The 57,445-nt window shown below is 72.9% G+C and carries 50 protein-coding genes and 1 riboswitch (2 of these 51 only partly in view); of the genes, 35 read left to right on the top strand and 15 right to left on the bottom strand.

The features are described 5' to 3' along the window. The 10 genes from pgeF to H291_RS0119330 form a co-directional block, all read left to right on the top strand. On the top strand, positions 1–457 hold the 3' portion of the coding sequence (gene pgeF / locus H291_RS0119375; RefSeq protein ID WP_198012551.1) for a peptidoglycan editing factor PgeF. It extends 338 nt beyond the left edge of the window; the window shows 457 of its 795 coding nt (coding positions 339–795); the start codon falls outside the window, past its left edge; its stop codon occupies positions 455–457. A gap of 269 nt (positions 458–726) precedes the next feature. Then, positions 727–1,197, top strand: coding sequence for a cell division protein SepF (locus H291_RS0119370; RefSeq protein ID WP_020016673.1), 471 nt, complete (start codon positions 727–729; stop codon positions 1,195–1,197). A gap of 115 nt (positions 1,198–1,312) precedes the next feature. Next, complete coding sequence (locus H291_RS0119365; protein WP_020016672.1) at positions 1,313–1,609, top strand: YggT family protein; 297 nt, start codon at positions 1,313–1,315, stop codon at positions 1,607–1,609. 263 nt (positions 1,610–1,872) lie between these two features. After that, on the top strand, positions 1,873–2,514 hold the full coding sequence (locus H291_RS0119360; protein WP_020016671.1) for a DivIVA domain-containing protein: 642 nt from the start codon (positions 1,873–1,875) through the stop codon (positions 2,512–2,514). Between the two features lie 186 nt (positions 2,515–2,700). After that, positions 2,701–3,168, top strand: a complete 468-nt coding sequence (locus H291_RS0119355) for a TraR/DksA family transcriptional regulator (protein ID WP_020016670.1) — start codon at positions 2,701–2,703, stop codon at positions 3,166–3,168. Between the two features lie 297 nt (positions 3,169–3,465). Continuing rightward, the gene (locus tag H291_RS0119350; protein ID WP_020016669.1) at positions 3,466–3,972 is read left to right on the top strand and encodes a hypothetical protein; all 507 of its coding nucleotides are present in this window, start codon (positions 3,466–3,468) and stop codon (positions 3,970–3,972) included. A 243-nt stretch (positions 3,973–4,215) separates the two neighbouring features. Then, positions 4,216–4,827 carry a signal peptidase II gene (locus H291_RS0119345; protein ID WP_033327403.1) on the top strand — a complete coding sequence of 204 codons (612 nt, stop codon included), beginning with the start codon at positions 4,216–4,218 and terminating at the stop codon, positions 4,825–4,827. Continuing rightward, on the top strand, positions 4,827–5,756 hold the full coding sequence (locus H291_RS0119340) for an RluA family pseudouridine synthase (protein ID WP_020016667.1): 930 nt from the start codon (positions 4,827–4,829) through the stop codon (positions 5,754–5,756). Before H291_RS0119345 ends, H291_RS0119340 begins: the two co-directional genes overlap by 1 nt. Positions 5,757–5,812: 56 nt before the next feature. After that, positions 5,813–9,367 carry a DNA polymerase III subunit alpha gene (gene dnaE, locus H291_RS0119335; protein WP_020016666.1) on the top strand — a complete coding sequence of 1,185 codons (3,555 nt, stop codon included), beginning with the start codon at positions 5,813–5,815 and terminating at the stop codon, positions 9,365–9,367. After that, complete coding sequence (locus tag H291_RS0119330; protein ID WP_020016665.1) at positions 9,364–9,882, top strand: NUDIX hydrolase; 519 nt, start codon at positions 9,364–9,366, stop codon at positions 9,880–9,882. The genes dnaE and H291_RS0119330 overlap by 4 nt, the downstream gene beginning before the upstream one ends. Before the next feature lie 72 nt (positions 9,883–9,954). On the opposite strand, the gene H291_RS0119325 is transcribed toward H291_RS0119330, so the two are convergent. Further along, complete coding sequence (locus tag H291_RS0119325) at positions 9,955–14,361, bottom strand: S8 family serine peptidase (protein WP_198012550.1); 4,407 nt, start codon at positions 14,359–14,361, stop codon at positions 9,955–9,957. A 197-nt stretch (positions 14,362–14,558) separates the two neighbouring features. On the opposite strand from H291_RS0119325, the gene H291_RS0119320 reads away from it, so the two are divergent. After that, positions 14,559–15,017 (top strand): cupin domain-containing protein, encoded by a 459-nt coding sequence (locus H291_RS0119320; protein ID WP_020016664.1) that lies wholly within the window; start codon positions 14,559–14,561, stop codon positions 15,015–15,017. Between the two features lie 4 nt (positions 15,018–15,021). Here H291_RS0119320 and hisD read toward each other — a convergent pair whose 3' ends face one another. Next, positions 15,022–16,347: a histidinol dehydrogenase gene (hisD, locus tag H291_RS0119315; protein ID WP_020016663.1), complete on the bottom strand. Its 1,326-nt coding sequence runs from the start codon at positions 16,345–16,347 to the stop codon at positions 15,022–15,024. 36 nt (positions 16,348–16,383) lie between these two features. Between hisD and H291_RS0119310 the strand changes: the two genes are divergently transcribed. After that, entirely contained in the window at positions 16,384–16,626 is a 243-nt protein-coding gene (locus tag H291_RS0119310) for an RNA-binding S4 domain-containing protein (protein WP_020016662.1), read from the top strand. A gap of 1 nt (position 16,627) precedes the next feature. Here the strand turns inward: H291_RS0119310 and H291_RS0119305 are convergent, their stop codons facing one another. Next, positions 16,628–17,032 (bottom strand): pyridoxamine 5'-phosphate oxidase family protein, encoded by a 405-nt coding sequence (locus tag H291_RS0119305; RefSeq protein ID WP_020016661.1) that lies wholly within the window; start codon positions 17,030–17,032, stop codon positions 16,628–16,630. Positions 17,033–17,163: 131 nt separating this feature from the next. Here H291_RS0119305 and H291_RS0119300 point away from each other — a divergent pair, with 131 nt between their 5' ends. Next, positions 17,164–18,477 (top strand): carbohydrate-binding protein, encoded by a 1,314-nt coding sequence (locus H291_RS0119300; RefSeq protein WP_020016660.1) that lies wholly within the window; start codon positions 17,164–17,166, stop codon positions 18,475–18,477. A 69-nt stretch (positions 18,478–18,546) separates the two neighbouring features. On the opposite strand, the gene H291_RS0119295 is transcribed toward H291_RS0119300, so the two are convergent. Next, entirely contained in the window at positions 18,547–19,416 is an 870-nt protein-coding gene (locus H291_RS0119295; protein WP_020016659.1) for an oxidoreductase, read from the bottom strand. Between the two features lie 102 nt (positions 19,417–19,518). Between H291_RS0119295 and H291_RS0119290 the strand changes: the two genes are divergently transcribed. The 8 genes from H291_RS0119290 (at position 19,519) to H291_RS0119255 (ending at position 27,678) form a co-directional block, all read left to right on the top strand. After that, complete coding sequence (locus H291_RS0119290) at positions 19,519–20,400, top strand: helix-turn-helix domain-containing protein (RefSeq protein ID WP_020016658.1); 882 nt, start codon at positions 19,519–19,521, stop codon at positions 20,398–20,400. 68 nt (positions 20,401–20,468) lie between these two features. Continuing rightward, positions 20,469–22,979 carry a RecQ family ATP-dependent DNA helicase gene (locus H291_RS0119285; protein ID WP_020016657.1) on the top strand — a complete coding sequence of 837 codons (2,511 nt, stop codon included), beginning with the start codon at positions 20,469–20,471 and terminating at the stop codon, positions 22,977–22,979. A 91-nt stretch (positions 22,980–23,070) separates the two neighbouring features. Next, the gene (locus H291_RS0119280; RefSeq protein ID WP_020016656.1) at positions 23,071–24,264 is read left to right on the top strand and encodes a histidinol-phosphate transaminase; all 1,194 of its coding nucleotides are present in this window, start codon (positions 23,071–23,073) and stop codon (positions 24,262–24,264) included. Then, positions 24,261–24,860, top strand: a complete 600-nt coding sequence (gene hisB, locus H291_RS0119275) for an imidazoleglycerol-phosphate dehydratase HisB (protein WP_026365921.1) — start codon at positions 24,261–24,263, stop codon at positions 24,858–24,860. The genes H291_RS0119280 and hisB overlap by 4 nt, the downstream gene beginning before the upstream one ends. 5 nt (positions 24,861–24,865) lie before the next feature. Beyond that, entirely contained in the window at positions 24,866–25,462 is a 597-nt protein-coding gene (locus H291_RS30830; protein ID WP_020016654.1) for a hypothetical protein, read from the top strand. Positions 25,463–25,464: 2 nt separating this feature from the next. Continuing rightward, positions 25,465–26,109, top strand: a complete 645-nt coding sequence (gene hisH, locus H291_RS0119265) for an imidazole glycerol phosphate synthase subunit HisH (RefSeq protein ID WP_020016653.1) — start codon at positions 25,465–25,467, stop codon at positions 26,107–26,109. 91 nt (positions 26,110–26,200) lie between these two features. Then, positions 26,201–26,953, top strand: a complete 753-nt coding sequence (priA, locus tag H291_RS0119260) for a bifunctional 1-(5-phosphoribosyl)-5-((5-phosphoribosylamino)methylideneamino)imidazole-4-carboxamide isomerase/phosphoribosylanthranilate isomerase PriA (protein ID WP_020016652.1) — start codon at positions 26,201–26,203, stop codon at positions 26,951–26,953. Next, complete coding sequence (locus H291_RS0119255) at positions 26,950–27,678, top strand: SseB family protein (protein ID WP_020016651.1); 729 nt, start codon at positions 26,950–26,952, stop codon at positions 27,676–27,678. The genes priA and H291_RS0119255 overlap by 4 nt, the downstream gene beginning before the upstream one ends. 10 nt (positions 27,679–27,688) lie before the next feature. Here H291_RS0119255 and H291_RS0119250 read toward each other — a convergent pair whose 3' ends face one another. The 3 genes from H291_RS0119250 to H291_RS0119240 are packed head-to-tail and all read right to left on the bottom strand — an operon-like array spanning position 27,689 to position 29,354. Further along, positions 27,689–28,432: a S1C family serine protease gene (locus tag H291_RS0119250; RefSeq protein WP_020016650.1), complete on the bottom strand. Its 744-nt coding sequence runs from the start codon at positions 28,430–28,432 to the stop codon at positions 27,689–27,691. Beyond that, positions 28,429–28,977, bottom strand: a complete 549-nt coding sequence (locus H291_RS0119245) for a hypothetical protein (protein ID WP_020016649.1) — start codon at positions 28,975–28,977, stop codon at positions 28,429–28,431. Before H291_RS0119245 ends, H291_RS0119250 begins: the two co-directional genes overlap by 4 nt. After that, a complete protein-coding gene (locus H291_RS0119240) occupies positions 28,977–29,354 on the bottom strand; it encodes a DUF1844 domain-containing protein (protein ID WP_020016648.1) in 378 nt (125 codons plus the stop codon). The genes H291_RS0119245 and H291_RS0119240 overlap by 1 nt, the downstream gene beginning before the upstream one ends. Positions 29,355–29,471: 117 nt before the next feature. Here H291_RS0119240 and H291_RS0119235 point away from each other — a divergent pair, with 117 nt between their 5' ends. From H291_RS0119235 to H291_RS0119200, 8 genes are all read left to right on the top strand, one after another. Beyond that, entirely contained in the window at positions 29,472–32,534 is a 3,063-nt protein-coding gene (locus H291_RS0119235) for an alpha-mannosidase (RefSeq protein WP_020016647.1), read from the top strand. Between the two features lie 191 nt (positions 32,535–32,725). Continuing rightward, positions 32,726–34,012: an ABC transporter substrate-binding protein gene (locus tag H291_RS0119230; protein WP_020016646.1), complete on the top strand. Its 1,287-nt coding sequence runs from the start codon at positions 32,726–32,728 to the stop codon at positions 34,010–34,012. A 158-nt stretch (positions 34,013–34,170) separates the two neighbouring features. Further along, positions 34,171–37,389 (top strand): GH92 family glycosyl hydrolase, encoded by a 3,219-nt coding sequence (locus tag H291_RS30825; RefSeq protein ID WP_020016645.1) that lies wholly within the window; start codon positions 34,171–34,173, stop codon positions 37,387–37,389. Positions 37,390–38,065: 676 nt separating this feature from the next. Then, a riboswitch (SAM riboswitch) is annotated at positions 38,066–38,176 on the top strand. Positions 38,177–38,549: 373 nt separating this feature from the next. Next, positions 38,550–39,719, top strand: a complete 1,170-nt coding sequence (locus H291_RS30820; protein ID WP_020016644.1) for an LLM class flavin-dependent oxidoreductase — start codon at positions 38,550–38,552, stop codon at positions 39,717–39,719. Positions 39,720–39,749: 30 nt separating this feature from the next. Beyond that, on the top strand, positions 39,750–40,103 hold the full coding sequence (locus tag H291_RS0119215; protein ID WP_020016643.1) for a rhodanese-like domain-containing protein: 354 nt from the start codon (positions 39,750–39,752) through the stop codon (positions 40,101–40,103). Continuing rightward, positions 40,100–41,467 (top strand): O-acetylhomoserine aminocarboxypropyltransferase/cysteine synthase family protein, encoded by a 1,368-nt coding sequence (locus H291_RS0119210; RefSeq protein ID WP_020016642.1) that lies wholly within the window; start codon positions 40,100–40,102, stop codon positions 41,465–41,467. Before H291_RS0119215 ends, H291_RS0119210 begins: the two co-directional genes overlap by 4 nt. Further along, positions 41,464–42,816, top strand: coding sequence for an LLM class flavin-dependent oxidoreductase (locus H291_RS0119205; RefSeq protein ID WP_020016641.1), 1,353 nt, complete (start codon positions 41,464–41,466; stop codon positions 42,814–42,816). The genes H291_RS0119210 and H291_RS0119205 overlap by 4 nt, the downstream gene beginning before the upstream one ends. Before the next feature lie 18 nt (positions 42,817–42,834). After that, on the top strand, positions 42,835–43,341 hold the full coding sequence (locus tag H291_RS0119200; RefSeq protein WP_020016640.1) for an RDD family protein: 507 nt from the start codon (positions 42,835–42,837) through the stop codon (positions 43,339–43,341). A 72-nt stretch (positions 43,342–43,413) separates the two neighbouring features. Here H291_RS0119200 and H291_RS0119195 read toward each other — a convergent pair whose 3' ends face one another. Together H291_RS0119195 and H291_RS0119190 are read right to left on the bottom strand one after the other, a co-directional pair. Beyond that, positions 43,414–44,796: an NtaA/DmoA family FMN-dependent monooxygenase gene (locus H291_RS0119195; protein ID WP_020016639.1), complete on the bottom strand. Its 1,383-nt coding sequence runs from the start codon at positions 44,794–44,796 to the stop codon at positions 43,414–43,416. A gap of 11 nt (positions 44,797–44,807) precedes the next feature. Beyond that, positions 44,808–45,941, bottom strand: coding sequence for an LLM class flavin-dependent oxidoreductase (locus H291_RS0119190; protein ID WP_020016638.1), 1,134 nt, complete (start codon positions 45,939–45,941; stop codon positions 44,808–44,810). Between the two features lie 403 nt (positions 45,942–46,344). On the opposite strand from H291_RS0119190, the gene H291_RS0119185 reads away from it, so the two are divergent. Then, positions 46,345–47,376, top strand: coding sequence for a nitroreductase family protein (locus tag H291_RS0119185; RefSeq protein ID WP_157237191.1), 1,032 nt, complete (start codon positions 46,345–46,347; stop codon positions 47,374–47,376). Between the two features lie 53 nt (positions 47,377–47,429). Here H291_RS0119185 and H291_RS0119180 read toward each other — a convergent pair whose 3' ends face one another. The 3 genes from H291_RS0119180 to H291_RS0119170 all read right to left on the bottom strand — a co-directional run bounded on the left by H291_RS0119180 (position 47,430) and on the right by H291_RS0119170 (position 49,935). Further along, a complete protein-coding gene (locus H291_RS0119180) occupies positions 47,430–47,993 on the bottom strand; it encodes a flavin reductase family protein (protein WP_020016636.1) in 564 nt (187 codons plus the stop codon). Then, a complete protein-coding gene (locus H291_RS30815) occupies positions 47,990–48,571 on the bottom strand; it encodes an NAD(P)H-dependent oxidoreductase (protein ID WP_051109551.1) in 582 nt (193 codons plus the stop codon). The genes H291_RS0119180 and H291_RS30815 overlap by 4 nt, the downstream gene beginning before the upstream one ends. Positions 48,572–48,711: 140 nt before the next feature. Beyond that, positions 48,712–49,935 carry an aminotransferase-like domain-containing protein gene (locus H291_RS0119170; RefSeq protein WP_020016634.1) on the bottom strand — a complete coding sequence of 408 codons (1,224 nt, stop codon included), beginning with the start codon at positions 49,933–49,935 and terminating at the stop codon, positions 48,712–48,714. 216 nt (positions 49,936–50,151) lie between these two features. Between H291_RS0119170 and H291_RS30810 the strand changes: the two genes are divergently transcribed. Then, positions 50,152–51,594 (top strand): FAD-binding oxidoreductase, encoded by a 1,443-nt coding sequence (locus tag H291_RS30810; protein WP_020016633.1) that lies wholly within the window; start codon positions 50,152–50,154, stop codon positions 51,592–51,594. Between the two features lie 116 nt (positions 51,595–51,710). Here the strand turns inward: H291_RS30810 and H291_RS0119160 are convergent, their stop codons facing one another. The 3 genes from H291_RS0119160 to H291_RS0119150 form a co-directional block, all read right to left on the bottom strand. After that, positions 51,711–52,670, bottom strand: a complete 960-nt coding sequence (locus H291_RS0119160) for a glycosyl hydrolase family 18 protein (protein WP_020016632.1) — start codon at positions 52,668–52,670, stop codon at positions 51,711–51,713. A 301-nt stretch (positions 52,671–52,971) separates the two neighbouring features. Beyond that, complete coding sequence (locus H291_RS0119155; RefSeq protein WP_020016631.1) at positions 52,972–54,420, bottom strand: catalase; 1,449 nt, start codon at positions 54,418–54,420, stop codon at positions 52,972–52,974. A gap of 73 nt (positions 54,421–54,493) precedes the next feature. After that, entirely contained in the window at positions 54,494–54,958 is a 465-nt protein-coding gene (locus tag H291_RS0119150) for a Fur family transcriptional regulator (RefSeq protein WP_020016630.1), read from the bottom strand. A 334-nt stretch (positions 54,959–55,292) separates the two neighbouring features. On the opposite strand from H291_RS0119150, the gene infC reads away from it, so the two are divergent. The 4 genes from infC to H291_RS0119130 all read left to right on the top strand — a co-directional run. Further along, a complete protein-coding gene (infC, locus tag H291_RS0119145; protein ID WP_232216114.1) occupies positions 55,293–56,276 on the top strand; it encodes a translation initiation factor IF-3 in 984 nt (327 codons plus the stop codon). Between the two features lie 102 nt (positions 56,277–56,378). Then, positions 56,379–56,573: a 50S ribosomal protein L35 gene (gene rpmI, locus H291_RS0119140; protein WP_020016628.1), complete on the top strand. Its 195-nt coding sequence runs from the start codon at positions 56,379–56,381 to the stop codon at positions 56,571–56,573. A gap of 68 nt (positions 56,574–56,641) precedes the next feature. Further along, the gene (gene rplT, locus H291_RS0119135) at positions 56,642–57,025 is read left to right on the top strand and encodes a 50S ribosomal protein L20 (RefSeq protein WP_020016627.1); all 384 of its coding nucleotides are present in this window, start codon (positions 56,642–56,644) and stop codon (positions 57,023–57,025) included. Between the two features lie 62 nt (positions 57,026–57,087). Beyond that, a protein-coding gene (locus H291_RS0119130; RefSeq protein WP_026365919.1) for a TrmH family RNA methyltransferase crosses the window boundary here: on the top strand, positions 57,088–57,445 show its 5' portion. Its footprint extends 479 nt past the window's final position; only the first 358 of its 837 coding nucleotides appear in the window; it begins with the start codon at positions 57,088–57,090; its stop codon lies beyond the right edge, outside the window.

Raw genomic sequence — 57,445 nt, 5'->3', positions numbered from 1 at the left:
GCGCGGGCTGGGGCTCGGCGTCCTTACCGCGGACTGCGTCCCGGTGCTCCTGGCCGACCCGGTCGCGCGCGTGGTCGCCGTCGCGCACGCGGGACGCAAGGGCGTGCTGGCCGGCGTGGTGCACCGGGCGCTGGACTCGATGGTCGCCGGGGGCGCGGACCCGGCGCACGTGCGCGCCGCCGTCGGGCCCGCGGTGTGCGGGCGGTGCTACGAGGTGCCCGAGGCGATGCGCGACGAGGTGGTGGCCGCCGTGCCCGAGACGTTCGCGACCACGGCCGAGGGCACGCCGGGGCTCGACCTGCCCGCCGGTGTGGTCGCCCAGCTCGCCGCCCGGGGCGTCGCCGCGACGCTCGTGGAGCGCTGCACGCTGGAGGACCAAGAGCTGTTCTCGCACCGCCGGGCGAGCGTGACGGGTGTCACCACCGGCCGCCAGGCGGGCGTCGTGGCGCTTCTCTGACCGTCCGTGGCGGATCTGTGCCACCTCCGCGACACGCCGATAACAGGGCCCTGACCTGCGAAATCACACGGATGTCGTTTTTAGCGAGCAATCGCTGAACAACTTTGGCAAAGTTGTTCGTGGCACGGCGTGTCGCACTTCCAGGTCGGATTGCGCCGGGCTACTTTTGTCAAGGCGACCTCGACGAGAGGTCAAGGTCGGACCTGTTGCACGGGCCCGCTGGACACAGGCAGAAGGACGCACAGCAGGCGACGAACGGAGAGTGTGCGATGGCCGGAGCGCTTCGCAAGACCATGCTGTATCTGGGCCTCGCCGACGATCAGGGCGAGCAGGAGTACCTCGACGAGTACGACGAGGGCCTGGAGGAAAACGTGGAGGACCACCGGCACGCACAGGTCACGCCGCTGCACCGCGACGGCGTTCCCCGCGAGGCCCTGTCCTCCTCGGACCTGCGCCGCATCACGACCGTGCACCCGCGGTCGTACAACGACGCCCGGAGCATCGGCGAGGCATTCCGCGCCGGTACCCCGGTCATCATGAACCTCTCCGACATGGACGACGCCGACGCCAAGCGCCTGGTGGACTTCTCCGCCGGCCTCATCTTCGGTCTGCACGGCTCGATCGAGCGGGTGACCAACAAGGTCTTCCTGCTCTCTCCCGAGCACGTGGAGATCGCGGCCGAGGAGCAGGTCGCCACCGAGAAGCCGAACGGTCGCGGCGGCTTCTACAACCAGAGCTGAACACCGGCATCACGAGACCTGGGCGGAGGGCGGTCGCTACGGCGGACGCCCTCCGCTCACGTCTGTCCGTGGTGGCTCGCGTGGTCCCGGGGCCGGACACGTTAGGTTGTGCCTTGTGAATCTGATCCTGCAGTTCATCGGCTTTCTGCTGTGGCTCTTCATCCTGTTCCTGATCGGCCGCCTCATCTTCGACTGGGTGCAGTTCTTTGCCCGGGACTGGAGGCCGCGTGGTGTGCTGCTCGTGATCGCCGAGGCGATCTACACGGTCACGGACCCGCCCCTGCGGTTCCTGCGCCGGCTGATCCCGCCGCTGCGGCTGGGCCAGGTGCAGCTCGACCTGGCCTTCATCGTCCTGTTCTTCGGCGTCTCGATCCTCTCGCAGCTGGTCGGGGCCTGGGCGGCGAGGGTCTGACACGTCCGGGCCACGTGGTGAATGTGTGCCGGTTCGCGGCAGGCATCGTCGAGTCGCCGACGGCGAAGCGTGCGAAAACATTGACCGCGCCATGGAAATGGCCTGGGGTGACCCGGCACACTCTGTGAGGAAATCGTGCCCGGGGGTGCTCCCGGTGTCCCACGCCGATGTCGTCCGCTACCGTGGGCTTCGGCGAAGGGCGCGCCGCTTGCTAGCGCCGACGTCCGAGTTCAGCGTTCCGTTCTAACTTTCGAGGTGACACGATGGCACTGCTTACTGCAGAGGACATCCTCAACAAGAAGTTCTCCGCGACGAAGTTCCGCGAGGGCTATGACGTCGAGGAGGTCGACGACTTCCTCGACGAGGTCGTGCGGACGCTGACCAACGTCCAGGAGGAGAACGAGGGCCTCCGGCAGAAGGTCGCCGCCGCCGAGCGCCGCATCGCGGAGCTGTCGCGCAGCGACGCCGCGGCTCCCGCCCGCGCGCAGGCCGCGCCGGTCGCGGCCCCCGTCATGCCGACCGGTCCCGCCGGCCCCAAGGGCAACGGCCCCGAGCCGGAGTCGGCGACCGGGATGCTCCAGCTGGCCCAGAAGCTGCACGACGACTACGTGCGCTCCGGCCAGGAGGAGGGCGACCGCCTCATCACGGAGGCCAAGACCGAGGGTGCGCGCATCGTGCGCGACGCCGAGGAGACGTCGCACCGCACGCTCTCCCAGCTCGAGCAGGAGCGTTCGCTGCTGGAGCGCAAGATCGACGAGCTGCGCCTGTTCGAGCGCGACTACCGCACGCGGCTGAAGAGCTTCCTGCAGAACCTGCTGGGCGACCTGGACGCGCGCGGCTCGGCCCTGCCGCCGCGCAACAACCAGCAGTCCGGCCGGCCGGCCGAGATGGCTCAGGGCATCTGACCGCAGAGCACCACCCGACACGCACGGCGACCGGACGTTCCCACCTCACGTCCGGTCGTCGTGCGTGTCGTGCCAGACGCACGCATCATGGGGGCGCGCCACACCGGCGCGCCCCGTTGTGCGTCTGGCCGCTTGTGCTTACGCTTCGTGCACTTGACCACCGGGGGCGACCGCGAAGGGGAACCCATGACCAAGATCTCGACTGCGACGCGAGCGGCGATCAAGCAGGAGTTCCCGAACCTGACACGCGACGTGAAGAAGTTTCCCGTCCGTGACGGCGAGGAACCCTGGACCGTCCGTGAGGCCGAGGAGCTGGCGGCGCTGCTCCTCGAGGACAAGGAGCGGCTGGAGCGCGAGCTGCACGTCGCCGACCGGGAGTTGTCCGACCTGCTGCGCAACTCCGGTGACGGTGCCGGCGACGACCAGGCCGACTACGGCTCGAGCGCCCTGGAGCGCGAGCAGGAGCTGACGCTCGTCAACAACATGCGTGACCTCCTGGACCAGACGAACCACGCCCTGGGCCGCATCCGCAAGGGCACGTACGCCACGTGCGAGCTCACGGACCTGCCCATCGGCAAGGCCCGGCTCCAGGCCTTCCCGCGGGCCACGCTGTCCGTCGAGGCCAAGGCGCGCGAGGAGCGTCGCGGGGCCTGAGCGGTCGGCGCGGCGAGGGGGCCGGGCCGGATCGCGCACCGGATATCAACGCTGTGATGTCTGAGTTACGTGCATACCTGATGCATTGGTATGGAGTTCGATCCTGGAATGTCGTTTTTAGGCCTCCAGGTGCTCTGTGCGGCGGGTCACGTTCCGATTGACAGGGTGAAATTCTCCCCGGATGCTCGTCCAGGTGAATCACACACGTGTGGTTCACCGCTATTTCGACGGATGCTATTCGAGGGGGAAAACACAATGATCCGAGGATTCCGTGCAACGTGTCGTGCGGGCGCTGCCGTGGCCATGTCGGCCGGGCTGGTCGTCGCCGCTGCGACGGGTGCGAGCGCGCTGACCTTCGGCGACGCGCCTGAGGCGCTCGTGGTCAGCCCGTCCGAGGCCAGCGCGGTGCTCGGCGGGGTCGAGGGCGCTGTCGGCGTCGTCGGTGTTGACGGTGCGCTCGACGTGCTCGGTGCGACCCAGAACGCGGAGCTCCCCGAGGGGATCGACGGCGTGATGGTCCCCGAGGAGGTCGCCACCGCTGGTGAGGTCGTCGAGATCGGTGGCGACGGCAGCTTCAACGCGCTGAACAACGTGTGCGTCGCCCCCTGGTACTGGGAGGGTCCGGGCAACGTGGGCAGCACCGCCAACCTGACCGACTACCAGGCCTGCGGTGAGGGCGACGCCGTCATCGGCGGCGAGGACTCCATCAACGTCCTGAACAACGTGTGCGTCGCGCCGTGGCACTGGGACGGCCCGCTGAACCTGTTCCAGACCGGCAACGTGACCGGCTACGCCGCTTGCTGACGCTTTGACGTCAATTGACTCTCGCCGTGCGGTGACACGGCGTTGATGTCGCACCAGGCGAGGCCCTTTCCCGGAACTCCGGGAAAGGGCCTCGTCTCTTTTTGTGTCGTGGCCCCGAAATGCGCGCTCTTTTGTTCGTCGCCTCAGTAATAGGCGGCGCGTCGTACCCCGCCTGGGCGAGGTTTCCGGCGGCCGGCCGGGCTCTGGGACGGAGAGGGCTCGCGGCATGGGAGACTTTGCCTGATGTCTACTCCCGCTGAACCCTCCGCCGTGGCCGGCGACGAGACGAGCCCCGCCACGCCCGCGCCGTCGGGCAGCCGTGTGCTCGTCGCCTGGACCGGCGTGCTCGCGGCCCTCGTCCTGGCCGCCGACCAGCTCACGAAGTGGTGGGCCGAGTCCGCGCTGACCGTGAACGCCGAGCCCATCCCGCTCGTCGGCGACCTGCTGGGGCTGCGCCTCATCTACAACCCCGGCGCCGCGCTCTCGATCGCCTCGGGCTACACCTGGATCCTGACCATCGTCGTGACGGTGGTCGTGATCTTCATCGTCCGCGCCATCGGCCGGCTCGGGTCGCGCGGCTGGGCCGTCGCGCTCGGCCTGCTGCTCGGCGGCGCCGTCGGCAACCTCATCGACCGGCTGGCGCGCGAGCCCGGGTTCGCCCGCGGCCACGTCGTGGACTTCATCGACTACGCAGGCTTCTTCGTGGGCAACGTGGCCGACATCGCGGTGGTCGCCGCGGCCGTGCTGATCGCGCTGCTGTCGCTGCGCGGCATCGGCCTGGACGGCAAGCGGCACGGGGACGAGCGGGACGAGCCGTCCGCGAAGCCGGACGGCGACGCGAGCGACCCCGCCTGATGGCGCTGCGCACCCTGCCCGTCCCGGACGGGCTCGCGGGCGACCGGGTCGACGCGGCGCTGGCGCGCATGCTCGGGTTCTCCCGCACGCGTGCCGCCGAGCTCGCCGAGGCGGGCGCCGTCCAGCTCGACGGGCGTCCCGTGGGCAAGTCGGACCGCGTGGTCGCGGGCGGCTGGCTCGAGGTGGACATGCCGGAGGAGCGGCCCGCCGTCGAGGTCGTGGCCGAGCCCGTGCCGGGCATGGGCATCGTCTACGACGACGACGACCTGGTCGTGATCGACAAGCCGGTCGGCGTGGCGGCGCACCCGTCGCCGGGCTGGACCGGGCCCACCGTGGTCGGCGCGCTGATCGCCGCGGGCTACCGCGTCTCGACGTCGGGCGCCGCCGAGCGCCAGGGCATCGTGCACCGGCTCGACGTCGGCACGTCGGGCCTGATGGTCGTGGCCAAGTCGGAGGTCGCGTACACGGGGCTCAAGCGCGCCTTCAAGGAGCGCACGGTCGACAAGGTCTACCACGCGCTCGCGCAGGGACACCCGGACCCGACGTCGGGCACCATCGACGCCCCGATCGGCCGGCACCCCAGCTCGGACTGGAAGTTCGCGGTGACCGCGGACGGCAAGCCGTCGGTGACCCACTACGAGACGCTGGAGATGCTGTCCGCGGCGTCCCTGCTGGAGGTGCACCTGGAGACCGGGCGCACCCACCAGATCCGGGTGCACTTCGCGGCGCTGCGGCACCCGCTCGTGGGCGACCTGACCTACGGCGCGGACCCCGTGCTGGCCTCCAGGGTGGGGCTGACCAGGCAGTGGCTGCACGCCCACCGGCTGGGTTTCGAGCACCCGGTCACGGGGCGCTGGGTCGAGGTGGAGTCGCCGTACCCGGCCGACCTGGAGGCCGCTCTCGAGGTCGTGCGGGGCGCGTACTCCTGATGTGAGAAGTGGCTCGGCGTTGCTGGGCCGGAGTGTCGGAGAGCCGTCCTAAGATCATGGACATGCCCACCGCCACCGCTTCGAAGAGCGACGACTTCGTCCACCTCCACGTCCACACCGAGTTCTCGATGCTGGACGGCGCGGCCCGGATCGGCGACCTCATGGAGGAGGTCGGGCGGCAGGGGCAGCACGCCATCGCGACCACCGACCACGGGTACCTGTTCGGGGCGCACGAGTTCTGGGCGCAGGCGCAGAAGGCGGGCATCAAGCCGATCATCGGCGTCGAGGCGTACATCACGCCGGGCACCAGCCGGTTCGACCAGACCCGCGTGCGCTACGGCGAGGCGGGCCAGGAGTCGGACGACGTCTCGGCGCGCGGTGCGTACACGCACATGACGCTGCTGAGCAAGAACAACACCGGCATGCACAACCTCTTCCGGGCGTCGTCGCTGGCCTCGCTGGAGGGCCAGATGGGCAAGTGGCCCCGGATGGACCGCGACCTGCTGGAGCGGTACTCGGACGGGCTGATCGCCACCACGGGCTGCCCGTCGGGCGAGATCCAGACGCGGCTGCGGCTGGGCCAGTGGGACGAGGCGGTCCGCCAGGCGGGCGAGCTGCAGGACATCTTCGGCAAGGAGAACTACTTCGTCGAGCTGATGGACCACGGGCTCGACATCGAGACCCGGGTGACCAAGGAGCTCCTCGAGCTGTCCAAGGTCATCGGCGCCAAGCTCGTCGCCACGAACGACCTGCACTACGTGCGCGAGGAGGACTCGACCAGCCAGGAGGCCCTGCTGGCGATCAACTCCGGCTCCACGCTGGACGACCCGAACCGCTTCAAGTTCGACGGTTCCGGCTACTACGTGAAGTCCGCCGCCGAGATGCGCAGGGTCTTCAAGGAACTGCCCGAGGCGTGCGACAACACGCTGCTCATCGCCGAGCAGTGCGAGGTCTCGTTCGACACCTCGGCCAACTACATGCCGCGCTTCCCCGTGCCGGACGGCGAGGACGAGATCTCGTGGTTCATCAAGGAGGTCGAGGCGGGCCTGCTGCGTCGGTACCCGAACGGGTACTCGGACGCGGTACGCAAGCAGGCCGACAAGGAAGTCGAGATCATCATCCAGATGGGCTTCCCGGGGTACTTCCTCGTGGTCGCCGACTTCATCAACTGGTCCAAGGACCAGGGCATCCGCGTGGGGCCGGGCCGTGGTTCGGCCGCCGGGTCGATGGTCTCCTACCTGATGGGTATCACCGAGCTGGACCCGCTGGAGCACGGCCTCATCTTCGAGCGCTTCCTCAACCCGGAGCGCGTCTCCATGCCTGACGTCGACGTCGACTTCGACGAGCGTCGGCGCGGTGAGGCCATCCGGTACGTGACGGAGAAGTACGGCGACGACCGCGTGGCCCAGATCGTCACCTACGGCACCATCAAGGCCAAGCAGGCCCTCAAGGACTCCGCCCGGCTGCTCGGCATGCCGTACGCCATGGGCGAGAAGCTCACCAAGGCCATGCCGCCGGCCGTCATGGGCAAGGACATCTCGCTCAGCGGCATCTTCGACCCCAAGGACAAGCGGTACTCGGAAGCGGCGGAGTTCCGCCAGGTGCACGAGGCCGACCCCGAGGCGCAGCGCGTGGTCGAGCTCGCCCGCGGTATCGAGGGCCTGAAGCGCCAGTGGGGCGTGCACGCCGCCGGCGTCATCATGTCCAGCGAGCCGCTGATCGACATCATCCCGATCATGAAGCGCCCGCAGGACGGCGCGGTGATCACGCAGTTCGACTACCCGACGTCCGAGGGCCTCGGCCTCATCAAGATGGACTTCCTGGGTCTGCGCAACCTCACGATCCTCGACGACGCGCTCGAGAACATCGTGATGAACGGCAAGGACCCGATCGACATCGAGAAGGTGGCGCTCGACGACAAGCCCACCTACGACTTGCTCGCCAGCGGCAACACGCTGGGTGTGTTCCAGCTCGACGGCGGCGCCATGCGCGCGCTGCTGCGGCAGATGCGGCCCGACAACTTCGAGGACGTCTCCGCCGTCATCGCCCTGTACCGGCCCGGGCCGATGGGCATGAACTCGCACATCAACTACGCGATGCGCAAGAACGGCCAGCAGCAGATCGAGGCCATCCACGCGGAGGTTGTCGAGCCGTTCGCGGAGATCCTCGACGAGACCTTCGGCCTGATCGTCTACCAGGAGCAGGTCCAGCGCGCCGCCCAGATCATGGCCGGCTACTCGCTCGGACAAGCCGACCTGCTCCGCCGCGCCATGGGCAAGAAGAAGCCCGAGGTGCTGGCCAAGGAGTACGTCAACTTCGAGAAGGGCGCCAAGGAGAAGGGCTACAGCGCCGCCGCGATCAAGGCGGTCTGGGACACCCTGGTCCCGTTCGCCGGCTACGCCTTCAACAAGGCGCACTCCGCCGGCTACGGCCTCGTCGCCTACTGGACCGCGTTCCTCAAGGCGAACTACCCCGCCGAGTACATGGCCGGCCTGCTGCAGTCGGTGGGTGACAACAAGGACAAGATGGCGCTCTACCTCAACGAGTGCCGTCGCATGGGCATCACGGTGCTCCCGCCGGACGTCAACGACTCCGCGGCCAAGTTCACGGCCGTGGGCGGCGACATCCGCTTCGGGCTCACCGGCGTGCGTAACGTGGGCCGCAACGTCGTGGACGCGATCGTCGAGGCTCGCGAGGAGAAGGGCGCCTACACGTCCTTCCAGGACTTCCTCGACAAGGTTCCGGCCCCCGTCTGCAACAAGCGCACCATCGAGTCCCTCATCAAGGCCGGTGCGTTCGACTCCCTCGGCCACACGCGGCGCTCGCTGCTCGTGATCCACGAGCAGGCCGTGGACTCCGTGATCGGCGTGAAGCGCAAGGAGGCCGAGGGCCAGTTCGACCTCTTCGCCGACTTCGGCGGTGGCGGCGACGACGAGGGCATGGGCTTCTCCGTCGATGTCCCCGACCTGCCGGACTGGGAGAAGAAGCAGAAGCTCCAGTTCGAGCGCGAGATGCTCGGCCTGTACGTGAGCGACCACCCGCTGTCCGGGCTGGAGCACGTGCTGCAGCGGGCCGCCGACACCTCGATCGCGTCGCTGCTCGCCGACGAGCACCGGCCGGACAACTCGGTGGTCACCGTGGCCGGCCTGCTCACCTCCGTGCAGCGCAAGATGAGCAAGAACGGCAACCCGTGGGCCGCCGTCACCGTCGAGGACCTGGAGGGCGCCGTCGAGGTCATGTTCTTCGGCGAGACCTACCTCGCGTACTCGACGATGCTCGCCGAGGACCAGGTCGTGGTGCTGCGGGGCAAGGTGCGCCGCCGCGACGAGTCGATGTCGCTGCAGGCCATGGAGGTGGCCCTGCCGGACGTCACCGTGGGCTCCGACTCGCCCCTGGCCGTGACCGTGCCGCACACCCGGGCGGTCGAGCCGATCATCGTGCGGCTGCGCGAGGTGCTGGCCACGCATCCGGGTTCGGCCGAGGTGCACGTCGCTGTGGCCGAGCCGGGCAAGCGGACCGTGATCCGCGCCGCCGACAGCCTCCGGGTCGAGAAGTCTCCGGCGCTGTTCGGTGACCTCAAGGCGCTGCTCGGCCAGGGCTGCCTGTCGTGACCGAGGCCCCGGGGACGGAGCGGACCGACCGCTACGACGAGCGGGACCACGAGCGGTTCACGCTCGTGCCCGCGGCGTACCTGTACTTCCGCCGCGAGGGCCAGGTGCTGCTCCAGCTGCGGCAGGGCACCGGCTACCGCGACGGATTCTGGGCCTGCGCGGCGGCCGGCCACGTCGAGGAGGGCGAGTCGGTGATCGAGACCGCCGTGCGCGAGGCCCGCGAGGAGCTCGGCGTGGAGGTCGCGCCCGGGGACGTCCGGCCGCTGACGGTGCTGCACCGCGGCGAACCGGGCGGCCCGGCGATCGAGCAGCGCGTCGACTTCATGTTCGAGGTCACCCGCTGGACCGGCACGCCGTCGATCCAGGAGCCCGACAAGGCCGCCGACCTCGCCTGGTTCCCCTTCGTGGGGCTGCCGGACCCGGTCGTGCCGCACGAGCTCGCGGTGCTGCGCGCGGTCCACGACGCGGGCCGGCACGGCACCGAGATGCCGCGGGTGCTCACGTTCGGCTTCTGACCTTGCCTCACATGTCAGACGCTCAGGTCACCGGAGTGACCTGAGCGTCTGACACGTTACGGACGGCCTACGTCAGCAGGTGCCCACCTTCTCCCAGGGGCCCCACGGGATGCCCGGCTCCTGGTTGCGCGTCCACCACTTGGCCCGCCAGAGCTTGCCCTCGTGCTCGACGGTCTCGCCGCCGGTGTAGATCCACGAGTTCGTCCAGGCCTGGTAGGTGTCGTCGCCGCAGACGACGTCGGCCCCGACCTCGGACCAAGGGCCCCACGGCGAGGCGCCCGGCTTCTCGCCCTTGGTCCACCACTGCGCGACCCACACGGAGCCGTCGTGGAGGACCTCGTCACCGGCGGTGTAGATCGTCTTGCGGTCCCACGCCGGGATGTCCGGCACACCCGTCACGTCGACGTCGACCGTGGCCACGGCCGGCTCGTCGAACGGGTTGTCCGTGACGTGCTCCGCGGAGTTGGTGTACGTGCCGGTGACGGCGTCCTGGTCCACCGTGACGTCGTACGACAGGGTGACCGGGTCGACGTCGGGCGCCACGTAGTCGAAGCAGATGGTGGCGCCGTCCGCGATGGCGTCGGCCGGGTTCCCCTTGTTCACCACGGCGGTACCGTGCGTGCCCGCCAGGTTCTCGACCCCGATCGTGGCGGACGCCGGAAGCTCCCCGACGTCGCCGTACTCGAACCGGATCTCCGGGCGTGTGTCACTGACGTTCTTGTAGACCCATGCCTGGAAGGTGCCCACCGAGTTGGACAGGTCCGCGGGGTCGGCGCCGTACGGGAACGGGTCGTCCCACTGGATCACCGCGACCTCGTTGTTCGAGGTGGCGAGCCGAACGCCTCGACCATCCGCCTGGGAGAGCGAGTAGTCAGCCCAGAGCGGTGCGATCACACCGTTGGGGGCAGCCGTCGCCGGGATCTCCTGAGGCTCCCAGGGCTGGCCACCGTAGCCACCGGTGACCGTGACGAGACCGTCGTCGCTCACGGTAAGGCCGGGGTAGGCGTCGCCGTAGTGCGTGAACGGGCCGATGTTCGCGAACGCGTTCACCGCGACCGTGTCGCCGTCGAGCGAACTGAGCCCGACGCCCGCCGCCTCCAGGTCCACGAAGCGGGACGCCGCCGCACACTGCGGCGAGTCCGCCGGCGTCGACGCCTCGTAGGAGCCCGTCGCGCCCACCAGCGTGGGCAGGTCGACCTCCCACGTGATGGTCTGCCCGTCGACGACGCCGTCACCGGTCACCGAGTCGGGGTCGACGGTCAGCCCGTCCGGCACCGTGTCGGTGACCGTGTAGGTGAGGTCCTCGGGCGTCGCGTTCGGCTGGACGGTGATGTCGTACCCGATGGTGTCGCCGAGACCGGCCTCCTCGACCGAGGCCGTCTTGGTCACGTCGTCGGCGATGCGGGAGAGGCGGACCGGGATCTCGCCGATGTCGCCCGGGTTGTCCGGCGAGCTGCCGAGCACCGCGGTGCCGTAGAACAGGTCGCCCTCGGCGGCCGTGGGCAGGTTCCAGTGCAGCCGCACGTCGTACGGCTCGCCCACCGGCACCTCGCCGTCGGGCCCGGCCACCCCGGCGTTGTCGCCGTCCGCTGCCGGGACCACGGCGGTCGCCAGCGTGTGGGCGTCGGGCTGGTCGTCGGTGCCCTGCCAGTTCTGGACCAGCACCCACCAGGTGCCGGCCTCCGGGTCGGGCACGTCGCAGTACTCCGCGGCGGACGACGTCGTCGAGGCGCACACCTGGGTCGCCGGGCTCGGCGTGTCCCCGGTGCCCACGAACATGTCGAGGTCCGGCGCTTCGGCGGCAGTGATCTCGGCCACGAGCCGAGTGGCGTCCTCGGGCACCTCCAGCGTGGTGACCTCGACCTTGCTCAGGTCGTCGAACGCGTCGGCGTTCGTCGGGTCCTGGCTGAGCGAGCCCTCGTGCAGGTCGGCCTCGACGAGGCCGCGCACGGAGCCGGTGAAGTCGCTGACCGCGATCGACTTCAGGCCGGTTACGGCCTGCGAGCCGGTGTCCCGGCGCGTGGTCACGTCGATCTCGTTCGGCAGGATCGCACCGGACGGGACGACGGCGACCGGCAGGGTCACCGCGGGGACGTCGTCGTTGCTCGGGGTGAGCGTGACGCGGCCGAACAGCGTCTCGCCGTCGGGGGCGCCGTCGACGTCCGCCGTGACCGAGATGCCGAGCGAGTCACCGGGGGAGACGGTGTCGGTCGACAGGTCCACGTCCAGCGAGAGTCCGTCGTCGGAGACGGCGGACGCCGTCCAGGTGACGTCCGCGGGGGCCGACGGCGGCGCGACCGCCGTCCGCTCCCAGGAGCAGCTCGCGAGGCACTGGGTGTCGGCGAAGGACGGCAGGTTCAGGGTGCTGGGGTCGCCGCCCTGCTCCGGGTCGGCGGCCAGGTAGTTGGCGCCGGTCTCGTCGAACAGCAGGGCTGCCTGCACGGCGGCCCCGATGTCCATGTGGCCGCTGCCCTGCTCGTACGGGGTGGCGGGCGAGCCGTCGAAGTCCTTGACGGTGGTGCGCGCCGTCGTCATGAGCGCGGACTGCTGCTGCGCCGGGGTCCAGTTGGGGCGGGCCTGCGTGAGCAGGGCGCCGGCGCCGGCCACGTGCGGGCTCGACATCGAGGTGCCCGAGATGATGCCGTACTCGACGTGGTCGTACGCGCCGTCGGCCACGCCGTAGGCGGCGAGGATGTCGACGCCGGGTGCGGTGATGGACGGGACGATCGTGTCGACGGCCCGGTTGGGGCCGCGCGAGGAGAAGCTGGACATGGTGTCGCCCAGCTCGTCGTCCGTGATGAACGTGGTGCCGGCGATCGTGCCGGTGTGGTCCGAGCCCTCCGCGAGCCAGTCGCGCAGGGTCTCGCCGTCGGCGAAGCTGATCGCCACGCCCGGGACGGCGAACGCGTCGCCGAGCAGGGAGCCGCCGTTGACCTCGTCGTTCGTCAGCACGAAGCCGGTGGCGCCCTGCGCCGCGACGTTCGAGGACTTCTCGACGCGGCCGTTGCCGCCGCGCGCGCAGACCACGATCTTGTCGGCGTAGTCCGCCTCGTGGCCCGTGGTCGTGGTGCACTGCGGGTCGCCCACGGAGCCCGCGTCGATGATCCCCGTTGCGGGCAGCGGGCCGGTCAGGGACTTGCCCCGCAGGTCCGCCAGGTCGCCGGCGCTGCTGGTCAGGTCGCCCAGGGTGTTGAGCATGTGCCGGTTGTGCGTCGAGGCGCCCACCGACGTGAGCCAGGGTGCGTCAGCGGGGGAGCCCGTCGTCGCGAACCCGGGACCGTCGTTGCCGTTCGACGTCGCGACAAAGATGCCCGCGGCGCGCGCGTTGAGGAACCCGAGCGCGTCGAAGTCGTTCCACAGGTCCGACGGCGACGAGGAGCCGATGGAGTAGTTGATGACGTCGACGCCGTCGGCGATGGCCTGGTCGATCGACGCCGTCAGGCCCGCGGTGGTGCAGCAGCCGCGGTAGCTGATCACGTTGGCGTGCGGGGCGACGCCGGACACGTCGAACGTCGGCGGGTTCGTGCCCTCCGGCGCCGTCGGCGTCACGTCGTCGACCACGTTGCCGCCCGAGGTGGAGGCCGTGTGCGAACCGTGGCCGTCCTCGTCCAGCGCGCTGCGGTCGGCGGCGCTCAGGAACCCGTAGGCGCCGATGAGCTTGCCGTTGCAGGGGAAGTCGGGGTCGTACTGGTCGGTGTTCGCCGGGTCGCAGACGCCCAGGTAGTTGCCCGCGCCGAGCGGGTTGGTGTGCGTGTAGCCGTCGTCACCGGTCTCGGCGAACGAGGGGCTGGAGGGGTGGATGCCGGTGTCGATGGTGCCGATCACGACACCCTCGCCCTTGTAGTCCTCCGGCAGGTCGAGCTCCTCGACGGCGTTCCACAGCGCGTCGGCGTTGCTCCACGCGGGACCCGCGTCCGTGTGCAGCTCGTGCTCCTTGTCGAGCGCGATGTGCGCGACGGCGGGGTCCCCCGCGATCTCCCGTGCCTCCGCCGGGGTCAGCACGGCGGACAGGCCGTTGGCCGCGTACTGGTAGGTGAAGGGCACGTCGACGTCGTGGCCGACCGTCCGCTCCATGCGGGTGACGAAGTCGTCCTGCTCCGCCTCGAGGAACTCCGTGTACTCGCGCACCCGCGCCGTCGACGGGTCCAGCGTCCGGCCCGCGCGGGGCGCCGTGGACGCCAGGCCCTCGACACCGCCGGTGTAGGTGGGCACGGCGGCGTCGGTCAGGCGGATCAGGTAGGTGCGCTCCGCCTTGCCGCGGCCGAGCGCGAGCTTCTGGATCCCGGCGTCCCGCTCGACCCCGGCCTGCGGGGTGGTCTCCGCCGGCACGAGGTTCTCGGCGAGGCGGTCGCGGGGGTCCACCTTGTCCGCGGACGGCGGGGCGGCTGGGGTCACGGCAGCGGCCGCGGGCGTGAACGCCGCCGCTAGTGCCGTGACCGCGGCCACGGCGAGCAGGGGCGTTCTGGACCGGTTTGACATTACGGCTCCCTCGGTACGGCAGCGATGGAACGAGCACGTGCAGTTGTGCGACATTCCTCGCTTACCGCCCGGTGCAATGTCAATGCTTCTGTACAGGATTCACCCAGTCCGAGATCAGGACGCAGGTCAGGTCACAGATCCGGCGGCCGCCCGGTCGACATCTCGTCACAAGGAAACGACGACGAAGGGTGCGGCACATGACCGACACACAGGACCACGCCGAGCACATGCACGGGGCGGCAGAGCAGGCCGGACCGGTGGCGAGCTGGATGACGGCGGCCACGATGCTGCAGGACGCGAAACCGATCACGGTGCCCGAGGGCGCCTCGGCGATGACGATCCACGTCGAGTGGGAGCCGGGCGACCCGGGCACCCCGCCGCACCGCCACTCCGGGCCGGCCTTCGGGTACGTCATCCAGGGCGCGGTCCGGTTCGAGCTGGAGGGCGAGCCCGAGCGGGTCGTCGAGGCCGGCGGCACGTTCTGGGAGCCGGGCGGCGACGCCATCCACTACCAGGACGGCAACGCGCTGGACGACGCGCGCACGGAGTTCGTGGTGACGATGATGTGCGCCCCGGGCAAGCCGATGCTGGAGCTGGTCTCCGAGTCGGAGCTCGCGGAGCGGGCGCACCTGCGCGCGCCGCGCCCCGGGGCCTGAGCGGCTAGTGGAACCGCCCGCGCACGGCCTCGCCGTGCGCGGGCAGGTCCTCGTCGTTGGCGACGGCGACGATGCGGTCGGCGAGCTCCTCGAGCGCGTCGCGCGTGTACTCGATCTGCTGCACCGACTTGAGGAAGGCGTGCACGCCCAGGCCGCTCGCGAAGTGGGCGGTGCCCCCGGTCGGCAGCACGTGGTTGGAGCCGGCCATGTAGTCGCCCAGCGACACCGGCGACCACGGGCCCACGAAGATCGCGCCCGCGCTGTGCACGCGCGCGGCCACGGCGGCGGCGTCGGCCGTCTGGATCTCCAGGTGCTCCGCGCCGTACGCGTTCACGACGGCCAGCCCCGCGTCGACGTCGTCCACCAGGACGATCGCGGACTGCAGGCCGTCCAGGGCGCGCGCGACGCGGGTGGAGTGCTTGGTGGCCGACGCGAGGTCCACCACCCGGGCCTCGACCGCGGAGGCGAGCTCCACCGAGTCGGTGACCAGCACGGACGCCGCCATCGGGTCGTGCTCGGCCTGGCTGATCAGGTCGAGGGCCACGTGCCCGGCGTCGGCGGTGCCGTCGGCGAGCACGGCGATCTCCGTGGGCCCCGCCTCGGAGTCGATCCCGACGATGCCGCGCACCAGGCGCTTGGCCGCCGCGACGTACACGTTGCCGGGGCCGGTGATGACGTCGACCGGCTCGCACAGCGTCTCGCCGTCCTGCTCCGCGCTGCCCGCAGCGCCGTAGGCGAACATCGCCACGGCCTGCGCGCCGCCCACGGCGTAGACCTCGTCGACGCCCAGCAGGGCGCACGCCGCCAGGATGGTCGGGTGCGGCAGGCCGCCGTTGTCCTTCTGCGGCGGGGACGCGACCGCGAGGCCGGGCACGCCCGCCTCCTGCGCCGCGACCACGTTCATCACCACGGACGACGGGTAGACCGCGAGCCCGCCCGGCGCGTACAGGCCTACCCGCTGGACCGGGATCCAACGCTGGCGCACGACGGCGCCCGGCGCGAGCTCGGTGACGTGGTTGGCCGGGAGCTGCTCGGCGTGCACCCGGCGCACGCGGCGGATGGCCTCCTCCAGACCGGAACGGACCAGCGGCGTCAGGCTGTCCAGCGCGTCGGTCAGGGCGCTCGCGGGAACCCGCAGGTGCTCGGGTGCGATCCCGTCGAACCGCAGCGCGATCTCGCGCAGGGCGGCGGCGCCGCCCTCGCGGACCTGGCGCAGCAGCGGCTCGACCGCATGGACGGCCTCGTCCACTCCGACCTCGGCACGGGGTAGGACGTCGAGGAGGGCGCGGCGGCCCAGGGACCGGCCGCGCAGGTCGATACGTTGGATCACCCGGCCAGTCTATGGCGACGGGCGGGAGACAATGCTGTGGTGTCCAACTCTGAGTCGAACGTTCCCGAGGTCCCGATCCGTGACGAGGTCATCCGCCTCGGCCAGTTCCTGAAGCTCGCCGACCTCGCCGAGGACGGCGCGCAGGCCCGCGACCTGATCGCCGACGGCGAGGTGCGGGTCAACGGCGAGGTCGAGACCCGCCGCGGCCGTCAGCTCGTGCGCGGCGACGTGGTGAGCGTGCTGATGCCTGCCGGTGAGGAATCAGCGAAGGTCGGGTAGCTCAGGACGCCATGTACGTCGACGCCATCACCTTGTCCACGGTCACGCGCAGCACGACCCGCTCCGGGTTGGGCTGCAGCTGGCGGTAGCGGCGCGCGTACCGCGCGACGGCGTCGGCGATCTCGTCGGTGTCCTCGCTGACGGCGATCGTGCCCTCCAGCGTGATCCACCGGCCGCCGGAAACCTGGCACAGGGCGGCGCGCGGCTCGCCGCCGTCGGGCCCCGGGGCGGAGTGGCGCGCCTTGAAGGACGAGCGGTTGGTGGTGATGCGCGCGACCCCGGCGTCGGCGTCCCAGGTGAAGGCGACCGGGACGACGTGCGGCGTGCCGTCGGGGCGCAGGGTGGTGAGGGTCGCGAGGTGGCGCTCGGTGACGAAGACGAGCTGCTCGGGGTTGAGTCGGATCACGTCGCGAGTCTAGGTCGGTGCGGGTGAGCGTCCGGCCCGGCCGTGTGGTCGGGTTGTGGGTTCCCCGTATTCCCCGGGGGTCCGGTATTTGGCTAGCGTTCCTGACAAATACCACGGCCCTAGGGAGTGCCATGAGACGGCGTACATCGTTCCTGGCGGCGGGCGTCACCGCCCTGCTCGTCACCGGACTGGCCATACCGGTCGTCGCGGCGCAGACCGGGCCCGTGGCGCAGGCTGCCGCGGCCGACTGCGCGGCGTCCGCCTGGACGGAGGGCAGCACGTACGCCGCCGGGGCCCACGTGACCCACCGCGGCCGGGCGTACACGGCGCTCGTGGCGCACACCGCGCACGTCGGCGCGGGCTGGAGCCCCGACGCGACGCCCACCCTCTGGACCGACGACGGCGCGTGCGCCACGCAGCCGGACCCCGACCCGACCGACCCGACGCCCGACCCCACGGACCCGACCCCGGACCCCGAGCCGACGCCGACGGACTGCAGCCAGCGCCCGCGCCCGTCGGGCAAGGTGCTGCAGGGCTACTGGGAGAACTGGGACGGCGCGAGCAACGGCGTGCACCCCGGCATGGGCTGGATCCCGATCACGGACTCGCGCATCACCCAGCACGGCTACAACGTGGCGACCCTCGCGTTCCCGGTGATCCGCTCTGACGGGACGGTGCTGTGGGAGGACGGCATGGACTCCGGCGTCCAGGTGCCGAGCCCCGAGGAGATGTGCGCCGCCAAGGAGGCGGGCCTGACCATCCTCATGTCGATCGGTGGCGCGACGGCCGGGATCGACCTGTCCTCGCAGGCCGTCGCCGACCGGTTCGTCGAGACCATCGTGCCGATCCTGCGCGAGCACAACTTCGACGGCATCGACATCGACATCGAGACGGGCCTGACGGGCAGCGGCAACATCAGCCAGCTCTCGACGTCGCAGGCCAACCTGATCCGGATCATCGACGGTGTGCTCGCCGGGATGCCGGCCGGGTTCGGCCTCACGATGGCGCCCGAGACCGCCTACGTGACCGGCGGCAGCGTCACCTACGGCTCGATCTGGGGCTCCTACCTGCCGATCATCAAGAAGTACGCCGACAACGGCCGCCTGTGGTGGCTCAACATGCAGTACTACAACGGCTCGATGTACGACTGCTCCGGCAACTCGTACGCGGCCGGGACGGTGGCCGGCTTCCAGGCGCAGACGGACTGCCTGGACGACGGCCTCGTCATCCAGGGCACCACGATCCGCGTGCCCTACGAGAAGCAGGTGCCCGGCCTGCCCGCCCAGCAGGGCGCGGGCGGCGGCTACATGGCGCCGTCGCTGGTCTCGCAGGCGTACGGCTCGTACAACGGGGCGCTCAAGGGCCTCATGACCTGGTCGATCAACTGGGACGGGTCGCGCGGCTGGACCTTCGCCGACAACGTCAGGGCCCTGCAGGGCCGGTAGAGCGGCAGGGCAGGCACGACGGCGCCGGGCGGACCTCGCGTCCGCCCGGCGCCGTACGCGCTTGCTCCCTCAGCCGCCGATCGAGTCCAGCACCGCGACCTCGTCGTCGGGCAGGACGAGGTCGGCCACGGCGACGTTCTCGCGCAGGTGGGCCACGGACGACGTCCCCGGGATCAGCAGGATGTTCGGCGACCGCCGCAGCAGCCACGCCTGCGCGACGGCGGCCGGGGTGCTGCCCAGCCGGGCGGCCACGGCGTCCAGCTCCGCCGACTGCAGCGGCGAGAAGCCGCCCAGCGGGAAGTAGGGCACGTAGGCGATGCCCTGCGCGGCCAGCGAGTCGATCAACGCGTCGTCGCCGCGGTTGGCGATGTTGTACATGTTCTGCACGCACACGACCGGTGCGATCGACTGCGCCTCGGCGACCTGCTCCGCGGTGACGGTGCTGACGCCCAGGTGCTTGATCAGGCCCTCCTCCCGCATCTCGGCCAGGGCGGTGAACTGCGGCGCGAGCGACCCGGGCTCCGGCGCCCCGAACCCGCCGACCCGAAGGTTGACGACGTCGAGCTGGTCCAGGCCGAGGTGCTCCAGGTTCTGCTCCACCTGGCGCCGGAGCTGGCCGGGCTCGCGGTCCAGCACCCAGTGCCCCTCGGCGTCGCGCACCGCGCCCACCTTGGTGACGACGTGCAGGTCCGCGGCGTAGGGGTGCAGGGCCTCGCGGATGATCTCGTTGGTGACGTACGGGCCGTAGAAATCGGCGGTGTCGATGTGGTTGACGCCGAGCGCGACGGCCTCGTGCAGGACGGCGACGGCCGCTGCGCGGTCGGCGGGCGGCCCGAAGACGCCGGGGCCGGCGAGCTGCATGGCGCCGTAGCCGACGCGGTTGACGGTCAGGTCTTCGGCGAGCGTGAAGGTGCCGCCGGGGAGGGTCTGTGTGGTCATGGCACCACCGTGCGGCGGCCCGGCGCGGACAGGCAGTGCCCGGACGATCCTGGGAGTACGGGGACCAGGCACGCGCGAGCCGCCCGGCCTACCGTGGTGGGCATGACCAGGGAGACCCGGCTGAGCGAGTACCTGCGGGCGCGCCGCGAGCTGGTGCGCCCCGCCGACGTCGGGCTGCCGGAGGGCGGCGTGCGCCGGGTGGCGGGCCTGCGGCGCGAGGAGGTCGCGCTGCTCGCGGGCATCAGCGCCGACTACTACCTCCGGCTGGAGCAGGGCCGGGACCGGAACCCGTCGGTCCAGGTCCTGGAGTCGCTCGCCCGCGTGCTGCTCCTGGACGAGCCGGCCACCCGCCACCTTCTCGACCTGGCCGCCCCGGCGCCACGGCGCCGGCCCCGGCGGCCACGGCGGGAGGTCGTGCCCGCCGGGACGCTGCGGCTCCTGGAGCGGGTCGGCATCCCGGGCTACATCGAGGGGCGGTACTTCGACGTGCTCGCGGTGAACCGGCTCGCGGAGGCCGTGTCGCCCACCCTCCGCGTGGGCCGCAACAGGCTCCGCGACATGTTCCTGGACCCGGCCGAGCAGGCGATGCACCCCGACTGGCCCGAGGTGGCGCCCAAGCTCGTCGCCCGGTTCCGCGAGGCGGTCGGCACGGACACGGACGACGAGCGCCCCGCACGCCTCGTCGGGGAGCTCTCGCTGGCCTCGGAGCGGTTCCGCACCCTCTGGGCGCGGCACGACGTGAACCTCGGCAGGCCGCACGTCACACGCATGCTGCACCCGCAGGTCGGCGAGCTGGACCTCGACATGGAGAAGCTGTCGATCGCCGGGACCGACCGGCAGATGGTCGTGCTGCTGCACGCCGCCCCGGACTCGCCGACGGGGGAGCGGCTCGCCCTCCTCGCGTCGCTGGCGGCGTCGGTGGACGTGCCCGGCGACGCCGCGGCGTCGCGCGCGGAGACGGCGCAGGAGAGCGCCAGAGAATAGTGTGCCAAGCGCACCCGGCTGTGGATAACCGGCTCGCGGTGTCGGTGGCTGCTCCTAGGATCGATGACGTGACCAAGGACCCCTTCGCAGACCTCCCCTTCGCCATGGAGGAACCGCCCGACGACGCCCACCTGACCGACGTCGGTGACCCAGGCCTGCCGCCGTCCGCGCGCAACACGCCCGAGGCCCAGGCGGCCAAGCTGCAGATGCTGCGCGGCCTGCTGCCCGACGGCGGCGTGGCGGCCGCGGCGCCGGTCCGCCGGTGGCCGCCGGCCGAGCCGGCGGAGCAGGACGCGGAGGGGGCCGGTGCGCCGGAGGAGACCGAGGCGGCCGAGGCAGAGGAGACCGCCCGACCGGTCCCGGCCGCGGCGCCCGGCGCCTCGCTGCGCGAGGAGGCCGAGGCCGCGCTGCGCGAGCTGGTGGGCCGCGACGACGCGCGGCTGCGCGACGACCAGTGGACGGCCATCGAGGCGCTCGCGGCCTTCCACCGCCGGGCGCTGGTGGTCCAGCGCACCGGCTGGGGCAAGTCGGCCGTGTACTTCGTGGCCACCAGGCTGCTGCGGGCCCGCGGCGCGGGTCCCACGGTGATCGTCTCGCCGCTGCTGGCGCTCATGCGCGACCAGATCGCGGCGGCCTCGCGCGCGGGCATCCGGGCGGTGACCATCAACTCGGCCAACATGACCGAGTGGGACGAGGTGCACGAGGCGATCGCGCGCGGTGAGGTCGACGTGCTGCTGTGCTCGCCCGAGCGCCTGAACAACCCGGGCTTCCGCGACGAGGTGCTGCCGCGCCTGGCCGCCGACGCGGGCCTCGTGGTCATCGACGAGGCGCACTGCATCTCGGACTGGGGCCACGACTTCCGGCCCGACTACCGACGTATCCGCACGCTCCTGGCGGACCTGCCGGCGGGCATCCCCGTGCTGGCCACGACCGCCACGGCCAACGAGCGCGTGACGCAGGACGTGGCCGAGCAGCTCGCCGTGCACGGCGACCAGGCGACGGGGGAGGACGTGCTCGTGCTGCGCGGCGGGCTCGACCGCGAGTCGCTGCACCTGGCCGTGCTGGAGCTCGGCGACCAGCCCACCCGCGTGGCGTGGCTGGCCGAGGCGCTCCAGGACATCGAGGGGTCCGGCATCGTCTACTGCCTCACCGTCTCGGCGGCGGAGCAGGTGGCCGAGCAGCTGCGCGGCTACGGCCTGGCCGTGGCCGCCTACACCGGCCGCACCGAGCCGGCGCAGCGCGAGCAGCTCGAGGCCGACCTCAAGAACGACGACGTGAAGGCGCTGGTGGCCACGTCCGCGCTGGGCATGGGCTTCGACAAGCCCGACCTCGCGTTCGTGGTGCACCTGGGCGCGCCGTCGTCGCCCATCGCGTACTACCAGCAGGTCGGTCGTGCCGGCCGTGGCGTGGACCAGGCGCTGGTGGTGCTGCTGCCCGGCACCGAGGACAAGGCCATCTGGGAGTGGTTCGGCGAGCAGGCGTTCCCCGCCGAGGGGCAGGTGCGGGCCACGCTCGACGCCCTGAGCGGCGGCGGCACCATGTCGACGGCCGTGCTGGAGACGCAGGTCGACCTGCGCCGCAGCCGCCTGGAGACCATGCTCAAGGTGCTCGACGTCGACGGCGCCGTCCGGCGCGTGAAGGGCGGCTGGGAGGCGACCGGCCGGCCGTGGTCGTACGACGCCGAGCGGTATGGGCGCGTGGCCGCCACCCGGGCCGCCGAGCAGCAGGCGATGGTCGACTACGTGAACACCCCGGGCTGCCGCATGGCCTACCTGCGCGCGCAGCTCGACGATCCGGAGCTGACGCCGGGCTGGGAGTGCGGCCGCTGTGACCGGTGCGGGCACATGGCCCTGCCCGAGGCGCCCGACGCCGAGGCGGTCGCCGCCGCGCGCGCCGAGATGGACCGCCCGGGCATGGAGGTCGAGCCGCGCAAGATGTGGCCCACGGGCCTCGCGTCGATCGGCCTGGACCTCAAGGGCAAGATCCCGCCCGCCGAGCTGGCCGAGCCGGGCCGCGCCGTGGCCCGCCTCGACGGCCTCGGCTGGTCCGGCCCGCTGCGCGACCTGCTCGCCCCCAACGCGCAGGACGGCGAGCTGCCCGTGCCGCTGCGCCGGGCCGCCGCGCGCGTGCTGGACGAGTGGCCCGCGCTCCGGCCGCCGGTGGAGAGCGAGGAGCCCGAGGAGGGGACCGAGGGCGGCGCTGATGGCGGCCCCCAGGCCGGTCCGCTCGTGGTCGAGGCGGTCGTGGCGATCCGTTCGGTCCGCCGGCCCCAGCTGTCCTTCCACCTGGCCACCGGGCTGGCGAAGTACCTGGGCGTGCCGATGATCGGCGCGGTCGGGCCGGTCGCGGGGCAGGAGGAGCCCGGCCGGCACGACGTGAACTCCGCGATGCGGCTCGCGGGCGTGGTCCGGCGCCTGCAGCTCCAGCTCGGCGACGGCGCGCTCCGCGGGCTGCCGGGCCGGTCGGTGCTCCTGGTGGACGACTACACGGACTCCGGCTGGACGCTGACCGTGGCGTCCCGGCTGCTGCGCGAGGCCGGCGCGGCCGCCGTGTACCCGTTCGTGCTGGGCGTGCGGTGACAGGTGGCGCCGGGCGGGTGACCAGGGCCACCCGCCCGGTGGGCGGACTGGTGCCTGGTCCGTGTCCCGCGGTTCGTAGACTGGTGCGGTGATGACCAACGCCGTCGACGAGCAGAGCGCGGAGGGCAGCGCCTCGGCGTCCTCGGTGCGCCTGCCGCTGCGTCCCGAGCTGGCGGACGAGGAGCCGTACGGCGCGCCGCAGCTCGACGTGCCGGTGCTGCTGAACGTCAACGAGAACCCGTACCCGCCCGGTGAGGACGTGGTCGCGACCATCGCGGAGGAGGTGGCGCGCGCCGCCCGCGGCATGAACCGCTACCCGGACCGCGACGCCACCGTCCTGCGCCGCGACCTCGCCGACTACCTGGAGATGGAGACCGGCGTCCGTCTGGCGCAGTTCGACGTCTGGGCGGCGAACGGGTCCAACGAGGTCATGCTGCACGTGCTGCAGGCGTTCGGCGGCCCCGGCCGCACCGCGCTCTCGTTCGCGCCCACGTACTCGATGTACCCGGAGTACGCGCGGGACACGCACACGAAGTGGGTCGTGGGACGCCGCGAGGACGACTTCACGCTGGACCCGGCGCACGCCGTCGAGCTGATCCAGCAGGTGCGCCCGTCGGTGATCCTGCTGGCCAGCCCCAACAACCCGACCGGCACGGCGCTGCCCACGGCCACCATCGAGGCGATCTGCGAGGCGGCCCTGACGGTCGACCTCGACGGGGCGCGCCCGGTCGTCGTCGTGGACGAGGCGTACGCGGAGTTCCGGCGACCCGGCACGCCGTCGGCGGTCGCGCTGCTGGAGCGGTTCCCGAACCTGGCCGTCTCGCGCACCATGTCCAAGGCGTTCGCCGCGGCCGGCATGCGGCTCGGCTACCTGGTCGGGTCGACGAAGTTCGTGGACGCGCTGCGGATCGTGCGGCTGCCGTACCACCTGAGCGCCGTCACGCAGGCCGCGGCCGGTGCCGCGCTGCGCCACCGCGAGTCGCTGATGGCCCAGGTCGCCGCGCTGCGAGCCGAGCGCGACGCGACCGTCGCGTGGCTGCGCGAGCAGCGGCTCCCGGACGGGCTACCGTTCGACGTCGCGGACACCGACGCCAACTTCGTGCTGTTCGGCACGTTCCGCGACCGGCACGCGGTCTGGCAAGGCCTGCTCGACCGCGGGGTCCTGATCCGCGAGACCGGCCCCGACGGCTGGCTGCGGGTGTCGATCGGCACGTCGTCCGAGATGGCCGCGTTCCGCGCGGCGCTCACCGAGGTCTTGCAGGAGCAGGGAGAGGAACAGGCATGAGCAGGACAGCCCGCGTGGAGCGCGCCACGTCCGAGTCCAAGGTGCTGGTCGAGCTCGACCTCGACGGCACCGGGCGCACCGACATCAGCACGAGCGTGCCGTTCTACGACCACATGCTCACGGCGCTCGGCAAGCACTCGCTGATCGACCTCACCGTGCAGGCGACCGGTGACACGCACATCGACGCCCACCACACGGTGGAGGACGTCGCGATCAGCATCGGCGAGGCGCTGCGCGTCGCCCTCGGCGACAAGGCCGGCATCTCCCGGTTCGGCGACGCGCTCGTGCCGCTCGACGAGGCGCTCGCCCAGGCGGTCGTGGACGTGTCCGGCCGCCCGTACCTGGTGCACGAGGGCGAGCCCGCGGGCCAGGAGTACCACCTGATCGGCGGCCACTTCACCGGGTCGCTGACCCGGCACGTGCTGGAGTCCATCGCGCACCACGCGGGCATCTGCCTGCACGTGCGGGTGCTGTCCGGCCGCGACCCCCACCACATCGTCGAAGCTCAGTTCAAGGCGCTGGCGCGTGCGCTGCGCGCCGCCGTGGCCGTCGACCCGCGGGTCGACGGCATCCCGTCCACGAAGGGTGCGCTCTAGCAGCCATGTCCGACAGCCCCAGGCCCGACAACGGGTCCGACAGCACGCCTGCCGGCGACGACCTGCCCGACTTCGATCTCGGCGACCTCGAGATCCCGGACGACCTGTCGTCCCTGACCGGCTCCGGGGAGCCCGACTTCGCCGCGCTGATCACCCAGATCGCGGGCGCCGAGCCGCTGGCCGCCGCCAGCTCCCTGGCCCAGCTCGACCTCGACGCCGTGCCGACCTCGGTCGGCGCCGTCGGCGTGCTGCGCGACCGCTCCGGCGACGCGCCCGAGCGTGCCGCCGCGGCGATCTCCCAGCTCGTGCGGGGCGTGCCGCTCGTCCTGGTCACCCGCACGGGCGAGCAGATGACGGCCGTCCGGTTCAGCGACGGCGTGCGCGGCGACGAGCTCGCGCCCGGCCTCGTCCTGGGCGGCGCGCCCGAGAGCGTCGTCGACCTGCTCACCGGCGCCACGGCCCTGGCCGACGTCGACGGCGTGGTCGGGTCGGACTCGATCAGCAAGTTCAAGGCGGTGCGGATGCTGACCTCCGCGGCGCGCAAGGCCCGCAAGAGCATGGGCAAGGGCGAGACCGGCCCGGACAGCAAGGGCGGGATCTGAGCGTGGGTGCCCGCGTCGTCGTCCTCGACTACGGCTTCGGCAACGTCCGGTCGGCGGTCCGCGCGCTGGAGCGCGTGGGCGCCGACGTCACGCTGACCGCCGACCGGGCCCTCGCGCAGGACGCCGACGGCCTGGTCGTGCCCGGCGTCGGCGCCTTCGCCGCGTGCATGGCCGGTCTCACGGCCGTGCGCGGCCACGAGGTCGTCGGCCGCCGGCTGGCCGGCAACCGCCCCGTGCTCGGCATCTGCGTGGGCATGCAGGTCATGTTCGACGCCGGCGTGGAGCACGGCGAGCGCGCCGACGGCATCGGCGAGTGGCCCGGCGTCGTCGAGCGGCTGCACGCCGACGTGGTGCCCCACATGGGCTGGTCGCCGGTCGAGGTGCCGGAGGGCTCGGCCCTCTTCGCCGGGATCGCCGACGAGCGCTTCTACTTCGTGCACTCCTACGCCGCCCAGACGTTCACCAAGGGGTACGACGAGAACGCGGTGGGCCGGTTCACGCCCCCGAAGGTCACCTGGGCCGACCACGGCGGCCGGTTCGTCGCGGCGGTCGAGGACGGCCCCCTGGCGGCGACGCAGTTCCACCCCGAGAAGTCCGGTGACGCCGGCGCCCAGCTCCTGGAGAACTGGCTCACCACCCTCGCCTGACCGTCGGCCGCCGGCCCTTCGCCCTCCTGGGACCCCGGAGGGGGCGACCGGCCGGCACCCGACATCTCGACCGAAAGAAACTTGGAGAGACATGACCGACCGACTCGTGCTCCTGCCCGCCGTGGACGTCGCCGACGGCCAGGCCGTCCGCCTCGTCCAGGGGGAGGCCGGCTCGGAGACCTCGTACGGCGACCCGCTGACCGCAGCCCTGGACTGGCAGTCCGGCGGCGCCGAGTGGGTGCACCTCGTGGACCTCGACGCCGCCTTCGGGCGCGGCTCCAACGCGGAGCTGCTCGCGCGCGTGGTCGGCGAGCTGGACGTGCAGGTCGAGCTGTCGGGCGGCATCCGCGACGACGAGTCGCTGGAGCGCGCCCTGGCCACGGGCGCCCGTCGCGTCAACCTGGGCACCGCCGCCCTGGAGGACCCGGCCTGGACGGCCAAGGTCATCGCCGAGCACGGCGACCGCGTCGCCGTGGGCCTCGACGTGCGCGGCACCACGCTCGCCGCCCGCGGCTGGACCAAGGAGGGCGGCGACCTCTGGGAGGTCCTCGGCCGCCTCGACGAGGCCGGCTGCGCCCGCTACGTGGTCACCGACGTGACCAAGGACGGCACGCTGCGCGGCCCCAACGTCGACCTCCTGTCCGACGTCGCCGCGCGCACCCCCGCGCACGTCGTCGCCTCGGGCGGCATCTCGTCGCTCGACGACCTGCGGGCGCTGCGCGCCCTGGGCACCATCGAGGGCGCCGTGGTCGGCAAGGCCCTGTACGCCGGCGCCTTCACGCTCCCCGAGGCGCTCGACGTCGCGGGACGCCCGGGCGCTGGGCAGGACGAGGCCGCCGAGTGAAGTCGATCCAGCCCTCCAGCCAGTTCGCGGGCGACGACGGGTCGGCCGACGCCGAGCTGACCCGCCTGCTCGCGGGCCACTCGACCGGCGCGGTCCCGCTGCGCGAGGTCGTCGCGCGCCTGGCCGAGACCCGCGTGCTCGTGCCGGTGCTGGCCGAGGCCGGTGTCGTCGAGCAGAACCCGGAGGGGCTGGCCGTCGACAAGGAGGCCTCGTCCGGCGTCGTCGCCCTGGAGGCCCCCGACGGCCGCCGGGCGCTGCCCGTGTTCACCTCCGTCGCGACCATGCAGGCCTGGCGGCCCGACGCGCGCCCGGTCCCGGTCGAGGCGACCCGCGCCGCCCTGTCGGCGGTGAGCGAGAACTGGGCGCTCATCGTCGTGGACCCGGCCGGTCCCGCGACGGCGCTGGTCCCGCGCCCGGCGGTGTGGGCGCTGGCGCAGGGCAAGCCCTGGCAGCCCGCCGTCGTGCCGCACGAGGACGGGCTGGCCGTGGACCCGGAGGTCGCCTCCGAGGTGGCGGTCGCCGCCGCGCCCGTGCAGCACGTGGTGCGGGCGCACGCCGAGCCCGGCCGCAAGGCCGAGGTCGCGGTCGTGCTCGCCCTGGACCCGGGCCTGGACCGCGCCGGGCTCGACACGGTGCTGGGTCAGGTCAACGCGCGCCTGGCGGCGTCCGAGGTCATCTCGGCGCGGGTGGACTCGCTGGAGCTCCGGATCGGCGCGGCGCGCTGAGCGAACCCGCTCAGCACCCCGACGCCGGGGTGAACGCCGTGTCGTCGTCCAGCATCTCCTGGAGCGTGGAGAGGGGCACCAGCAGGCTGTTGTCGTCCCCGGTCTTGGCGTAGACCACGCCGATCACGCGGCCCTTGTCGTCCAGCGCCGCCGACCCGGACGACCCGGGCTCGACGGGGGCGTCCGTGAGCAGCACCTCGCCGAGGTTGGCGTTCAGCGGGTCCCGCGTCGAGCCCTTCACCTCGCCCTCCGTGACGGTGAGCTCGCCGCCGGCAGGGTAGCCCACGACGGTCACATGGTCGCCGGGCTCGGGGTCGGCCTTCGCCAGCTCGGGGTGCGACGGCAGCGGGTCGGTGGTGCGGACCACGGCGAGGTCCGCGAGGCCGGCCGTCGAGGTGGTGCCCACGGTGATGTCGTGCCCGTCGTAGGTGCTGACCTCGAGGTCCTTGGAGTCCGCGACCACGTGCTTGTTGGTGATCAGCGTGTGCTCGTCGATCGCGAAGCCCGAACCCGTCGAGAGCTCCTCGCAGCCCACGTTGCGGATGCGCACCGCCATGCGCTCCACGGCGTCGAACCCGTCGGGGCTCAGGGCGTCGCCGCCCGCGGCGGGGGACAGGTCCGCCGGAGAGGTCGGCACGATGTCGCTCGGCACCGGGTCCGGCAGCGGCGGCAGCACGCCGCAGCCGCCCAGCGCGCCCGTCAGGGCGAGCACCAGGGCGACGCCGCCGGCGCGCCGACGAGCCGCCTGCCTCACCGGCGCAGCTCCTTCTGCAGGGCCTGGTTGGCGTCCTCTGCGTCGGCGCACAGCGCGTTGACCTCCTTCTCGTACCGGATCAGGTCAGCGGGCTCGTACTGGTCGGCCTCCTTGAGGTAGCCGACCAGCTGCTCCTGGCCCGACACGCACTGCCCCAGCGCCGAGGCCACCGTGGCCGCGGCCCCGCTGACCTGCGTCTGGTAGTCGAGGTACTGCTGCGAGGCGACGTTCTCGTCACCCAGCTGCGCCTTCTCGTTCGCGAGGTCCGTGATGCGCGACGTCGCCGTGGAGAGCTGGTCGCGCGCGGCCTGCAGCTCCGAGTTCGCGCCGTCGAGCTGCATCCGCAGCGAGCCGACCTCGTCGGCGTAGCCCTGCGCCTTCGCCTCCCACTCCGTGGCGGTGCGCTGCCAGCGGACGGTGGTCAGCCACAGGTACGCGCCGACGGCGATCGTCGCCACCAGCACGATCGCGAGGACGCGCGAGCCCCGGCGGGGCCTCGGGGCCCGGTCCGGGCCGGGCGCCACCACGACGGGAGCCTCGGTCATCAGACGACGGAGCCCGTGTACTTCTCGCCCGGGCCCTCGCCCGGGGCGTCGGGGATCACCGACGCCTCGCGGAACGCGAGCTGCAGGCTGCGCAGCCCGTCGCGCAGCGAGCGGGCGTGCTGGTTGCCGATGTCGGGGGCGCTCGCGACGACCAGCGCGGCCAGCGCCGTGATCAGCTTGCGCGCCTCGTCGAGGTCCTTGAGCTCCTCGGCGTCGTCGCCCTCGGCCAGGCCGCACTTGACCGCCGCGGCGCTCATCAGGTGGACGGCGGCGGTCGTGATGACCTCGACCGCGGCGACCTCCGCGATGTCCCGCGTGGCCTGGTCGGAGCCCACCGGGGCGTCGTATCCGGTGGTCGTCTCGTCGCTCGTGCTCATGGGCACCATCCTTTCATCCCCCCGGGGGTGCGGACGCCCACCGAACACCTCCGGACGGCGGCCGGAGTCTGGGTTAGCCTGCGTGCGTTCAACGGTGAAACAGGGGAGGCCCTTTCGATGCACGACGACATCACACTGACCACCGGGCGCGCGCACCGGGTCCTGACCGAAAGGATCTGGCCGGCGGTGCACGAGACGTCGGTCCCGCTCGACGTCGAGTGGCACGCCCTGCCGGGGGAGCCGATCCCGCCGGCCGAGGGGCTCGCCCTCGCGATGGAGCCGTACGAGGTGGGCACCCCGTGGGGCCCGGCCTGGGGCACCACCTGGTTCCGGCTGACGGGCACCGTGCCCGCCGAGTGGGCCGGACGCACCGTCGAGGCCGTGGTCGACCTCGGCTTCGACGTGGACCGCACCGGCTTCCAGGCCGAGGCCCTCGTCTACCGGCCCGACGGCAGCCCGGTGAAGTCCATCAACCCCCGCAACCAGCACGTCGTCGTGTCCGACGCCGCGGCCGGCGGCGAGCGGGTCGAGCTGTTCCTGGAGGCGGCGTCCAACCCCGTGCTCCTGGGGCACAACGTGTTCGAGCGCACCACCGAGGGCGACACCACGACGTCGTCGCCGGACCCGCTGTACACGACCCGGCGCATCGACCTCGCGGTCTTCGAGTCCGAGGTGTACGACCTCGCGCTCGACGTCGAGGTGCTGCTGGAGCTCCAGGCCGAGCTGCCCACCGGCCCGCGCCGCATGCGCGTGCTCCAGGCGCTCGACGACGCCCTCGACCTGCTCGACCTGCAGCGCATCCCCGAGACCGCGGCGGCGGCCCGGGCGGCGCTCGCCGACGTGCTCGCCAGCCCCGCCGAGGGCAGCGCCCACGAGATCTCCGCCGTCGGGCACGCGCACATCGACTCCGCCTGGCTGTGGCCGGTGCGTGAGACGATCCGCAAGGTCGCGCGCACGACGTCGTCCATGACCGACCTGATCGAGCGCACCGACGACTTCGTCTACGGCATGTCGTCCGCGCAGCAGTACGCCTGGGTCAAGGAGCACCGCCCCGAGGTGTGGGAGCGGATCAAGGAGGCCGTGGCCAAGGGCCGGTTCCTGCCGCTGGGCGGCATGTGGGTCGAGTCCGACACCGTGATGCCGTCGGGCGAGGCGCTGACGCGCCAGTTCTCGCAGGCGCAGCGGTTCTTCGAGCGGGAGTTCGGCATCCGATCGCACGGCGTGTGGCTGCCCGACTCGTTCGGCTACTCGCCGGCCCTGCCGCAGCTCGTCCGCCGCGCCGGGTTCGACTGGTTCTTCACGCAGAAGATCTCCTGGAACCAGGTCAACGTCTTTCCCCACCACACGTTCTGGTGGGAGGGCATCGACGGGTCGCGCGTGCTGACGCACTTCCCGCCGATGGACACCTACAACTCGCAGCTCTCGGGCGAGGAGCTCGGCAAGGCGACCCGCCAGTTCCGCGAGTCGCGGCGCGCCACGGGCTCGATCGCGCCCGTCGGCTACGGCGACGGCGGCGGCGGCACCACCCGCGAGATGACCGGCCGCGCCAAGCGGCTCGCGAACCTCGAGGGCAGCGCCAAGGTGCGCTGGGAGCACCCGGACGCGTTCTTCGAGCGCGCTCGCGGGGAGCTGCTCGCGTCCGGCACGGATGACAGCGCTGTCTGGGTGGGCGAGCTCTACCTGGAGCTGCACCGGGCCACGCTGACGTCGCAGCACAAGACCAAGCAGGGCAACCGCCGCAACGAGCAGCTCCTGGTCGAGGCCGAGGCCTGGGCGGCCACGGCGTCCGCCCGGACCGGGGCGGACTACCCCTACGAGGAGCTGGACGCCCTGTGGCAGCAGGTGCTGCTGCTGCAGTTCCACGACATCCTGCCCGGCACCTCGATCGCCTGGGTGCACCGCGAGGCCGTCGCCCAGCACGCGGCGATCACCGAGGGCGTGCAGGCCATCATCGACCGCTCCCTGCGGGCGCTGGTCGGCGAGGGGGACGTGGCGCTGCGGGCCAACCCCGCGGTGTTCGCGCAGGCGGGGGTGCCCGCGCTGGGCGTGGCCGCGGCGTCCGCCCCGGCCGCCGCGGCCAGCACGGTCACGGAGCTGCCCGACGGCGGCTACGTGCTCGCCAACGACCTGGTCCGGATCACGCTGGACGCCGCGGGCCACGTCACGTCCGCCGTCGACCTGGCCACCGGCCGGGACGCGGTGGCGCCGGGCCGCGAGGCGAACGTGCTGCAGCTGCACCAGGACTTCCCGAACAAGTGGGACGCCTGGGACGTCGACCGGTTCTACCGCAACTCGGTGACCGACCTGCGCGAGGCGCAGAAGGTGACCGCGGCGGTGGCGGACGGCGTGGCCGTCGTGACGGTGCACCGCCAGTTCTCGGCCTCCAGCCTGGAGCAGGTGATCACGCTCGCGCCGGGCAGCCGGACGCTCGAGGTCGACCTGCGCACCGACTGGCACGAGACCGAGAAGTTCCTCAAGGTCACCTTCCCGCTCGACGTGCGGGCCGAGCACGTGGCGGCCGAGACCCAGTTCGGCTTCCACAAGCGGGTCACGCACACCAACACGAGCTGGGAGTCCGCCAAGTTCGAGACGTCGATGCACCGGTGGGTGCTCGCGGAGGAGCCGGGCTTCGGCGTCGGGTTCGTCAACGACTCGTCCTATGCGTACGACGTCACGCGCGAGGTGTCCGACCAGGGCGTGGCGCCTGCGCCGGGCATCCCGGAGGTGACCACGACGGTGCGGCTCTCGCTGCTGCGTGCGCCGCGGTTCCCCGACCCGGAGACCGACCAGGGCCTCCAGACCCACCGGTACGGCCTGGTCGTCGGCGCGGACACCGCCGTGGCGACCGAGGTGGGCGCCACGTTCGGCGCGCGTCCGCGGGAGCTGCGCGGCGCGGCCGGGTTCGAGCCGCTGGTGCACGTGGGCGGCGGCGTGACGCTGTCCTCGGTCAAGCTCGCCGACGACCGGTCGGGTGACCTCGTGGTGCGGGTGTACGAGGCGCAGGGTCGTCGCACGGCGGGCACGGTCACGGTGGCGGCCCCGGTGGCCGGCGCCCGGACGGTCACCCTCATCGAGGACGACCTGGACGGCGGCGTCGTCGACGGCCTGACGGCCGACGGCACGGTGACGCTCGAGCTCAGCCCGTTCGAGGTGCGCACGCTGCGCTTCACCCTGGCCTAGCCCACGGCGTGTCAGACCTACAGGTCACCCCGGTGACCTGTAGGTCTGACACGGGTCCGTTCCGGTCTTGACACCGGAGGGAACCGGCGAAGACTCTTTGGTCCTCGCCGAAGCGCTCTCGTCGTGCGGTGGCGGCCACACGCACACCGCAGATCCCCGGACGCGACGAAGCCTCTGCCGGAAGGACTGTCATGAGCATCACCAGGATCGGGGCCGCGGGAGTCGCCCTGACCATGCTGGCCGCGCTCAGCGGCTGCGGCCTCGACGGCACGGACACCACGGACCCGGACGGCGGGGCGGACGCGACGAGCGACGTGACCGGCGCGGTCACGCTCCAGACGTGGGCGCTCCAGCCCCGCTACACCGAGTACGTCGAGGGCCTGATCGCCGCCTTCGAGAGGCAGTACCCGGGCACCGAGGTCACCTGGCTCGACCAGCCCGGCGACAACTACTCGGAGAAGGTGCTGGAGCAGGCGGCGGCGGGCGAGCTGCCCGACGTCACGAACCTGCCGCCGGACTTCGCCCTGTCCCTCGCGCGCGAGGGCCTGCTCACCGACGTCACCACCGTCGACGACACCCTGGCGGAGACCTACGTGCCCGGGGCGCTCGCGGCCTACCGGTACGCGGGTCTCGAGGGCACGTACGGGTTCCCCTGGTACCTGACCACGGACGTGAACTACTGGAACACCGAGCTGTTCGCGGAAGCCGGGCTCGACCCGGCGAACCCGCCGACCACCCTCGACGAGCTGGTCGCGCAGGCCCGCACCATGCACGACGCGACCGGCGGCTACCTCATGAGCCGCAAGCCCGGCCTGGGCGACCTCGCCGCGGCCGGCATCCCCGTGCTGTCCGACGACGGCACCGAGTTCACGTTCAACACGCCGCAGGCGGCGCAGCTCCTGGACGTCTACCGGGGCGCCTATGCCGACGGTCTCCTGCCGGACGACGTGCTCACCGACGCCTACCTCGGCAACGGCCAGCTCTTCACCGACGGCAAGGTGGCCTGGTCGACCGGCGGCGGCAACTTCATCAACAGCGCCGTGGCGAACAACCCGTCGCTGGAGGGCAAGATCGCGTCCTCGCCGTACATGGGCGACACCCCGCTGTACGTCCAGGGCCTGTCCGTCTCGAACAAGTCGACGAACCTGCCCACGGCGGTGGCCCTGGCCCGGTTCGTCACGAACGCCGCCAACCAGGAGGCGTTCTCCGCCGAGGTGCCCGGCGTCTTCCCGTCCACGGCGTCCTCGCAGGAGAACCCGGACCTGTCGCAGAGCGACGGCTCGCCCCAGGGCGACGCCAAGGCCATCGCGTTCAGCAACCTCACCACGGCACGGGTGCTCCAGCCGGTCGAGGTCAGCGAGGAGATGACCACCATCATCAACCAGCAGTTCGCGGCGGCCATCGCCGGGGACCTGACCTCGCAGGACGCCCTCGACGCGGCGGTCGACGAGTGCAACAAGCTGCTCGCCGACCAATGACCGCACCCGCGTAGCCGTACGACACCAGGGCGGTCCCCGCCCGCGAAGAAAGGCCTACTGCAATTCGTCACGACACCGACGTCGCCGCGCCCTCCGGGCCCGCACACGTCCCCGCCGGCCGCCCCGGCGCCGGCCTGACCAGCGAGAACGCCCACCTGGTGCGACACCACGGCGCGGACCGCACCGTGCTGCTCGACGGCCTGGACGTGCCGCTGGAGGCCGGCGCCGAGCTGCGCTACGCCGTCCTGCCCGTGCTCGACGAGAAGCTCACCTACCGCTCCACCTACGTGGCCCTCGACCTGCGGCTCGACGACGGCACCTGGCTCTCGCAGACCGAGTCCGGGCGCGCGCTGCGCGACCAGCACGGCATGCTCGCGACCGCCCTCGGCCAGGGGGAGGCGCGCATCCTGGTACCGGACCACTGGAACCTCGTGCGCGTGGACCTGGGCCCCGTGGCGCAGGCGCTGCCGGGCCGCCGCGTGACCGCCGTCGCCGTCGTGACCGCCGCGCCGGACGGCGGGGTGAGCGAGGTCTGGCTCGACACCGTGAGCGTGGGGCCGCGCGCCGAGCGCGTGGTGACCGGCCGCACCGACCTCGTGGACACGCGCCGGGGCACGCACTCCTCGGGCGAGTACTCGCGCGGCAACAACGTGCCCGCCGCCGCGGTGCCCAACGGCTTCACCATGTGGGTGCCCCTGACCGACGGCGCCTCCGAGCGCTGGCTCTACTCCTGGGCCGCGCACAACGGGCCGGACAACCGGCCGCGCCTCCAGGGCGTCGGCATCTCGCACGAGCCCAGCCCCTGGATGGGGGACCGCGACCAGCTCGCGTTCCACCTGGTCCCCGCCGGGCCCGACGGCGGCGAGGTCCCCGACGCGGGCCTGGCGGCCCGCTCGATCGGCTTCTCGCACGACGACGAGACCGCCCGCCCCCACCGCTACGACGTCGCGCTGGACGGCGGCGCCCGCGTGGCCGTCGCGGCGTCCGACCACGGCGGCGTCCTGCGCTTCACCTTCCCGCCCGGCGCGAGCACGGGCCACCTCGTGTTCGACGCCGTGGGCGACTCCGGCGCGGACGGCGCCCCCGTGTCGATCACCGTGCACGACGACGGCACGCTCACCGGCTGGAGCGACCACGGCAGCCCCCTGTCGGTGGGCCGCAGCCGCATGTACGTGGTGGGCCGCATCTCCGCGCCGGTGCTGCGCTCGGGCCCCGCCCGCGGGCGGGACCACGCGACGTACGCGACCGTCGCGCTGGACGCCGGAGGCGATGCCGAGGCGGGCCGCACGGTCGAGGTGCGCGTGGCGACGTCGTACATCAGCGAGGACCTGGCCCGGCTCGCGCTGGAGCGCGAGGTGTCCGGCACCCTCGACGAGGTCGCCGACGCCGCCCGCGCGCAGTGGGAGGACCGCCTCGGCGTGCTCGACGTCGACGGCGCGTCCGAGGAGCAGCAGGTCACGCTCTACTCGAACCTGTACCGGCTGAACCTGTACCCGTCCTCCTACACCGAGGTCGGGGCGGACGGCGCGCCCGTGCACGCCTCGCCCGTGCTCGACGGCGCCCCCGCGGTGCCCGGCGAGATGTTCGTCAACCACGGGTTCTGGGACACCTACCGCACCTGCTGGCCCGCCTACGCGCTGCTCTACCCCGAGGTCGCGGCGCGGCTCGCGGACGGGTTCGTGCAGCAGTACCGCGAGGGCGGCTGGGTGGCCCGCTGGTCGTCGCCGGGCTACGCCGACCTGATGACGGGCACGTCGTCCGACGTCGCGTTCGCCGACCTGTACCTGCGCGGCGTCGACCTGCCCGACCCGCTCGGCACCTACGACGCCGGGCTGCGCAACGCCACGGCGCTGCCCACCCGCTCCGGCGTCGGCCGCAAGGGCCAGGAGTTCGCGCTGACCAACGGCTGGGTGCCGCGCGACGTCGAGGAGTCGGTGTCGTGGAGCCTGGAGGGCTACATCAACGACGCCGGGCTGGCCCGGATGGCGCAGGCGCTCGCGGACGCGCCGGGCACCCCGGACGAGCGCCGCCGGGCCCTGCGGGACGAGGCCGCCTACCTGCGGCAGAGCGCCGCCGGGTACGTGCACCTCTTCGACGCCGCGACCGGGTTCTTCCGCGGCCGCGGCCGGGACGGCGCGTTCGACCCGGCGCCGTTCGACCCGGACGCGTGGGGCGGCGACTACACCGAGTCGGACGCGTGGAACTTCCTGTTCCACCCCGTGCACGACGGCGCGGGGCTGGTTGCCCTGCACGGCGGTCGCGAGGGTCTCGAACGGCTGCTGGAGCGGTTCTTCGCGGCGCCCGAGCGGGCAGACAAGCCCGGCTCGTACGGCAACCCGATCCACGAGATGTTCGAGGCGCGCGACGTGCGCCTCGGCCAGCTCGGGCAGTCGAACCAGGTGTCGCACCACATCGCGTGGACGTGGTCGGTCGCCGGGCGGCCGGACCGCACCCAGGAGGTCGTGCGCGAGATCCTGACGCGGCTGTGGACCGGCAACGACATCGGCCAGGGGTACCACGGCGACGAGGACAACGGCGAGATGTCGGCCTGGTACATCCTCGCCGCGCTCGGGCTGTACCCGCTGGAGATCGGGTCGCCGCGGTGGGCGGTCACGTCGCCGCTCTTCGAGCGCGCGGTGGTGCACCGGCCCGACGGCGACCTCGTGATCGAGGCGCCCGGCGCGGCCGAGCGGTGGTATGTCGCGGGGCTGGAGGTTGATGGTGCTGGTGCTGGTGCTGGTGCTGGTGCTGGTGCTGGTGCTGGTGCCGGTGCTGTGGCCGGCCGGGTGGTGGCCGAGCCGTCGGTCGACAACGGCGACCTGGTCGGGGGAGCGACCCTGCGGTTCGCCCTGTCGGACGTGCCGACGGGCTGGGGTGTGCCTGACGGCGTCGTGGGCGAGGGGGCGTCGGCGGGTTCGTTGTCGGCGTCGTCCGTTGGTGCCGGTGCTGGTGCTGGTGCTGGTGCTGGTGCTGGTGCCGGGGCGGAGGCCGCTGCCGACAGCCCCCGGCCGTGGCTGCGCGCTGCCGGGTCCTGGCGCGGCGCCGAGGGCGCCCTGCCGAGCCTGACCGACGGCGACCTCGCGATGTCGTCCGCCGTCCACGGCGCGCTGGAGTGGCAGCCCGCCGCCGACGTCGCGCAGGGTGCGGTGCTGCGCGCCTACACGCTGACCTCGGGCGCGGACGGCTCGGCCCCGCCGTCGGCGTGGCGTCTGGTCGCGGACGACGGCCGGGTGCTCGACGAGCGCTCCGGCGAGGACTGGCCCTGGCCCGGCCAGCTGCGCCCGTTCGTGCTCGACGAGCCGGTGCCGCTCACCGCCGTCCGCCTGGAGCTGCTGGAGGAAGGCGCCGTCTCCCAGCTGGAGCTCCTGACGACGTAGCCGCGGGGAGGCCGGCGCGAAGGTGCGCATCTACCCAGCCATTAGGCCCGGAATGACGCTGGTTCCGGGCCCAATGACTGGGTAGAAGCGCACTTTCGCGTTCCTGGCACCGAGCCTTGGCGTGATCGCGGGTCCGGTGCCGGCCGGTCCGCCGTCGGCCCCCGCCCGCGGCCAGTCGGCCCCGCCCGCTGCCCGCTGCCCGCTGCCGCTGCCGCTGCCCGCCGCCCGCGGCAGTCGCGAGCGCCGAGCTCGGCTGGTTGCTGAGGCCGGTCTTGCGAGCTCGGTCGGTTGCATTGAGACCGGTCCACTGATGGACCGGTCTCAATGCAACCGACCGAGTTCACTGACCCGACCGAGCTCGCTCACCCGACCGAGCTCGCTGACCCCGCCGACTCCGCCCGGGCTAGCCCGCCACCGACCCTCCTGCCGAGGTGACAAGGCACTCACACCGGCACGGAGGCCAGTCCAAAGTGCGCTTCTGCCCAGTCATTGGGCCCGAAAACCACGTGATTTCGGGCCCAATGACTGGGTAGAAGCGCACGCCCACGCACCCCCCAGATCCCGGGATGTGAGATCTGGGCAAAGATCGTTGACTTCTATGGGTTCCATTCGTATCTTCTTGGACATCGAGACCTACCGCACCAACCCGATCGGAAAGATGTAGAAAGCCTCGACAGGTCATGAGCTCCGACGCGAAGCCCCGGCTGGTCGGACGGCAACCCCCCGCGCGGGTGGGTGCCCCGGGTGAGGACCAGGTCCACCGCCGCCGGCGGTGACAACACGCGTCGCTCGCCGATGGGCGAGCAGGTGAGGAGAACGACGATGACCCGGAGCGCTGCCCCCGCCGTCCACGTGTCCCTGCCGTCCCGGAACGTCTGCGCGCCGGCCTGTGCCGCCCCGCGCCCGAGCATGTGTTGTCGCTGACGCGCACCACACCCGCGCGCTGACCGGCCGCCACGGGCCCAGCCGCGCGGACCTGCTCTCGGCCCCCACGCCGAGCCCGGCCGCACTCAGGCCTTCACGTTCCTGACCGGACGTCTCTCTCCCGCCTCCCGGCAGCCACGCCCCTCGGGTGACCCCAGGCGCCGTCGTGCACCCGCACGCGGCCGAGGACCACCCGGGGTGCCGTCGCGCTGCCGCAGCCCGAACGGAGCCCCGCCGTGCCGTACCCGCCGCAGCCCACGTCCCTGACCGCCACCGCCACCGCCCTCGCGTCCCGTCCCGTCGTGCTCGGCGTGGACCTCACCTCCGCCGGCGCCCGCCCCGGTTCACACCGGGCACGCGGACCGATAGCCCCGCGCCCGTTCGACGGCGAGCGGTTCCTGCACCTGGTGCGGACCGCCGACCGCGGCCTGCTCGACTTCGTGAGCCTCGACGAGGGCTTCCTGCTCCACCCCGGCCGCAGCCAGGTCACCGGCCGCCTCGACACGGCCGTCGCCGCCGCCCGCGCCGCACGGGTCACGGCCGGGATCGGCCTGGTCGCCGCCGTCGACACGGTGCACGTCGAGGCGGCCCACGCCGCCGTCGCCCTGAGCAGCATCGACCGCGCCAGCAGCGGCCGGGCCGGCTGGCAGGCCGTGCGGCAGGGCACCCTGCCCGAGTCCGACGACGCCTGGGCCACCCGCGTCGAGCTCGGCATCCAGTCGGTGACCCAGGTCTGGACCGGCCGCCCCGGCAGCGGCGCGGGCGCCGTCGAGCTCGACGCCGAGGGCCGGTTCCGCGTGGACCACGACGGCATCCGGTTCGCCGTCCGCGGCCGGCCCGCCGACGGCGGCACCCCGCTGCCGCAGACGCCGCCGCCCGTCGTGGTGCGCGTGCGCTCCGAGGCCAGCGCGGCGCTGGCCGGCCGCACCGCCGACGTCGCGCGGATCGCCGTGGCCGACGCCGCGCACGCGGTGCGGCTGCGCCGGCTCGTGCGGGACGCGGCGCTGTCCGCCGGGCGCGACCCCCAGGACGTGCGGGTGCTCGCCGAGGTCTACGTGGTCCTCTCCACCGAGCGGGCCGGTGCGCGTGCCCGGCTCGAGCTGGTCGAGGCGCTCGAGGGTACCGCCCCCATGGGCGACGGGCTCGTGGTCGCCGACACCCCCGACGAGCTGGCCACCCTCATCGCGGACTGGACCACGGTCGGCGCCGTCGACGGGTTCCTGCTGCGCCCCTCCTCGCTCAGCTCGGACCTTGACACCATCACCGACCACCTGGTGCCCGCGCTCCAGCACGCGGGCCTGTTCCGCACCGAGCGGACCGAGACCACGCTGCGCGGTTCGCTCGGTCTGCCCGACGCCGCGACGGACGTCCGCGAGCTGCCCACCGGCCGCCTGCTGAGCGCCTGACCACCCACCACGACCCCCGAGGAGACCACCATGACCACCCCTGAGCTGCAGACCCCCGACGCCGCGGGCGCCAAGGTCGCCGGCGGCGCCCTCCTGATCGACGTCCGCTCGGCCGCGGGCCGCGCGTCGGCGGGCGAGATCCCGGGCGCCACGCTCGCCGACCGGAACGACCTCGACGCGCTGTTCGGCCCGTCCGACAACCCCGCGATCACCCTCGACACGCCCGTCGTGATCGTGTGCGGCTCGATCAACGGCTCCGGCCCGGTCGCCGAGGCGCTGGCCGCCCGCGGCTACACCGACGTCTCGCACGTCGACGGCGGCTTCCCCGCCTGGAAGGAGGCCGGCCTGCCCGCCACCGAGGCCGAGCCGACCGCCGCGCCATGACGGGCTTCGCCACCCGGCAGGTGCACGCGCGCAGCACCGGGCGGGACGACGCCGGGCGGGCCACCGGCGCGCCCGGCCCCGCGCCGTCGGCCCACGTGGTCCCGCGCGCGACGCCCGTCTACCTGACGGCCGGGTTCGAGTTCGAGGAGTGGGAGCAGGCCGCCGGCCACTTCGGCGCGGGCGAGGGCTTCGCCTACACCCGCACCGGAAACCCGACCACGGCCGCCGTCGAGCAGCGGATCGCCGCCCTGGAGGGCGGCGCCGACGCCCTGTTCCTGGCCAGCGGGCAGGCGGCCGTCACGGTCGCGCTGCTCGGCCTGGTCGAGGCCGGGCAGCGCGTGCTCGCCGCGTCCAGCATCTACGAGGGCACGCGCGGGCTGCTCCTGGACAACCTGCCGCGCCTCGGCGTCGAGGCCGACTTCGTGGACGACGCCGCCGACCCGGCCGCCTGGGAGCGCGCCATCCGGCCCGAGACGCGCGTGCTGTTCCTGGAGTCCATCCCGAACGCGCGCAACGACCTGCCCGACCTTGCCGCCGTGGCCGACGTCGCGCACGCCCACGGGCTGGTGCTGGTCGTGGACAACACACTGGCGACGCCGTACCTGCTACGCCCGATCGAGCACGGCGCCGACGTCGTGGTGCACTCCGCCAGCAAGTTCCTCGCGGGCCACGGTTCGGTGCTGGGCGGCGTCGTCGTCGACTCCGGGACGTTCGACGCGCGCACCTCGGGCGCGCTGTACCCGCACCTGGTCGCGCCGTCCCGCACGGGCGGGCCGAGCGTCGCCGACCGGCACGGCGGGCTCGCCCGCCTGGCCTACCTGCGCGAGACGGTGGCGCCGCGCTTCGGCCCGACGCCGTCGCCGCTGAACGCGTTCCTCGTGGGCCAGGGCATCGAGACCCTGTCGCTGCGGGTCGCCCGGCAGAGCGCGTCTGCCCTGGAGGTCGCGCGCTGGCTGGCGTTCCGGCCCGAGGTGGCCTCCGTGGACTACTCCGGGCTGGACTCCAGCGAGTCGTACGCGCTGGCCAAGCGGTACCTGCCGGACGGCCAAGGCTCCGTGTTCACCTTCACGCTGCACGGCGGCGTCCCCGCGGCACGTGCGCTGGTCGAGGCCGTGCAGGTGTTCACGCACATGACCCACATCGGCGACGTCCGCTCCCTGGTGCTGCACCCGGAGAGCACCAGCCACGTGCTGCGCACCCCTGCCGAGCGGGCCGCCTCCGGCATCCATCCGGGCACCCTGCGGCTGTCGGTGGGCATCGAGGACCTGCCCGACCTGATCGCCGACCTCGACCGGGGGCTCGCGGCCGCGCGCCGTGCCGCCGAGCCGGGCGCCGCCGGCACCCCACGCAAGGAGACACCATGACCCGCCAGCAGCACCTCGGCTGGTTCCTGGCCCGCGGCTTCGGGCCGCACGGCTGGGGCCACGACCACCTGGACTGGAACTACGACTGGACCCGGCCCGACCTCTACGTCGAGTCGGCCCGCGCGCTGGAGCAGGCGGGCGTGGACCTGCTGATCATCGAGGACGCGCCGTCGCTCGGCGGCCCCGAGACGATCGACCTGCGCGTGCGGCAGGCGTTCGGCGGCCCCAAGCACGACCCGCTGCTGCTGGCCCCGTACCTGTTCGCGGCGACACAGCACCTCGGCATCGTGCCGACGGTCAACCCGGCCGCCGTGCTGCCCTACACCGGGGCGCGGCAGCTCGCGACGCTCCAGCACCTCTCGGGCGGCCGGCTCGGCCTCAACCTCGTGACCGACACCGGCAGCGCGCGGCACTTCTCCGCCGCGCCGCCGCTCGGGCACGACGCCGCGTACGACCGCGCCGAGGAGTGGCTCGACGGCGTCCGCTCGCTGTGGCGCTCGTGGGACGACGGCGCGCTGGTCGCCGACCCCGGCGTCGTCGGACCGGACGGAGCGCGGACCGGCGGGCGGTACGCCGACGGCGGCCTGCTGCGTCCCGTGCGGCACCGCGGTGAGCACTACGCGTTCGACGGCCCGCTCAACGCGCTCCCGTTCGACGGCGGGGCCGACGGCGAGCCCGTCGTCGTCTCGCCGGGCGGCTCCGGCCGCGGCCTGGCGTTCGCCGGCGCGAACAGCGACGTGCAGCTCGCACTCGCGCCGCTCACCGAGTCGAGCGTGCGCGACTACCGGGCCAGGGTGCACGCCGCGGCCCGCGCGGCCGGGCGCTCCCAGGAGCACGTCAAGGTGCTGTTCGCCATCAAACCCGTGCTCGTGTCCAGCCCGCAGGAGGCCGACCGGCTGGTGGTGGCGTCGGCGAACCCGGACGACGCGACGCTGCTGCGCATCGCCGAGCAGCAGTCCAGTGACCTGGAGACCGACCTGACGGCGCTCGACCTGGACAAGCCGCTGCCCACGGGCCTGTTCGGCGACCACGTCTCGCACGGGTCCATCAAGCGGCTGGTCGGCGAGCACGACCTCGCCACCACGCCGCTGCGCGTGCTGCTCGGTGGGCTCGCCCGCCTGGGCCGCATCGCCGACCGCTCCGGCTGGGTGGGGACGGCCGGCGAGCTGGCCGACCTCATCGAGGAGCTGGGGGAGTGGGGCAACGACGGCGTGCTGCTGTGGGGCGACCTGCACCCCGTCACCGTGCACCGCACGCTCGACGAGCTGGTCCCGATCCTGCGGCGGCGCGGCATCCTGCGCACCGAGTGGGCCGACGGCGGCCTGCGGGCCAACCTGCGGGCGTTCTGACGCGGTAGCGTCGGCGCCGTGAACTCCGAGGCCTGGCGACGCATCGTGGCGTGGCTCGTCGACTGGCTCTGCTTCCTGGTGTGGCTCGTGCTGCTCGCCGCGGTCGGCATCCCGCTGTACCTCGCCGGCGTGACGACGGGGTGGTCCGCGGTGACCACGAACGTGGTCTCCGCGCTGCTGACGGCGTTGCCGCTGACGATCTTCCTCGCCGTCCTCGAGTCGGGCCCGCGGCAGGCGACGATCGGCAAGCGCGTGCTGGGGCTGAAGGTCGTCGGCGCCCGGGACGGCGGGCGGCTCACGTTCGCCCGGGCGCTGCTCCGGAACGCGCTCAAGGTCGCGCTGCCCTGGACGATCGGGCACGCCGCGGCGATCGGCCTCGTCGGGTCGACGACGGTCGGGCCGGGGCTCGTGGCCCTCACCGTGGCGGCCTACGTGCTGCCGATCGTCTGGGTCGGCACCCTGTTCGCGGGCGCGGGGCGCACGCCGTACGACCGCGCCGGGGCAGCCAGGGTCGTGCGCGTCTGAGGGTCCAGCCCCCACGCACGTGTCAGACGCACAGGTCACCTGAGCGGTCTATACGTCTGACACGTGCGGGGGTCAGGCCGCGCCTACCGTCGCCGCCCGGCGCGTCAGCGGGGCGCGCAGGCCCAGGTGCCCCCGCAGCGTCGTTCCCGTGTACGACGTCGGGTACGCACCCCGCTCCTGGAGCTCCGGCACCACCTTCTCGACGATGTCGTCCAGGCCCGACGGCACGATCCACGGGCTGATGTTGAACCCGTCGACGGCGCCCGTGCGCACCCACCGGATCAGGTCCTCGGCCACCGCGGCGGGCGTGCCCTGGAAACCGCGCTCGCTGCTGTTGCGGACCACCAGCTCACGGATCGACAGGTGCTCCGCCTCGGCCAGCGCCCGCCACTGCGCGGCGATCTCGCGGGTCCGCGCCCCCGTGGTGGCCGACCCGCGCTCGCCGCCCAGCTCCTCGACGACCGGGTCGTGCGCGGGCAGCGGGCCGTCGGGGTCGTAGCCGGACAGGTCCTCGCCCCAGATGTTGCCCACGATGGAGAGCGCCGTGGCCGGGGTGACCTGGTTCCAGCGCACCCAGCGCGCCCGCTCCTCGGCGTCGGCGGGCGTGTCGCCCACGATGATGCCGGTGCCCGGGAAGATCTTGACGTCGTCGTCCGGCCGGCCCGCGGCCACGGTCCGGCGGCGGACGTCGGCGGCGAACTCCAGGGCGTCGGCCAGCACGGCGCCGTGGCGGGAGAAGATGACGTCCGCGTTGGCGGCCGCGAAGTCCCGGCCCTGCGGGGAGTCCCCGGCCTGGAAGATGACCGGGTGCCCCTGCGGGCTGCGCGGCGTGGTGGGGTCGAGCTCGACGTCGAACAGGGCGCTGTGCTCCGCGACGTGGGCCACCACCCCGCTGAAGGCGTCGCTCCCGCCCGTGTCCGGGAACGCGTCCCAGATCTGCCGCGCGATGTCGAGCTGCCCCTGTGCCCGGTCGTAGCGCAGCGCGTGGTCGAGGTAGCCGCCGCGGCGGAAGTTGGCCCCGGTCCAGTCGTTGTCCGTGGTCACGACGTTCCACGCGGCGCGGCCGCCCGAGAGCACGTCGAGGCTCTGCAGGCGCCGGGCCAGGTCGGCCGGGTCGTTGTACGTGGTGTTCTGGGTGGCGACCAGGCCGATGTGCGTGGTGATCGCGGCCAGGGCGGCGAGCTGCGTGATCGCGTCCGGGCGGCCCACCACGTCGAGGTCGTGCAGGGCGCCGCGCGACTCGCGCAGCCGCAGGCCCTCGCCCAGGAAGAACGCGTCGAACAGCCCGCGCTCGGCCGTGCGGATCACCCGCTCGAAGGTCGCGAAGTCCGTCTGCGAGCCCGAGTCCGGGTCCGACCAGACGGTGGTGTGGTTGACGCCCTGGAAGAAGACGCCGAAGTGCACCTGGGCGTCGGGGCGGGTGACCGGGAAGTCGGTCGGGGTCAGGTCGGTCATGGCGGGTCTCCTCAGGCGCTCGGCGCGTCGGCCAGGACGCGCGTGTCGTAGCGGTTGGCGGGGCGCGGCAGGCCGAGGGACTCGCGCAGCGTGGCCCCCGGACGGGGCGCCGCCACGAGCCGGGCGGCGCGCAGGGCGGGCAGCACGTCCCGAGCGAGCACCGGCAGGTCGACGTCGAGGACCGCGGGCAGCAGCCGCACGCCGTCCACCGGCCGCCGGCTGTCGGGGCCCGGCGTGGCGAGCTCGGTGAGCAGGGCGACCAGCCCGGCCGCGCTGCCCACGTGCCGCAGCGCCCGGGTGTCCCACGGCGAGCGGACGCCGGCAGGCGTGCTGCCGTCCAGCACGGCCAGGCGGTCCGCGCCGGTGCGCCCGCCGGCGTCGAGCACCACCTCGATGTCCACGCCCGCGCGCGGCGAGCGCTCGCGTGCGGCCTCCGCGTTGCCGCTGGCCGCGCCGACCCCGGCGCCGCCGACGAGCGTGACGTCCACGAGCGGCTCGGCGCCGTCGAGCAGGGGCGGTACGTCGCCGTCCGCGGCGAGGACCACGAGCTGCCCCTGCGGTGGGCGGGGCGTGATGAGCGGGCCCTTGACCGAGAAGCTCTCGCCCTCGAAGTCCACGTGGTGCACCCGGTCGCGGTCGATGTAGCGGCCGGTGGTGACGTCGCGGATCACGGCGTCGTCCTCCCACGAGTCCCACAGGTCCCGCACCACCCGCACGACGTCGCGCGCCTCGCGCGCCAGGTCGCCGACGACGGGGCGGCCGTAGGCGTCGGCCGTGGCGGCGTCGCGCGTGACCGCCGCGATCCAGCCGGCCCGCCCGCCCGCCGCGATGTCCAGCGACGCCAGCTGGGCCGCGACGTGGAACGGCTCGGGGTAGGTGGTCGGCACCTGCGGCACCAGGCCGATCGCCGACGTCGTCCGGGAGACGAACGCCGCCCGGGTCACGGACTCCAGGCGGGCCGATGCCGGCGAGCCCGGCACCGCCGGGAGCAGCGCGTCCGTGAAGGAGACGAAGGTGAGGCCGGCGTTCTCGGCCTGCCGGACCGTGCGCGCCAGCCGGGCGCCGGACACGAGGTCGGGCCCGGCCAGGCCGGTCACGGCGGCGGCCGCGGGGTGCGCGCCCGCGCCGTCGGCGTCGAGGCCCACGAAGAAGGGTGAAGGGTGCGGTGCGGACGGGTGCGAAGAGGGCGGTGCAGAAGGCAAGGGGGTCCTCCGGTGTCGTCGCGGCGCGCTCCCGCGGACCTGCCGCGGACGCCGAGCGCGTGCAACATAGCCCCGTCCCCGCCGGACGCAATGGCCGACCGGGATCGTCTCGCCATCCGGTCGCCGCTCTCGCCCACGCCCTGGATGCCGCCGGACGGGAAAAAATCCGACGAGTCAACCAATCCGGCAAAGAGTCCATATAGTGGGCGATCAGTGTCCGTGGCCCTGTAACCAGGCAGAACAGCGGCGTCCGGCGACCGACCGGCATGTGAGACGCCGAACTGGGGCATTGACGGAAGGCCCCTGACATGAGTGTCTGGCCTTCCGTCCACCCCACGGAGCACTCATGACAGCCATCGACGCCTTTCTGGTCACTACCCCGACCGAGACCGCTCCCGTACCGCCGGCCCGAGTGCCGGCCCGGATCACCCGAGCACCCCGGGCCCACCAGCCCGAACCCACGCCCCAGGCCGTGCGCGACGAAGCGCACGACCCCACCTCGCCCGAGCTGGCCGGCCGGCTCGCGGCAGCCCGCGCCCAGGTGGCCGCCCGCTACGGCGTGACCGCCCGGCGGGCCGACACCGTCGCGCCCCAGGTCGCCGCGGCCGTCGCCGCGGCGTCCGACCTCCCGCGGTCCGTGCTGGACGTCCAGCTCGGGCACCGCTCGGTCAGGCGGTTCCTGCCCGGACCCCTGCCACCCTCCGTGCTGCCCACCCTGGTGGCGGCCGCCCAGTCCGCGCCCACGTCGTCCGACCTGCAGCTCTGGAGCGTCGTGGCCGTCACGGACCAGGCTCGCCGGGCCCGCGTGGCCGACCTGTCCGGCGGGCAGGACCACGTGCGCGACGCCCCGCTCCTGCTGGTCTGGGTCGCCGACGTCGCCCGCGTCCGCGCGCTCGCCGAGCGGCGGGACACGGCCGTGCACGCGACCGGGTACCTGGAGACCACGGTCACCGCGTTCGTCGACGCCGCGCTCGCGGCGCAGAATGCCGCCGTCGCCGCCGAGTCGCTGGGCCTGGGCACCGTCTACCTCGACGGCGTCCGGGACCGGCCCGAGGCGCTCGGGGCCGAGCTGCGGCTGCCCCGGGGCACCGCGCCGGTCGTCGGACTGCTCGTCGGCCGGCCCGACCCGGCCCGCGCCGGCCGGGTCACGCCGCGCCTGCCGCAGGCCGTCGTCCTGCACCACGAGACCTACGACACGGCGCGGCAGCTGCGGCCGTTGGCCGCCTACGAGCGGCGCATGGCCGAGTTCTACCGCGCGGAGGGGCTCGACGGCGGCTGGGTCGGCCGAGTGCTGACCCGGTTGCGCGGGCACGGTTCCCTGCGGGGGCGGGAGCGGCTGCGCTCGGCACTGGCCGCGCTGGGGCTGCCGTCCTGGTGACCCTTCGCCGTCCGTGAGCGAGGGGCGGGGCCGCCCGGCGGCCCCGCCCCCGGTCAGATCGCCGTGTCGTCGCCGATGCGGTGGTAGGCGCGGTTCTTGTAGACCAGCGGTGAGGCGGCGGGGTCGCGCTTGCCCTCGGTCAGGCTGGACGCCAGGGCGCGCAGGGAGACGAGGTAGCTGTCGCCGATCGGGGTGCGCTGCACCACCCGCGCCCGGAACCAGGAGACGGCGCCGTCGATGACGGGTTCGCCGGTGGGCAGGGGCGACCACCCGCCGTCGGCGAAGCGGTCGATGCCGCTGGTGGCGAAGCGGGCGGAGATGTGGTCCTGGTGTTCGGCGAGGAAGCTGACCGCGAGGGTGCTGGCCTCGGAGATGGCGGGCCACGACGAGGACGTCGAGGCCAGGGAGAAGGCCAGCAGCGGGGGCGCCGCCGACACCGAGATGACGGACGTCGCGGTGAAGCCGACGGGCCGGTCCTCGTGCAGCAGCGCCACGACGGCGACGCCGGCGGGGTGGTTGCGGAAGACGGTCTTGAACTCGTCGGGGCTGAGCTGGGGTTCGTCCTGCTGGGCCAAGAGCTCCTCCAGGGCGGACAGGTCGATGTTCTCGGCGGTCATCGCGCGACCTCCGCTCCGGCACCGACCGGGACGACGGCGGGGCTCGTCGCCCGGCGCAGCGGCTCGCCGGCCCGCTCCAGCCAGGCCTCGATCACCCCGTCCAGGTCGGCGAGCTGGGCCTCGGTGACGGTCAGCGAGCGGGCCGGCACCACGGCCCCGAGCTCGATGAGCACGGGCCGCAGGTGCACCTCCCCGGCCAGCGCGTGCCCGGGGTTGCCGGACACGACCAGCTGCACGGCGACGACGCCGGCGAGGCCGTCGTTGCCGTACAGGTCGAGGAACGACTTGAGCAGGCCGGTGTAGGCCGCCTTGTAGACGGGGGTGGCGATCACCGCGACGGTGGCGCCCGCGAGGCGCTCCTTGGCGGCGTCCGCCGTCGGGTGCTCGGTGGCCAGGATCTCGGCGGCGAACGTCGCCAGGTCGATGGTGGCGACGTCGTCGATGCCGAGGTGGGCGGCGACGGCGCGGGCGGCCGCCTCGGCGGCGCCCAGGGTGCGCGACCCGGGACGGGGGTTCCCGGAGACGACCACGACGGTGGGTACGGGCTGAGTGGTTGTCGGTGCGGTCGGTGACGTCATGGGAAGGCTCCTCGCAACGGGTTGAGCTGTCTGGTCGCGCGGTGGGCGGTTGACCGTGGGGAGGTATAGGCGGCAGATCCGGAGTTGACCAGGAGGAGGCCCGGACTTCTCACTATCCGGACCCGGACGTGGGCAGCGCGTCAGCCGAAGGCGCGCGCCAGCCGCTCGACGGCGGTGCGGAGCTCGTCGTCGGTGCGGTCGCCGTACGCGAGCCGGAGGCGGCGCGCGGAGTCGGTACCGGGTCCCGTCACGAAGAACTCACCCTGCTGGTAGTCGATTCCCTCGGCGCTCGCGCGGGCGTGCAGCGCGCGGGCGTCCACGGCGTCGTCGGTGATCCGCGGCCAGAGGAAGAACCCGCCCTCCGGCACCGTGGCGTCCAGCCGGCCGGGCAGCCGGGCCGCCAGCTCCGCGACCAGCAGCTCCGCGCGGTGCCGGTAGAGCTCGCGTGCCTCGGTGAGCGTGGCGTCGAACCAGCCGGGGCGGCTGACGAGCAGGTGCTCCACGAGGGTCTGGACGAACGTCGAGGAGTGCGAGTCCTGCCGGTTGCGCAGCCGCACGAAGGCGTCGACCAGGTGGTCGGGGAGCACCAGCCAGCCCAGGCGCAGGCCCGGGCCGAGCGTCTTGGTGAACGTGTTGACGTGCACCACGTGCTCCGAGCCGAAGAACACCTGCCGGCCCTGGTCGGTGCCCCCGAACCGCAGCTCCCGGTACGGGTCGTCCGCGATGACCACGAAGCCGTACCGCTCCGCCAGTTCCACCAGCGCGGCGCGCTTGGCCGCCGACAGCGTGCCCTGCGACGGGTTGTGGAAGTCCGGCACGGTGTACACGGCGGCGATGCGCTCGCCGTCCGCCAGGCGGCGGGCCAGGTGCTCGACGTCGAGCCCGTCCGCCTCGACCGGGACCGGCAGCGTGTCGGCGCCGACGAGCTCCAGGGTGCGCAGGAACAGCGGGTAGACCGGGTTGTCGACGGCGACCCGGCCGCCGCGCTCGACCAGGGCCTGCACCGTCAGCGAGAGGCCGTGCATGCCGCCGTTGGTGATCAGGATGCGGCGCGGGTCCACGCCCTCGCGTGCGGCGATCCAGCCGCGCAGCCCCTCGAAGCCGTGCGAGCCGGAGTACTGCAGGGCCGCGGCGGCGCCGTCGGCGTCCCAGACCTCGCCGAGCGACTCGCGCAGCTCGGCGAGCGGCAGCGCCGACGGGTCGGGGATCCCGCCCAGCAGGCGGATCGCGTCCGGCCGCGGGGAGAGCAGGCTCTGGTCGCCGAAGCCCTTCGGGACCGTCAGGCCCTGGGCCAGGGCGGCCGGGACCAGGGGGACCGGCGGCCGGGGCGAGATGTCCGGGGCGGCCGGGTCGGTGAGCGTCATGTCGTCTCCTCGGGGTTCGGTTGCGGGGTTCGGTTGCGGGGTTGGGTGGCGGGGTTGGGTGGCTCGGCGCGCAGGTATAAGCCATGCCCGGTCCGACGCCGGGGGAATTCGCCGAAGTTCTCAGTCCCTGGACGCCCTGCGGGCGCGGGCCGCTCAGGATCCGAGACGTCGGGGCGGATCGTTGACTCGCGGGGGAGCGACTCGTAGAACCGCGACATGTCGACCACCACGCCGCCCGCAGCGGGCTCCGACCAGGCCGTCCGCCCGACCGACCCGTCCGCGCTCGTCGCCGCCCTGCGCGAGCACCTCGCGCCGGCCGACGTGCTCACCGACCCCGCCGCCGTCGAGCCCTACCGCTCCGACGTCACCGGCCTGCGTGCCGTCCGGCCACCGGCCGTCGTCGTCGTGCCGCGCACGGTCGAGCAGGTCCAGGCCGTCGCCCGGGCGGCGACCGCGCACGGCGTGCCGCTCGTGGTGCGCGGCGCGGGCACCGGGCTGGCGGGCGCTGCGGCGGCGCCGGCGGGCGGCATCGTCCTGTCCACCGAGGGCCTCGCCGGTATCCGGATCGACGCGGACGACCACGTCGCCGTCGTCGGCCCCGGCGCGATCACCGACCACGTGGACCTCGCCGCGCGTGAGCACGGGCTCATGTACGCCCCGGACCCGGCGTCGTCCCAGATCTCGACGATCGGCGGCAACATCGCCACCAACGCGGGCGGCCTGCGCTGCGTCAAGTACGGCGTGACCCGCGAGTCGGTGCTGGCGCTCGACGTGGTGCTGGCCGACGGCACGCTGCTGCGCACCGGGCACCGCAGCGTCAAGGGCGTGACCGGCTACGACCTGGTGAGCCTGATCGTGGGCAGCGAGGGCACGCTCGGGATCGTCGTCGGCGCCACGCTGCGGCTCCTGCCCGCGCCCACGCACGTGCGCACACTCGTGGTCTCCGTGCCGAGCCTGCCCGACGCCGGCCGCGCCGTCGGGGCCGTGACCGGCTCGGGCGTGCGGCCTTCCACGGTCGAGCTGCTCAACGCCGCGACGCTGGAGAACATCGACGCGCACAGCGGCACCGACCTCGTGGACCGGCACGGCGGCGGCCTGGTGCTGGTCCGCACCGACGGGCCCGGCGCGGACGCCGAGATCACGGCGCTCGCGGACGCGCTGTCGGCCGCGGGCCTCGCCGCCCAGGTGCTCGACGACGCCGAGGGCGAGCGCTACTACGAGCTGCGCCGCACGGGCCGCGGCCACCGCACCGACCTGTGGTCGGTCGGCGAGGACGTCGCGGTGCCGCGCTCGGCGCTGGTGCCCGTCCTGGAGGCGATCGAGGAGATCGGCCGGCGGTTCGACGTCGAGGTGACCGCCGTCGCGCACGCCGGCGACGGCAACCTGCACCCCGGCCTGAGCACGCCGCGCCGGCACGGGGAGACCGAACCGCCGGCCCGGCTGCACGAGGCCGCGGACGCCCTGGTCCGCGCCGCGCTCGCGCACGGCGGCACGATCAGCGGGGAGCACGGCGTCGGGATCGCCAAGCGGCGCTGGCTCGCCGACGAGCTCGGCGCCGAGCAGGTCGCCCTGCAGCGCGCGATCAAGGCCGTCCTCGACCCCGCGGGCATCCTCGCCCCGGGCGGCTTCCTGGCCGACGACGGGGTCGCCCCGCGCTGATCCGTTTCCCGGACGCTCGCTACGCTCCGCCGCTGATCAGGACGGTCGGTAGAAGGTCAGGTGGTCGGCAGCCCGGGCTGCCGACCACCTGACCTTCTACCGACCACGCGACGTCGTCAGGAACCCACCACGTCCCGTACGTGCGAGAACCAGGACGCCCGGCCGCCGCCGTCGTACCCCACGGAGTTGAAGTACTCCCAGCCGAAGACGCCGCCGAAGTCCGGGTGCGCCGCGACCAGGGAGCCGACCGTGGCGTCGAACGTGGGCCAGTCCACGTAGCCGCTGCAGTTGCCGGGGTTGGTGACGGTGCCGGCCACCACGCGGTCCGGCGTGAAGCCGTTCGCGAGGATCTGGTCGTAGACCGTGGTGGTGCGCAGGTCGCCCCAGCCGCAGTAGAACTGCGTGTTGTACCAGTCGATGCGGTCGCCGGCCTGGCGCTCCAGCTCGGCGTAGGAGAAGCCGCCGGAGAAGCTCGTCCGGCCGGCCATGTCGGTCGCCACCGGCGTCAGGGTCACGATGAAGTCCGGGCCGAAGTCCGCGCGCAGTGCGTCGATCAGGTGCACCGTGTCCGCCAGGGAGAACGTCTCCTCGATGTCGAGGTCCACGCCGTCCAGGTCGTAGGTGCGCAGGAAGTCGCGGAGCACCGGGTAGTACCGGTCGAAGTCCTCGCGCAGGTAGCGGTACGTGCCCGGTGCGGCCCCGCCGAGGAACGCGCTGATCGTGACGCCCTGGTCCTGCATGGTGGCCAGGTCGTCCCACATGACGCCGAGCTCGGCGTGGTCGGCCGGGATGTCGTTGACCGTGAGCGACGTGTCGGAGTTCAGGTGGATCGCGCCCACGTTCACGTCGGTGACCGAGCCGAGCAGCGGCTTGGGGTCGACGTACCGGCGCACGCCGTCCGACCCGGTCTCGTAGATCGTCTGGTAGAAGGCCAGGACCCGGTGGGAGGCGGCGGCCGGGGCCTGCGCCTGTTCCGGGGCGGGGTCCGGCGCGGAGGCGGCGGGGCCGGCGGCCGCGGTCAGTGCCAGCAGGCCGGCCGCGAGGGCGGCGCCGATTCGGACGAGCGAGCGGGGCATGGTCGGCTCCCTTGTTCTCGGTGCGGTTCTCGGTGCGGTGGGCATCTCGGACGGCGCCGAAGCGCTGTGGAGCACCTCGGGACGCTATCCGCCGCCGCCACGGCCGGACAAGGACCACCGGTGATCCCGGTGGAAATCCCTCATACCGCGGGCTGAGTCACGTTCAGCAGGCCGCGGGCGGCCGGAACCAGCCCGTTTCCGGTCGCCTCCGGCCTGCTGAACACGACTCAGCGAGTGACCCCGGGGAACGGCCGAGGCCGGGCTCCCCAGGGGAGCCCGGCCTCGGTTGCGTGCTGCTGGATCAGGCCGCGACGGCCGCGCGCAGCTTGGCGCCCAGCTCGGCGTCCACGTTCGTCCAGTACTGGAAGAAGCGCTCACGGATCTCGTCGATCGTGATCGACTGGCCCTGGCCGGTCAGGGTCTCCAGCAGACGGGCCTTGGCGCCGTCGTCGTAGACCTCGCGGTAGAGCGTGCCCGGCTGGACGAAGTCGCCGTCCTCGCTGTGCAGCGTGGCCGCGGTGCGGACCAGCTCACCGTCCTGCGCCCAGGAGCCGTCGTGCCCGCGGGCCGGGTCGGCCACGGGGCCACCGAACGAGTTCGGCGCGTAGTTGGGCGTGCCCACCTCGTTGAAGTGGTGGCGCTGCGAGCCGTCCTGCGAGTAGTTGTGCACCGGAGCCGCGTGCGGCTGGTTGACCGGCACCGACTGGTAGTTGGTGCCCACGCGGTAGCGCTGCGCGTCCGGGTAGGAGAACACGCGGGCCATCAGCATCTTGTCGGGCGAGATGTCCGTGCCCGGGACCTGGTTGGCCGGGGACAGCGCGATCTGCTCGATCTCCGCGAAGTGGTTCTTCGGGTTCCGGTTCAGCGTGAAGTGGCCGAAGTGGATCAGCGGGTAGTCCGCGTGCGGCCAGACCTTGGTCAGGTCGAACGGGTTGAACCGGTAGGTCTTCGCGTCGTCGTACGGCATGACCTGGACCTTGATGTCCCAGACCGGGTTGTCGCCGCGCTCGATGGCCTCGTAGAGGTCGCGACGGTAGTAGTCCGCGTCGGCGCCGGCGATCTTCTCGCCCTCCTCCGGGCTGAGGAACTTCACGCCCTGGCGGGAGATGAAGTGGTACTTGACCCAGAACTTCTCGCCCGCGTCGTTCGTCCACAGGTAGGTGTGCGAGCCGTAGCCGTTCAGCTCGCGCCACGAGGCCGGCAGGCCGCGGTCGCCCATGAGGTAGGTGACCTGGTGCGCCGACTCCGGCGACAGGGTCCAGAAGTCCCACTGCATGTCGGCGTCGCGCAGGCCCGACCAGGGGAGGCGCTTCTGCGAGTGGATGAAGTCCGGGAACTTGATCGCGTCGCGGATGAAGAAGACCGGCGTGTTGTTGCCGACGATGTCGAGGTTGCCCTCGGTCGTGTAGAAGCGCAGCGCGAAACCGCGCACGTCGCGCCAGGTGTCGGGGGAGCCCATCTCGCCGGCCACGGACGAGAAGCGCAGCGCGACCTCGCCCTTGGCGCCCGGCTGGAAGGCCGCCGCACGCGTGTACCGCGACACGTCACCGGTGATCTCCCACTCGCCGAAGGCGCCACCGCCCTTGGCGTGCACGATCCGCTCCGGGATGCGCTCGCGGTTGAACTGCGCGAGCTTCTCGACCAGGTAGCGGTCGTGGAGGACCGTGGCGCCGTCGGCGCCGACGGTCAGCGAGTGTGCGTCACTGGCGACCGGGGTACCGGTCTGCGTGGTGGTGTAGGGAGTAGTCATTCAGACGTGCCTTCCTCTGCTGCTGCTTGCGGGGGTTCTTGCGGGGTTCCAGCGGGGCTGGAAGGTCTTGCGGTCAGGGCTGCGCGGTGGGGTCGGCACCGGAGCCTTGGTCGCGGCAGTCGGGACACAGCCCCCAGTACGTCACCTCGGCGGTCTCGACCACGAAGCCGTGGTCGTCGCTCGGGGTGAGGCAGGGCGCGTGGCCCACCGTGCAGTCCACGTCGCCGATGGCGCCGCAGCTGCGGCAGACGATGTGGTGGTGGTTGTCGCCGGTGCGGCGCTCGTAGCGGGCGGGGTGCCCGGCGGGCTCGATGCGGCGCAGGAGCCCGGCGTCGGTCAGTGCGTGCAGGACGTCGTAGACCGCCTGCACGGACACCGTGCCGAGCTCGGCGCGGACCGAGCCCAGCACGGCGTCGGCCGTGGCGTGCTGGTTCTCGCCCACCGCGCGCAGCGCCGCCACCCGGGCGGCGGTCACGCGCAGGCCGGCGCCGCGGAGGAGGTCCTCGGGCGTCGCGGCGGCTGGGGCGGTGGACGTCATGGACCCGAGCCTAGGCCCTAAACTGGAATCATTCCAGTTGAGCCGGGCAACAGGTTTCGCCCGGTGGAATGTGAGGCGGCCCACCTCACACCGGCCCGCCTGGCAAGTGGTCTCCTCCTGCTGGTACCGTGTAGGCACGACCGACCCGGTGTGAGCCGGGTGCGCAAAGTGGATTCCATCCCACCCGAGTCACGACAGCGCATCGCAAGATGCCGACAGAGTCCGGGTCCTTGGTCGGGTACGAAGGTCCGGCGGTGCTGTTGCCGGAGCAGCGTGTCCTTTCCTCGTGATGGCCTCCACCTGTGTTCAGGGCGGGGGCCATTTCCCGTTCCTGGTGGTCGATCAACGACTTCCAAGGAGCATCACCATCACCGAGCCTCGCATCAACGACCGGATCCGTGTCCCCGAGGTCCGTCTCATCGGTCCTGGCGGGGAGCAGGTCGGCGTGGTTGCCACGGCGGTCGCCCTGAAGCTCGCCCAGGACGCTGACCTCGACCTCGTCGAGGTCGCGCCGGACGCCCGCCCGCCCGTCGCCAAGCTCATGGACTTCGGCAAGTTCAAGTACGAGTCCGACATGAAGGCGCGGGAAGCCCGGCGCAACCAGGCGAACACGGTCCTCAAGGAGATCCGGTTCCGCCTCAAGATCGACCCGCACGACTACGGCACCAAGAAGGGCCACGTCGAGCGGTTCCTCTCGGCCGGCGACAAGGTCAAGGTCATGATCATGTTCCGTGGTCGCGAGCAGTCGCGCCCGGAGATGGGTCGTCGCCTGCTGGAGCGCCTGGCGGAGGACGTGGCCGATCTCGGTTTCGTCGAGTCCATGCCCAAGCAGGACGGCCGAAACATGACCATGGTCCTCGGGCCGGTCAAGAAGAAGGCTGACGCCAAGGTCGAGCAGCGCAAGCGCGCTACGGAGATCAACGCGGGCCGGATGACCAAGTCGGAGGCCAAGGCGCAGGCCCGTGCGGCCGAGGCGCCCGAGGGCGACGAGCTCGCCGAGGACCAGGTCACCGAGGCCGTCGAGGCCCCCGTCGAGGAGTCGGCCGCAGTCGTCGCGCCGGAGCCCGTCGAGGAGCCCGCGGTCGAGGAGCCGGTCGTCGAGGAAGCCGTCGTCGAGCCGGAGCCCGAGCCCGAGCCGGTCGCGGAGGCCCCCGCCCCGGCGGAGGCGCCGAAGCCGGCAGCGAAGCCCGCGGCCAAGGCTGCCTCGAAGCCGGCAGCGAAGCCCGCCGCCAAGGCAGCTCCGAAGCCGGCCCCGGCCCCCAAGCCGGTGCCGAAGCCCGTGGCCCCCAAGCCGCGAGCACCACGCAACGCCGGCTGAGGCCAGGTCCCCAAGACCACCACGACACCGGGCCGGCTTACCGGCCCAGGTAAACGTCGCCGTTCCAGCAACGGTCGACCGACATGAGGAGAGACGGCAGTCATGCCGAAGAACAAGACGCACTCCGGCTCCAAGAAGCGGTTCCGGGTCACGGGTAGCGGCAAGGTCATGCGCGAGCAGACCAACGCCCGCCACTACCTCGAGCACAAGTCCAGCCGTCGTACGCGTCGTCTGGCCGTGGACCAGGTCGTTGCACCGGCCGACGTCAAGAAGATCAAGAAGCTGCTCGGTAAGTGACCCCCGTGGCGCGCGCCTGACGTGCGCCGCCAGGAACCCTTCCAGCCCGAAGTAACAAGGAGTCTCACGTGGCACGCGTGAAGCGGGCAGTAAATGCCCAGAAGAAGCGCCGTACGACCCTCGAGCGCGCCGCCGGTTACCGCGGCCAGCGCTCGCGCCTCTACCGGAAGGCGAAGGAGCAGGTCACCCACTCGCTCGTCTACGCCTACCGTGACCGGAAGGTGCGCAAGGGCGACTTCCGCAAGCTGTGGATCCAGCGCATCAACGCTGCGTCCCGCGCGCAGGGTCTGACCTACAACCGCCTCATCCAGGGCCTCAAGGCCGCTGGTGTCGAGGTCGACCGCCGCATGCTCGCCGAGCTCGCGGTCAACGACGTGGCCGCGTTCAACGCCCTCGTCCAGGTCGCCAAGGACGCGCTGCCGGCGGACGTCAACGCCCCGGCCGCTGCCTGAGGTTGAGCATCTCACCGGACGCCCGGACAGTGTCCTCCTCGGAGGCCTCCGCGCCGCTTGACGTGACGCTCGCGAATCCGCGAGCCGACCGGGTCAAGCAGGTGCGGGCACTGGCCGGGCGTTCGGCGCGCTCCCGGCACGGCCAGTTCCTGGTCGAGGGGCCGCAGAGCGTCCGGGAGGCGGTGCGGCACGCCGCGTCGTCGGTCCGGGACGTCTACCTGACGCCCGCTGCGGCGGCGCGCTACGCCGAGATCGTCGACGACGCCCGCGCCGCCGGCCTGTACCTGCACGTCGGCGCGCCCGAGGTGCTCGACGCGATGAGTGCCGACGCCCAGGGCGTGCTCGCCGTCGTGCGTTCCAGCGCGCCCTCGCTCGCCGACGCCCTGGCCGCGCGCGCTCCGGAGCGGGCCGGCCGGCCCC

The sequence above is a fragment of the Promicromonospora sukumoe 327MFSha3.1 genome (genome assembly GCF_000385135.1).
Taxonomy (GTDB): domain Bacteria; phylum Actinomycetota; class Actinomycetes; order Actinomycetales; family Cellulomonadaceae; genus Promicromonospora; species Promicromonospora sukumoe_B.
Note: the sequence above shows the minus strand (reverse complement) of the source record. Positions and strands in the feature narration are given on the sequence as shown.

Bases quoted from the DNA above. Each gene is read 5' to 3' on its own strand.
- H291_RS0119370 (WP_020016673.1), top strand. From the start codon at position 727: ATGGCCGGAGCGCTTCGCAAGACCATGCTGTATCTGGGCCTCGCCGAC.
- H291_RS0119325 (WP_198012550.1), bottom strand. From the start codon at position 14,361: ATGTCAAACCGGTCCAGAACGCCCCTGCTCGCCGTGGCCGCGGTCACG.
- H291_RS0119240 (WP_020016648.1), bottom strand. From the start codon at position 29,354: ATGAGCACGAGCGACGAGACGACCACCGGATACGACGCCCCGGTGGGC.
- H291_RS0119235 (WP_020016647.1), top strand. From the start codon at position 29,472: ATGCACGACGACATCACACTGACCACCGGGCGCGCGCACCGGGTCCTG.
- hisB (WP_026365921.1), top strand. From the start codon at position 24,261: ATGAGCAGGACAGCCCGCGTGGAGCGCGCCACGTCCGAGTCCAAGGTG.
- H291_RS0119230 (WP_020016646.1), top strand. From the start codon at position 32,726: ATGAGCATCACCAGGATCGGGGCCGCGGGAGTCGCCCTGACCATGCTG.
- H291_RS0119355 (WP_020016670.1), top strand. From the start codon at position 2,701: ATGACCAAGATCTCGACTGCGACGCGAGCGGCGATCAAGCAGGAGTTC.
- H291_RS0119170 (WP_020016634.1), bottom strand. From the start codon at position 49,935: ATGACGCTCACCGACCCGGCCGCCCCGGACATCTCGCCCCGGCCGCCG.
- H291_RS0119290 (WP_020016658.1), top strand. From the start codon at position 19,519: ATGACCAGGGAGACCCGGCTGAGCGAGTACCTGCGGGCGCGCCGCGAG.
- H291_RS0119245 (WP_020016649.1), bottom strand. From the start codon at position 28,977: ATGACCGAGGCTCCCGTCGTGGTGGCGCCCGGCCCGGACCGGGCCCCG.
- H291_RS0119160 (WP_020016632.1), bottom strand. From the start codon at position 52,670: ATGCCCCGCTCGCTCGTCCGAATCGGCGCCGCCCTCGCGGCCGGCCTG.
- priA (WP_020016652.1), top strand. From the start codon at position 26,201: ATGACCGACCGACTCGTGCTCCTGCCCGCCGTGGACGTCGCCGACGGC.
- H291_RS0119195 (WP_020016639.1), bottom strand. From the start codon at position 44,796: ATGACCGACCTGACCCCGACCGACTTCCCGGTCACCCGCCCCGACGCC.
- H291_RS0119215 (WP_020016643.1), top strand. From the start codon at position 39,750: ATGACCACCCCTGAGCTGCAGACCCCCGACGCCGCGGGCGCCAAGGTC.
- H291_RS30830 (WP_020016654.1), top strand. From the start codon at position 24,866: ATGTCCGACAGCCCCAGGCCCGACAACGGGTCCGACAGCACGCCTGCC.
- H291_RS0119320 (WP_020016664.1), top strand. From the start codon at position 14,559: ATGACCGACACACAGGACCACGCCGAGCACATGCACGGGGCGGCAGAG.
- H291_RS0119205 (WP_020016641.1), top strand. From the start codon at position 41,464: ATGACCCGCCAGCAGCACCTCGGCTGGTTCCTGGCCCGCGGCTTCGGG.
- H291_RS0119150 (WP_020016630.1), bottom strand. From the start codon at position 54,958: ATGACGTCCACCGCCCCAGCCGCCGCGACGCCCGAGGACCTCCTCCGC.
- H291_RS0119185 (WP_157237191.1), top strand. From the start codon at position 46,345: ATGACAGCCATCGACGCCTTTCTGGTCACTACCCCGACCGAGACCGCT.
- H291_RS0119210 (WP_020016642.1), top strand. From the start codon at position 40,100: ATGACGGGCTTCGCCACCCGGCAGGTGCACGCGCGCAGCACCGGGCGG.
- H291_RS0119300 (WP_020016660.1), top strand. From the start codon at position 17,164: ATGAGACGGCGTACATCGTTCCTGGCGGCGGGCGTCACCGCCCTGCTC.
- H291_RS0119340 (WP_020016667.1), top strand. From the start codon at position 4,827: ATGGCGCTGCGCACCCTGCCCGTCCCGGACGGGCTCGCGGGCGACCGG.
- H291_RS0119360 (WP_020016671.1), top strand. From the start codon at position 1,873: ATGGCACTGCTTACTGCAGAGGACATCCTCAACAAGAAGTTCTCCGCG.
- H291_RS0119295 (WP_020016659.1), bottom strand. From the start codon at position 19,416: ATGACCACACAGACCCTCCCCGGCGGCACCTTCACGCTCGCCGAAGAC.
- H291_RS0119155 (WP_020016631.1), bottom strand. From the start codon at position 54,420: ATGACTACTCCCTACACCACCACGCAGACCGGTACCCCGGTCGCCAGT.
- H291_RS0119180 (WP_020016636.1), bottom strand. From the start codon at position 47,993: ATGACCGCCGAGAACATCGACCTGTCCGCCCTGGAGGAGCTCTTGGCC.
- H291_RS30815 (WP_051109551.1), bottom strand. From the start codon at position 48,571: ATGACGTCACCGACCGCACCGACAACCACTCAGCCCGTACCCACCGTC.
- H291_RS0119345 (WP_033327403.1), top strand. From the start codon at position 4,216: ATGTCTACTCCCGCTGAACCCTCCGCCGTGGCCGGCGACGAGACGAGC.
- rpmI (WP_020016628.1), top strand. From the start codon at position 56,379: ATGCCGAAGAACAAGACGCACTCCGGCTCCAAGAAGCGGTTCCGGGTC.
- dnaE (WP_020016666.1), top strand. From the start codon at position 5,813: ATGGACATGCCCACCGCCACCGCTTCGAAGAGCGACGACTTCGTCCAC.
- H291_RS30810 (WP_020016633.1), top strand. From the start codon at position 50,152: ATGTCGACCACCACGCCGCCCGCAGCGGGCTCCGACCAGGCCGTCCGC.
- H291_RS0119280 (WP_020016656.1), top strand. From the start codon at position 23,071: ATGACCAACGCCGTCGACGAGCAGAGCGCGGAGGGCAGCGCCTCGGCG.